Here is a 55,167-nt window from a genome sequence, read left to right on the forward strand (position 1 = left end):
CAGACCCGGCTCGAACCGGTGCTCGAACCCGGGCGTGAAGCCGAGAAAGCCGCAGTAGAACGCGCGCGCCTTGGCCTCGTCGAAGATGCGCAGAACCGGCACCGCCGCCAGGAAACGGGGGCCGTCATCCGCGTCCCGGTCCAGGACGGCGCAGGCGGTGTTCCAGTCGTCGAAGCCCAGCCCGGCGGCGACGAGTTCGAGGGCGGCCGCGTGCGGGACGGCGAGGTCGCGGGCTGCCAGCGCGGCGCGCAACCGCTTGGCCATGGTCTTGGCCTGATCGACGGTCGTCATGGTCCTCTCCCCGAGCCGGCGTCGGTCCGTCGGTGCCCGCATTGCCGACCCGGCGCCGGTCAGGGACACGGTGGGGGTGGGTCGTCCGCGATGCGTTCACCATCCCGGTTCCGGGGCGAGCGGCAGGCCGCATCGGCCTGGCGGCAGGCTACCCCGGCCGCGGCGCGGCCGCCAAGAGGGGTGAAGGGAGGGGAGGGCTGACACGGGACCTGCCGGCTTCCGACGGGTCACGACCCCGTGCCGCGCGCGGCCAGCCGGTCGCTGCCGCAGGCGGCGGTCTACCAGCGACCCGCCGCTTGGCGCTCGCGGAGCGCGATCTCGTCCGCGCTGGGTGGTTTGCTGGCGAAACTGCCGGTCTGGACCGCCCCGTCCCGCGCGAACACCGCGACGTGGACGCCCTTCGGCGAGTGGCTCTGCTCGACCAGCGTCCAGGTGCGGGCCGCCGCCGGGTCGTCCGCGTACCAGCGCTTGCCGCGGCCGAGCATGACCGGGAATGTGATCAAGACGAGCCGGTCGATGAGGCCCGCCGGAAGCAGCGCCGGATAGAGCCTGCTGCTGCCCTGGATGAGGAGGTCGGGGCCCTCGCTCTCCTTGAGGCGGGTGACCGCCGCGACGGGGTCGCCGGCGAGGCGGCGGCTGTTGTTCCAGTCGAGCGCGGCGTCGCTTCCGGTGACGACATGCTTGCGGATCGCGTTGAAGGTCGCGCCGATCGGCTGCTCGGCGTTGTGCGGCCAGTAGGCGGCGAAGATCTCGTAGGTGCGCCGGCCGAGCAGCAGCTCGTAATCGCCGCCGAGCAGCTTGCCCATCGGCCCGGCGAGCGACGCGTCGAAGTACGGGAAGGTCCAGCCGCCGTGCGCGAAGCCGGTCTGATCCTCCTCCGGACCGCCCGGTGCCTGGATCACGCCGTCGAGGGACTGGAAGAGGGAGCCGGTGATCTTACGCATGGGCGGAGACCCCGCGGAGGGCAGCCTCGATCCGGGCGATGTCGATCTTGCGCATGGTCATCATGGCCTCGAACGCGCGCCGGGCCGCAGCCCGGTCGGGGTGGCTGTTGGCGTGCAGGAGCGCGCGCGGCGTGATCTGCCAGGAGAAGCCCCAGCGGTCCGTGCACCAGCCGCACGCGCTCTCCGCGCCGCCGTGGCCCACGACGGCGTCCCAGTAGCGGTCGGTCTCCGCCTGATCGTCGGTCAGCACCATGAAGCTGACCGCCTGGTTGGCCCGGAAGGCCGGGCCGCCGTTCAGGCCGACGAATGGCCGGCCGAGGACGGTGAACGCGACCGTGAGTTCGTCGCCCGCGGACCCGCCGGGGAAATCCGAGGGGGCGTTCATGGGCGCGCCGACATGGCTGTCGGGGAAGGTCGCGGCGTAGAATTCCGCGGCCTTGCGGGCCTCGCCGCAGTCGAACCACAGGCAGGTCGTCAGCTTGTCGCTCGTCATGGCCGGACGCTCCTCACGTGGCTTGCCGCGGGCCGGCGAGGCCGAGCTGGTGGCCCGCCGGATCGGCGATGTTGGCCGCGTAGCTGCCGCCGGGGATCGGGTCGGGTCCCTGGAGGACCGTGCCGCCCGCCGCCCGGACGGTCGCGAGCGCGGCGTCGATGTCGGCGACGTGGATGTACCAGTTCCAGCGGGCCGGCGCGCCGGTGGCCGCGCTCGACATCACCGCGCCGGGGCGCAGGTCGCCCCGCCCGATGAAGGCGTACTCGCCCAAGTCGCCCATCGGCATGGCGCCGAGCTTCTCCCAGCCGAACAGCGCCCCGTAGAAGGCGAGGGCCGCCGCGGGATCGGGGGTGGCGAGCTCGATCCAGACGCCGTGGCCGCGCGTCCGCTCCGTCTCGAGCGGCACCGGCCCGAAGGCCCGGCTCGCGCCGGGACGGGCCGGATTCATCGCGGCGAAGACCACGCCCTGCGGGTCGCTCACCATGGCGAACCGGCCGACATGGGGGATGTCGACGGGCCCGAACCGGACCGCGCCGCCGAGATCGACCGCGCGGGAAGCCAGGGCGTCGACGTCTGAGGTCGCGAGGTAGACCGCCCAGCCGGGGAGGCCGGGGGCCTCGGGCATCGGCCGCCGGATCCCGGCCACGGGCGCCCCGTCGGCCTCCGCGATCCGGTAGCCGCCGTGCTCCGGCATCGGCGACGGCGCGACGCGCCAGCCCGCGACCGCCTCGTAGAAGGCCTGCGCGGCGTCCGGGTCGGACGCGTTCAGCTCGAACCAGATGGGTGTCCCCTCGGCGGGTGGCATCGGGCGCTCCTCCGTGACAATCGGCTCTGCGGCCGCGGCGCGGCGCCCCCTCCGGCCCCGCTTTGCCCAGGCTCGCATTCTCGGTTACACAAAGCAACTATGAAGTCAGAAAAAATAACTGATCTAGGATCCCGGCCTCGCGAGCGCCTGTACGACGACGCCTGCGGCACGGCCCTCGCGCTGGAGTTCATCGGCGAGCGCTGGTCGCTGCTGATCATGCGCGAGCTGGTCTACGGCCCCCGGCGGTTCAGCGAGATCCGGGCGAACCTCCCGGGGATCAGCGCGAACGTGCTGACGCAGCGGCTGGAGAGCCTGGCAGTGGCGGGCATCGCCCTGCGGTACCGGCTGCCGTCGCCGGCCAACGTGCAGGTCTACGATCTCACCGACTGGGGCCGCGAGGCAGCACCCCTGATGCGCGACCTGGGCCGCTGGGCCGCCCGCTCGCCGCGGCACGATCCGAGCCTGTTCATGTCGGGGGCGTCGGCCATGATGTCGCTCGAGGCCCTGGTCGACCGCGGGCGGGCGTCGGCGCTGTCGGCGACGGTCGCTTTCCACTTCCCCGGCGAGGACTTCGTCGCGACGGTGGCCGGCGGCGAGATCCGCGTGCGGCGGGGCGTCGCCGAGGCGCCCGACCTCGCCTTCACCGGCGACACGATGGCGATGCGCCGCACGGTCTACGGCAAGGCGCCGCTGGACCGGGACGGCGCCGGCGGGACGCTCGCCGTCGCGGGCCCCGCCGACCTGGCGCGGTCCTTCATCGACCTCTTCACCCTGCCGGCCAAGGCGGGCTGAGGTGCCCGTCCCGCGGCTCGCGCGGGGAGGGCGCGCCGCCCGCGAGCGCGCCGACAACGCCGGCGAGCACGTCGAGGCCGACCGCGACGTCCGCCGGGTCGACGATCCCCGCCGCCCCCCAGCCGACGCCGCCCCGACAGCGGATCAGCGCGAGGCCGATCGGTCCGAGCAGGGCCATGTGGGACGCGTCGGTGGTCACGCCCTGCGCCAGCCGCACGGCGCGGTGTCCCGCGGCCTCGACGGCCTCCTCGAACAGGCGGACCAGACCGGGATCGCACCGGGTGGCATCGGGATCGACGCTGCGCTCGACGGTGATCCCCAGCCAGCGCCGCGCCGCGACCGCCTCGAGCGCCGCGGCGAGTTCCGCCACGGCCGCGCGCCGCGCGCCGTCGTCGGCGGAATCGACGCGGACGCCCAGTGTCGCCGACCCCGCGACCACGAAGGTTGGCACCGGCGCGACGTCGAGGCGCATGACCGTCACGGTGACCCGCTCCCGCGCCACGCCGACGCGCTCGGCGGCGAGGACGCATTCGGCCGCCCCGGCGAGGGCGTCCCGCCGGCCCGGCATCGGGTTCGCCGCCGCGTCGACGGCGGCGCCCGTCAGCGTGACCCGGAGCATCGTCGATTCCGACAGGGCCGGCACGATCCCGACCGGCGCTCCCGATCGCTCCAGCACGGGGCCGGCCTCGGCGGCGACCTCGAGATAGGCCAGGATCGCGTCCGAGGCCCGGCGCGCGCTCGCGAGGCGCGCCGGGTCGAGCCCGTGCGCCTCCAGGGCGCGACGCAGGGTGACGCCGTAGGCGTCGTCCCAGTCCAGCGCGTCCGGGGCGAGCCGCCCGACCACGGCCCGGCTGCCGAGCTGCCGGGGACCGAACCGGCTGGCCGCGTCCGCGACGAAGGCGACGACCTCGACCGCGTGGCGCGGCGGCGGTCCGTGCCGGATCAGGCGCTCGACGGCGGCGATGCCGATCAACACGCCGAGCGTCCCGTCGTAGCGGTCGGCATCCTCGCGCGTGTCGATGTGGCCCCCGACGACGACGGCCGGGCCGCCCGGGACCGCGCCTTCGACCCGGCCGACGAGGTTGCCGGCGGGATCGCGCCGGGCCGACAGGCCGGCCTCCGCCATCCAGCCGAGGACGAGCGCCTCGGCCTCGGCCTGCTGCGGGCTGAAGACGCGCCGCGTCAGGGTCCACGGGTAGGCGCTGATCCCGGCGAGCCGGTCGACGCGCGCCAGGACGATCCCGGCGGCGCTCAAGGGCGCCGCCGTCACGGCGCCCGCGGCGTCACCGCGATCCCGGCCCCCCAGTAGCGGTTGGCGATCAGCTGCTGATTCCGGATGAGGCTGATCGCCGTCCTGGCGTCGCCGCCCGCGAACGTGCCGACCGCCGCCCCGCAGAGCGTCAGGTACATCCGCTGGTGCACCACGGACTCGAAATAGGCCCTGGGCGGCGGGGTGAGGTCGAGGCCGGCGTCGAAATTCTGCTGGCGCACCCGCGCGGCGGCCTCCGCCACCGCCGCCTGCACCGTCTCCATCATCGCGCGCTGCGCGGCGTCCAGGATCTCGGACGCCTTGCGCTCTTCGGGCGTCAGAACAGGGCAGGCGACAGCCATCGCGACCTCCGTGTCGATCGCCGGTGAGGCTGACCGGCCGGCCGCGCGGCAATATGGCCGGCGCGTATCAATTCGTTACGGCGCGCCGAACCCGTCACGAACCGTCACTTGCGCAGCGGCACGCCCTTCGTGGTGAAGCGCTGGCCGCCGCCCGTGTAGCGGGGTCGCGGCTGGCCGCCCGTCCGGCCCGCCCCGGCGCCGGTCCCCGGCGGCTGCGAGAACGGCACCAGCTGGTCCGGCCGCGGCCCGATGAGATCGGCGCGGCCCATCTCCCGCAGCGCCTCGCGCAGCAGGGGCCAGTTCTCGGGGTCGTGGTAGCGCAGGAACGCCTTGTGCAGCCGGCGCTGGCGCAGGCCCTTGATCGCCTCGACCGACTCGCTGCCGCCGCGTTTCACGCCCCGCAGCGTGTTGATCTCGGTGTGGTACATCGCGGTTGCGGTCGCCATCGGCGAGGGCAGGAACGTCTGGACTTGGTCGGCGCGGTAGTTGTTCTTCTTGAGCCAGAGCGCAAGGTGCATCATGTCCTCGTCGGTCGTGCCCGGATGCGCCGCGATGAAGTACGGGATCAGGTAGTACTTCTTACCCGCCTCCTTGGCGGCGGCGTCGAACATCTCCTTGAACCGGTCGTAGGTGCCGATCCCCGGCTTCATCATCTTGTCGAGGGGGCCGCGCTCGGTGTGTTCGGGCGCGATCTTCAGGCGCCCGCCGACGTGGTGGGTGACGAGCTCCTTGATGTATTCGGGGCTCTTCACCGCGAGGTCGTAGCGCACGCCCGAGGCGACCATCACCTTCTTGACGCCCTTCACCTCGCGGACCTTCCGGTAGAGCCGGATCAGGTCGTCGTGCGAGGTGTTCAGGTTCGGGCAGACGTCCGGGAAGACGCAGGAGGGCAGCCGGCACGCCGCCTCGATCTTCGGGTCCTTGCAGGCCATCCGGTACATGTTCGCCGTCGGCCCGCCGACATCCGAGATCACGCCCGTGAAGCCCGGGGTCTTGTCGCGGATCCGCTCGATCTCCCGCAGGATCGAGCCCTCCGAGCGGTTCTGGATGACGCGGCCCTCGTGCTCGGTGATCGAGCAGAAGGTGCAGCCGCCGAAGCAGCCGCGCATGATCGTCACCGAGAACTTGATCATGTCCCAGGCGGGGATCTTCGCGTCGCCGTAGGACGGGTGCGGGGCGCGGGCGTAGGGCAGGTCGTAGACCGCGTCCATCTCGTCGCTGGTCAGCGGGATCGGCGGCGGGTTGAGCCACAGGTCGCGGTCGCCGTGGCGCTGGACGAGGGGGCGCGCGTTGCCGGGATTGGCCTCCCGGTGCAGCACGCGCGAGGCGCGGGCGTAGGCCTCCTTGTCGTCCTTGACCTCGTCGTAGGCGGGCAGCCGGATCACGGTCTCGCCGGGCCGGCGGGTGGCGGCCTCGTCCGTCGAGTCGAGGTCGTCGGCGGGCAGCTCGGTGTAGTGGGCAGGCACGCGGCGGAACAGGGCGACGCCCCGGATCGCGTCGAGCTGGTGCGGCGCCTCGCCGGCCGCGAGGCGGTTCGCCACCTCGACCACGGCGCGCTCGGCGTTGCCGTAGATCAGCAGGTCCGCCTTGGCGTCGGCCAGGATCGAGCGGCGCACCTTGTCGGACCAGTAATCGTAGTGCGCGATCCGGCGCAGCGACGCCTCGATGCCGCCGAGCACGACCGGGACGTCCTTGAAGGCCTCGCGGCAGCGCTGCGTGTAGACGATGGTGCAGCGGTCCGGGCGCCGGCCGCCCTCGCCGCCGGCCGTGTAGGCGTCGTCGTGGCGCAACCGCCGGTCCGCCGTGTAGCGGTTCACCATCGAATCGAGGTTGCCGCCGGTGACGCCGAAGAACAGGTTCGGCTTGCCGAGCGCCTTGAACGGCTCCGCCGAGTGCCAGTCGGGCTGGGCGATGATGCCGACCCGGAAGCCCTGCGATTCGAGCAGCCGGCCAATGATGGCCATGCCGAAGCTCGGGTGGTCCACGTAGGCGTCACCGGTCACCAGCACGATGTCGCAGGACTCCCATCCGAGGGCCGCCATCTCGGCTCGGCTCATGGGCAGGAACGGCGCAGCGGGCCCGCGCGGCGACGGCGTGCGGACTGGGGGCGCCAGGGGACGGGCGGTGGACGCTTGGAGTTCCATGGTGTCCCTGCATAGGCCTCCGGGGCCGCGATCTCAACGAATGGCAGGGCGGCGGTGGCCGCGGCCGTGCCGCCTGAGGGCGCCCTGCGCCGATCCGGCGCACCTCGAGACAGGCGGTGCGCCGCCGTCGCGGCCGGCCCGGCTCAGCGCGCGATCAGCTCGCGGATGCGGGCGGCCAGGGCCTCCACGGCGAAGGGCTTAGTCAGCACCGCCATGCCGGGCTCGAGACGCCCGTCGCCCGGCAGCGCGGTCTCGGAGAAGCCGGTGATGAACAGCACCTTCAGCTCCGGTCGGCCGACCCGGGCGGCGTCGGCCATCTGGCGCCCGTTCATGCCGCCGGGCAAGCCGACATCCGTGACGAGCAGGTCGATCCGCGCGCCCGATTGCAGCACGCTGAGCCCGCCCGCGCCGTCCGCGGCCTCGATCGCCGTGTAGCCGAGGTCGCTCAGCACGTCCGTCACCAGCATGCGCACCGTCGGCTCGTCGTCCACGATCAGCACGGTCTCGCCCGCCTCGGCCTGCGCCATCAGGCCCCTGCCCGGGTCGGGCCCGTCCGCGTCCGCCTCGCCGAAGTGCCGCGGCAGGTAGATGCACACGTTCGTGCCCTGACCGACCGTCGAGGTGATCCGGACCTGACCGCCCGACTGCTTGGCGAAGCCGTAGATCATCGACAGGCCGAGGCCGGTGCCCTCGCCCATCGGCTTGGTGGTGAAGAACGGGTCGAAGGCCCGGGCGACGACCTCCGGGGGCATGCCGGTGCCGGTATCGGACACGCACAGCGACAGGTACGGCCCCTCCGGCATGTCCTGGGCGTCGGCCTGCTGCCTGTCGATCCAGCGGTTGTCGGTCTCGATGGTGATCCGGCCGCCCCCGGGCATCGCGTCCCGCGCGTTGATGCAGAGGTTCAGGAGCGCGTTCTCCAGCTGGGACGGGTCCGCGAGCGCGGCCCAGAGCCCGTCCGCCCCGACGTGCCGCACCTCGACACTCGGCCCGACCGTCCGCTGGATCAGGTCGAGCATCCCGCGGACCAGCCGGTCGGCGTCGATCGCCCTGGGCGCCAGCGTCTGGCGGCGCGAGAAGGCGAGCAGGCGGTGGGTCAGCGCCGCGGCCCGCCGGGCGGCGCCCTGGGCAGCCGCGATGTACTTGCCGACATCCTTCGACCGCCCCTGGGCGATGCGGGCCTCGATGAGCTCCAGCGAGCCCGAGATGCCCGCCAGAAGGTTGTTGAAGTCGTGCGCCAGCCCGCCGGTGAGCTGGCCCACCGCCTCCATCTTCTGCGACTGGCGCAGCGCCTCCTCCATGCGCGCCCGCTCCTCCCCGGCCTGCCGCAGACGGTCGGCCGCCGCCCGGAGATCGCGCGTCCGCTCCTCGACGCGGGCCTCCAGTGAGGCGTTGAGCTGGCGGATCTCGTCCTGCGTGCGGCGCTGCCGGTAGGCAGCGAAGGCCAGCAGGGCTGTGGCGAACAGGCCGCCGCCGCAGACGAGCCAGATCTCCGGCAGCGCCGAGCCGCGCCGGGGCGAGACGCGCTGCGCGAACGCCACGGTCCAGGTGCGGTTGCCGAGATCGAGATGCGCCTCGCGGGTGAGGCGCGCCGCCCCGGCGGCGGAGGCCCGCGCGGACCGGTGCAGCAGGTTCGCCTCGCTCGGCGCGCCGTCGTAGATGGCGAAGGCCGCGTCCTCCTCGGCCTCCGCCGCCACGATGCTGTTGAACAGGTCGTCGGCCCGGAAGGCGCCGAACACGAAGCCCAGGAAGCGCCGCCGCCGGTCCTCGAGGTCCGGCGGCACGGCGCCGCCGGCATAGACCGGCATGGCGACGAGGAAGCCCGCCTGCTTGTTCGCGTCGATCTCCTGCACGAGCTGGATCCGCGCCGAGGCGGCCGGCTGGCCGGTGTCGCGGGCCCGCTCGACCATGTCGCGCCGCACCGGGTCCGACATCACGTCGTAGCCGATGGCGGCGAGGTTGCGCGGGTTCGGCGGCTCGGCGAACAGGACCGGGCTGATCATCGGGTTGTCGGTCGGCGGCCGGACCCGGGCATTCTCGACGCCCAGGGCCGCGGCGCGCGCGGCGAACGTCTCCCGCGCGGAGGCGGGCAGGGTCGGCGTGAAGCCGATGCCGAGGAAGCCAGGGTAGAGGCGCTGGAACTCGATCCGCTGCACGTAGGCCCGGAACTGGGCCAGCGTGACGGTGTCGCCGTCGGCTGCGAACAGGCCGGCGGCGCCGCGCAGGAGCGCCGTGTAGGTGCGGAACTGGTCCTCGACCGTGCGCAGCTCGATCTCGGTGGCGTGCTCGAAGGTCAGGCGGTCGCGCAGCGCCGCCGCCTGCCAGGTGAGGGCCGTGCTCAGCCCGGTCGCGAGGAGGCCGGCGGCCAGGATCGCGGGCGGGATCCAGCGCGCCGCGCCCGCCCCGCGGCGGGCGGCGGGCGCGACAGGACCCTGCGATGCGGTGCGGTGGGACAAGGGGCGAGACCGGACTTCGACTGCGGCCCGTCAAAGCAGGCATGCGCCGGGATGCAAGTCCATGGTGGCGTCACCGGGGCGAGATTCCCGCATCGCGGCGGGCGCTCAGGGCGCGCGGCACGCCATCGCGGCGGTAGCCTCGATCACGCTCAGCGCCCGGCGCCGCACCTCCAGCGCCGCGTCCGGGCTGTCCGACACGGTGGAAGCCTCGCGCCTCAGCGTCGCGTCGCAGGCGCACGAACGGTAGCCCGCCGCGTCGTAGCAGGCGTCGTGGCGCATGCACGCGGCATCGAGGGCGTCGGTCGGCGGCAGCCCCTCGCCGCGCTGACCCGTGCCGCAGTAATTGCCGTGGAACAGCTCCTTGCCGGTGATGACCCGGCCCAGGTCGCCCTTCGGCGGTGCCGGCGCCTCTGCCTGCCCGCTCGGGTTGAGGTCGTTGGCCGGCCCGCCCGCCTTCGATCCGGAGGAGCGCAAGGCCTTCGGGATGCCGGAGCGCTCGCCGGGCTCGTTCAGGGCCTCGCCGGCCCGTCCGTTCGGGTCCGAGATGTCCGGGAGCGGCGGGGGCGGTCCCGGGCGAGGCTCGCCCGGCTCGACGGTCGCGGCCGGCAGGTCTCGGACATCCTGCACGTCTTGGACGCTCTGGACGCCTCGCGAGTCCGGAACGCCCTGCGCCCCGGACGCGTGCGGGTAGGCGACGAGCAGCAGCCCGAGCGTGGCGAGGAGAGACGGTCTCACGGATGGCCCCTGATTCAGCCGCCCCTCAACTCGAAGCTCGGCTTCTCCGTTCCGGACTTTCGCCCGCCACGGTCACGGAGCCCTGCGGGGCGGACGCGGGCCGCGGGGCAGCACCGTCCGGGCGGCGCGGCACGCGGCGCCGTGCGCGGGCACACGGGGGCTCGTCCCGCGTGTTGGACCCCGGGGTCGCGGATCCCACATCGAGGCGTAACGCGGCCGGGATGATCCCGGCGACAGACCTGAGCTGGACCTCCGCCATGACCTCTCGTCTTCTGATCGGCGCCGTGATCGGGATCGGCCTGTCCGGGCCCGCCCTGGCGCAGAGCTTCACCGCCCCCGCCGGCATCCCGGCCGTCACCGCCCCCGGCGGCCTCCAGGGCCGCGCGACGCTCGCGGATCCGCGGACGGCGCCGGACGGGCGCGCCGGTATCCTCGACGGCGACGGCAGGCCCCCGTCGGCGGTCGGCACCGTCGATCCGCGCCGCCGGCATCCCGGGCGCTAGGGCGCGCCTCGCCGCACTGGAGCACCGCTGGTCAGTCCCGGTCGGGCGCGCCCGGCGCGTCGGGCGTCGCGGTCATCGTCGCGGCGGGCGCTCCGAGGGCGCGCGAGACCGCGGCGGCGCCTCTCCGCACCCGCTCGCCGATCGCGCGCAGCTTCTCGTCGGACAGCCGGTGCGTCGGCCCCGACACCGAGATCCCCGCGATGGCCTCGCCGTGGACGTTGAGGATCGGGGCGGCGACGCAGCGCATCCCGATGCTCCGCTCCTCATCGTCGATCGCGTAGCCCCGGCGGCGGGTCGCCTCGACGTCGTCGCGCAGCTGGTCAAGTGAGCCGATGGTCTTGTCGGTGAACCGCGCGAAGGTCTTTCCCCGGAACAGGCGCTCGATCCGGGCCGGCGCGTAGGTGCTCAGCAGAGCCTTACCGATGCCCGACGCGTGCAGCGGCGACAGGGAGCCCGGCGGGAAGAAGGCGCGGATCGTCTCGTGGGTCTCCACCTGGCTGACGAACAGGACGTTGCCGTCCTTCTCGACGCCGAGATTGGAGGTCTCGCCGGTCTCCTGCATCAGCGTCCACATCATCGACCGGCTCCGCTCGACGACGTTGTGGCGGCGCAGGAACGCCGATCCGAGCCGGTAGGCCTCCGCACCGACGTGCCACTCCTGCTTGTCGGCGCTGATCTCGACGAGGCCGCGGCGCTCGAGCGTCGCGAGGACCCGGTGCATGGTCGCCACGGATTGCTGGAGCCTGCCGGCCAGCTCCGAGAGCGTCAGCCCGTCGCCGCCCGCCAGGACGTCGAGGACATCAAGGGCGCGGTCGAGCGCCTGGATGGTCGCCGCCGGCTTGGCGCCCCCGAACCCCTTCGGCCGCCCGCGCCGCCGGTTTCCCGAATCCATGGCGTCCTCGCCTTCGCCGATCCCGCGCAATTCCTAGGATGGAAAAATTTTTCTCACAACGGAAAAAGGTAAGACGTTGCCACAGCGTGTCTTTTTGCGCTTCACTCGTCGATGAAAAAGTTTTTCAAGAAAATATCAATACGGTGTCGGCGGTGCTATCGTTCCCGTATTGGAGGAGAGCGCCGCCGATGTTCGCACAGAATCCCGTCTTCATTCCCGGCCCGACCAATATGCCGGAAGTGCTTCGCCGCGCGGCCGACATGCCGACGCTGGATCACCGGTCGCCGCTCTTCGCGCAGATCCTTCATCCGGCGCTCGCCGGCGTGAAGAAGGTCCTGAAGAGCGAGGACGCCGAGGTGTTCATCTTCCCGTCGACGGCGACGGGCGGCTGGGAGACCGCGCTCTCCAACACGCTCAGCGCCGGCGACACGGTGCTGGCGGCGCGCCACGGCATGTTCAGCCACCGCTGGATCGACATGACCCGCCGCCACGGCCTCGATGTCCGGGTCATCGAGGCCCCGTGGGGCGAGGGGCTTCCGGCGGATCGCTTCGCCGAGGCCCTCGCGGCCGACAAGGCGCACCGCATCCGGGCCGTGCTCGTCACGCACAACGAGACGGCGACCGGTGTCCGCTCGGACGTCGCCGCCGTGCGCCGCGCGCTGGATGCCAGCAACCACCCGGCCCTGCTGCTGGTCGACGGCGTCAGCTCGATCGCGTCCATGGATTTCCGCATGGACGAGTGGGGCATCGATGTCGCCGTGACGGGCTCGCAGAAGGGCTTCATGCTGCCCGCGGGTCTCGCCATCGTGGCGTTCTCGCCCAAGGCCATGGCCGCCACGGCGACGGCGACGCTGCCGCGGACCTATTTCGACATCCGCGACATGGCGAAGGGTTACCCGAACGGCGCCTATCCCTACACGCCGGCGGTCGGCCTCCTGAACGGCCTGAAGCTGTCGACGGAACTGCTCCTGGCCGAGGGGCTCGAGACCGTCTTCGCCCGGCACCGCCGCATCGCGGACGGGATCCGCGCCGCCGTCGCCGCCTGGGGCCTGGAACTCTGCGCCGCGCGCCCGGACCTCTACTCGGACACGGTGAGCGCGATCCGCACCCCGGAGGGCTTCGACGCCACGCGGATCGTCACCCACGCGGCGCGCCACTACGACGTCGCCTTCGGGGTGGGCCTCGGTGAGGTCGCCGGGAAGGTCTTCCGCATCGGCCACCTCGGCAGCCTCACGGACGTGATGGCGCTGTCGGGGATCGCCGCCGCCGAGATGGCGATGGTCGATCTCGGCCTGCGCATCGCGCTGGGATCGGGGGTCGCGGCCGCGCAGGCGGTGTACCGCCGCGCCCCGGCCGCCGCCCTGCGCGCCGCCGCCTGAGGGGAGCGCCATGGAAAGCGCCCTGATCACGCCCACCCTCGACGACGTCCTGGCCGCGCACGAGCGCATCCGGCCCTACATCCACGAGACGCCGGTCCTGACCTCGCGGATCATCGACGAAGCGGCCGGCGCGCAGCTGTTCTTCAAGTGCGAGAACCTGCAGAAGGCCGGCGCCTTCAAGGCGCGGGGCGCCTCGAACGCCGTCTTCAGCCTCACCGACGCGCAGGCTGCCCGGGGCGTGGCGACCCACTCGTCGGGCAACCACGGCACCTGCCTGTCCTACGCGGCGGGCCGGCGCGGCATCCCCTGCACGGTGGTGATGCCGCGCACCGCGCCCCAGGCGAAGAAGGACGCCGTGCGCGGCTACGGCGGCCGGGTGGTGGAGTGCGAGCCGTCCACCTCATCGCGCGAGGCCGTGTTCGCCGAGGTCGTCGCCGAGACCGGTGCGGAGTTCGTGCATCCCTACAACGATCCCCGCGTCATCGCCGGGCAGGCGACCTGCGCCCGCGAGCTGATCGCGCAGGTCCCGGATCTCGACGCGGTGATCGCCCCGATCGGCGGCGGCGGCATGGTATCGGGCACCTGCCTCACGCTGGCCGGGCTCGCCCCGCACATCGCCGTCTACGCGGCGGAGCCCGAGCAGGCCGACGACGCCCATCGCAGCCTGAAGGCCGGACGGATCATCGCCGACGACGCGCCGGTGACGGTCGCGGACGGCCTGAAGGTGCCGCTGAAGGACCTCACCTGGCACTTCGTCCGCCACCACGTCGCGGATATCCTCACGGTCTCCGAGGCCGAGATCGTCGCGGCGATGCAGCTGATCTGGAAGCGGCTGAAGATCGTCATGGAGCCGTCCAGCGCCGTCGCCCTGGCGGCAGTGCTGAAGAATCGCCCCGTCTTCGCGAACAAGCGGGTGGGCGTGATCATCACGGGCGGGAACGTCGATCTCGACGCGCTGCCCTGGCAATAACGGGAGGCCCACGATGCACATGAACGCCCGATCCGCCGATCTCGAAGTCGGCTTCGACGTCCCCGCGCTGCCCGGCATGCGCGAGGACGAGATCCAGACGCCCTGCCTGATCGTCGATCTCGACGCGCTGGAAGGCAACATCCGCAAGATGGGCGACTACGCCAAGGCGCACGGGATGCGCCACCGCGCCCACGGCAAGATGCACAAGTCCGTCGACATCCTGAAGCTCCAGCAGAGCCTCGGCGGCGCCTGCGGCGTCTGCTGCCAGAAGGTCTCGGAGGCGGAAGTCTTCGCCCGCGCGGGCATCAAGGATATCCTGGTCTCGAACCAGGTGCGCGACCCGGGCAAGATCGACCGTCTGGCGCGGCTGCCGCTGCACGGTGCCCGCATCATCGTCTGCCTCGACGACGTGGCGAACGTCGCCGACCTCTCGGCGGCGGTGCAGCGGCACGGCACGCAGCTCGACTGCTTCGTCGAGATCGATTGCGGCGCCGGCCGCTGCGGCGTGCGGACGACCCCCGAGGTGGTGGCGATCGCCCGGGCCGTCGCGGCCGCGCCGAACCTGCGCTTCGCGGGCCTCCAGGCCTACCAGGGCGCCATGCAGCACATCGACGGCTACGAGGAGCGGCGTGCCAAGCTCGACGCGGCCATCGCCCAGGTGCGCGACGCCGTCGCGGCGCTGAACCGGGAGGGCCTCGAGCCGGAGCTCGTCAGCGGCGGCGGCACCGGCAGCTACTATTTCGAGGCGGGATCCGGCGTCTACAACGAGCTGCAATGCGGCAGCTACGCGTTCATGGATGCCGATTATGGGCGTATCCGCGACCGGGACGGAAAGCGCATCGACGCGGGCGAGTGGCAGAACGCCCTGTTCATCCTCACCAGCGTGATGAGCCACGCCAAGGCCGACAAGGCGATCTGCGACGCGGGACTTAAGGTGCAGTCGGTCGATTCGGGCCTGCCCTTCGTCTTCGGCCGCGACGACGTGAAATACATCAAGTGCTCCGACGAGCACGGGGTGATCGAGGATCCCGAGGGCCGGCTGAAGGTCAACGACCGTCTGCGCCTCGTCCCCGGCCACTGCGATCCGACCTGCAACGTCCACGACTGGTATGTCGGCGTCCGCAACGGCCGGGTCGAGACGCTCTGGCCGGTCTCGGCCCGCGGCAAGGCCTACTGAGGCACCCTGCACACCGTCCGTCATCGCGAGCGCGGCGCAGCGATCCGGGGACGCGCCTCGACGGGGCCCGCTGCCCTGGGTCGCTTCGCGACGCCCGCGATGACGGGGGCGACATGCCGGCTCACGAATTGAGGACACATCCGCGATGATCATCGTTCCCGAGCACGCGATCGACGGGCTGTTGACCGAGGCGGAGTGCTTTACCGCCGTCGAACAGGTCTTCGCCTCCATGGCGCGGCGGCGAGCCGGCAACTTCCCGGTCGTCCGGGAAGCCATCGGCCACGCCGACGCGCTCTACGGCTTCAAGTCGGGCTTCGACCGGGACAGCCTCGCGCTCGGCCTCAAGGCCGGCGGCTTCTGGCCCGGCAACGCCGCGAAGGGCCTGACCAACCACCAGTCGACGGTGTTCCTGTTCGACGCCGATACCGGCCGCTGCCGGGCCGTCGTCGGAGGGAACCTCCTCACCGCGCTGCGCACGGCCGCGGCCTGCGCCATCTCCGTCCGGCACCTCGCCCGCAAAGATGCGCGGGTGCTGGGCATGATCGGCGCGGGCCACCAGTCGGCGTTCCAGCTGCGCGCCGCGCTGGCGCAGCGGCCGTTCGAGCGGGTCCTCGCGTGGAACCTGCATCCCGGCATGTTCGGCCGGATGGAGGCGGTGGCGCGGGAGCACGGCGTGGGGTTCGAGGCGGTCGACCTCGACCGGCTCGGGTCCGAGGCCGACGTCGTCGTGACGATCACGTCCTCGTTCGCGCCGATCCTGAAGGCCGTGCAGGTCCGGCCGGGCACGCACCTCGCCTGCATGGGGACGGACACGCGCGGCAAGCAGGAGGTGGAGGCCGAACTGCTCGCCGCCGCCACGGTGTTCACCGACGAGGTCGCGCAGTCGGTCAGCATCGGCGAGGCGCAGCACGCGATCGCACGGGGGCTCCTCGCCGCGGATTCCATCGTGGAGATCGGGGCGGTGATCAACGGCGATCACCCCGGCCGCGTGTCGGAGTCCGAGATCACCGTCTTCGACGGCACCGGGGTCGGGCTGCAGGACCTCGCGGTCGCCGCGGTGGCGGTCGACCGCGCGGTGGCCAAGGGGCTGGCGACGGAGGTGGGTTTCTGACGGGCGCAGCCCGAGGGCAATACGTTTCAGGCCGAATGCTTCGGTTGACGCATTCCTCGCCGTCATCACGAGCAAAGCGAAGTGACCCAGGGTCGCGCGACCTTTACAGGCGTTGCGCTGCTCTGGGTTGCTTCGCTCCGCTCGCAAAGACGGTCGCGCAGAGATGATCGATCGAAGAAGTTTTAAGAGGGCATTATTCTCACCCTCATCTCTGCGTGCCAGTATTTTCTCAACTCTCCAGCGGACATCGACGCGGATGGGGACGCGCGCCCGATCCCGGAGCCGTCCCGCCGAACCCGATGTCTGGACCCGCGAGCCCCTCTGCGGGGGAGGGGGCGGCCTACGCCTCGCCGCGCACCAGGGCCGCCGCGAGGGCGTTGTGGCGGCGGGCCAGCGCCCCGGTGTCGAGGGTCGTCAGGCGGCCCTCGCGGACCACGATCTTCCCGTTGATGACGCTCCAGGCCACCGTCTGCGGCGCGCAGAAGGTGAGGGCGGCGACAGGATCGTGCAGCGCCCCCGCCATGCCGAGGCCGCGCAGGTCGAAGGCGACGATGTCGGCCGCCATGCCGGGGGCCAGCGCGCCGATATCGTCCCGGTTCAGCACCTTCGCGCCGCCGAGCGTCGCGATCTCCAGCGCCTCCCGCGCGGTCATGGCCGCCGGCCCGAAGCCGACGCGGGCGAGCAGCATGGCCTGCCGCGCCTCGCCCAGCATGTGCGACCCGTCGTTGGAGGCCGAGCCGTCGACGCCGAGCCCGACCGGCACGCCCGCGCACCGCATCTGCCGGACGGGCGCGATGCCCGAGGCGAGGCGCATGTTGGAGCAGGGACAGTGCGCCACCCCGGTCCCGGTCCGGCCGAACAGCGCGATGCCGGCGCGGTCGAGCTTGACGCAGTGGGCGTGCCACACGTCGGGGCCCGTCCAGCCCAGGTCGGCGGCGTACTCCGCCGGCGTCATCCCGAATTTTTCCAGGCTGTAGCGGACGTCGTCGTCGTTCTCCGCGAGGTGGGTGTGGAGCGAGACGCCGTAGTGCCGGGCCAGCTCGGCGGCATCGCGCATCAGGCCGCGACTGACCGAGAACGGTGAGCAGGGCGCCACCACGATCCGGCGCATGGCGAAGCGCTCCGGATCGTGCCAGCGCTCGATCAGACGGCGCGTGTCTTCGAGGATCGCCGTCTCGTCCTCGACGACCGAGTCCGGCGGGAGTCCGCCCGCGCTCTCCCCGACGCTCATCGCGCCGCGGGCGGCGTGGAAGCGCATGCCGATCTTCTCGGCACCCTCGATGGAATCGTCGAGCCGGCAACCGTTCGGGTAGATGTAGAGGTGGTCGCTCGACGTGGTGCAGCCCGAGAGGATCAGCTCCGCCATCGCGGTCTGCGTCGAGACGCGGACCATCTCGGGCGTGAGCCGGGCCCAGATCGGGTAGAGCGCCTTCAGCCAGCCGAACAGCTCGGCGTCCTGCGCGGCCGGCACCGCGCGGGTGAGCGTCTGGTACATGTGGTGGTGGGTGTTCACGAGGCCCGGCATCACCGCGTGGCCGCGCAGGTCGAGGACGGTGTCGGCCCGCTGCGGCACCTCGGCGGCGGGGCCGACGGCGACGATGCGGTTGTCCTCCACGTAGACCGCGCCGCCGGGAATCTCCCGGCGCTGCGCGTCCATCGTCACCAGGATGTCGGCGTTCGTCAGCAGCAGGGAGGTCATCGCGTCTCTCCGGGTACGCCCTGGAGGCCGCGCCAAACGGGCCGCGACGCCTCCCCACGGCCAGATGCCGCCCTCTGGCAGCAGGAACGCCGTGCCGGGCGCACCGTCTCGGGGCCGTCAGCGGGCCGCAGCATACGGCAGCCGCCACCGGTCACCTTGGCGATTTTTCGCAAACTGCTTCCGAAATCCCGGCATGGCATTCGCGGCCAGCCATGCAAGGTTTGAGAGCCAGCCAAGTCGGCAGCGCATGACCCCGGAGCGGCCGCCGAGAGCCCGCTCCCCCGCCCCCGGGTGGGCCGCCACGGCCCGCCCTGCGACTGGCCCCACACCCGCTCCTGGCGGCCCGGACCCGGAAGAGGTCCGGCCACCGCTGCCGGGTCCCCGACGACACCATCACGGGACGACGCCTCGACAGGTCCCGGCTGGCGGAGGACACGCCCATGACGGCTTACGACAGGACAACGCGCGAGGTGGACGCGGTCGACGCGATCCCGCCCCTTCCCAAGCTCCTCGCCTACGGCATGCAGCACGTGCTCGTGATGAGCGCGGGGGCTGTCGCGCCGCCGCTCATCCTCGGCGCGGCGATGAACCTGCCGACCGAGACGGTCGCCTACCTGATCAACTGCGACCTGCTGGTGACGGGCATCGCGATCCTGATCCAGTCCCTCGGCCTGGGGGTCTTCGGCATCCGCCTGCCGGTCATCATGGGCGTCAGCTTCGCGGCGGTCGGCCCGATGGTGGCGATGGCGCAGGACCCGACGATCGGCCTGCCGGGCATCTTCGGCGCGACCATCGGGGCGGGTGTGTTCGGCCTGCTGCTCCGGCCGTTCTTCTCCAGGCTCGCGAGCTTCTTCCCGCCGCTGGTCACCGGCACGGTCATCCTGATCATCGGCGTCACGCTGCTGCCGGTCGGGATCAACTGGGCGGGTGGCGGCTTCGGGGCCGCCGATTTCGGCGCCCCGGTCCATCTCGGCGTCGCCGCCTTCGTCCTGGCGGTGATCCTGGTGGTCAGCCGCTTCGCCACCGGCTTCGTCGCCAACGTCGCCGTGCTGATCGGCCTCGTCGCGGGCCTGTGCCTCGCCTGGCCGCTCGGCCTGTTCCGCCTCGACGGGCTGGCCGAGCGCCCGCTCATCGCCCTCGTCACGCCGTTCCACTTCGGCTGGCCGACCTTCCACCTGACGGCCGTGGCGGCGATGTGCATCGTCATGATGGTCACGCTGGTCGAGTCGACCGGCATGTTCCTGGCGGTGGGCGACATCGTCGGGCGCCCGGTGGACAAGCGGACCCTGACCCGCGGCCTGATGGCGGACTCGCTCTCGACGCTGATCGCGGGCTGCCTCAACACCTTCCCGCACACCTCGTTCTCCCAGAACGTCGGCCTCGTGAACATGACGCGGGTGCGCAGCCGCTACGTCACGGTCGCGGCGGGCTTCATCATCCTGGGCGTCAGCCTCCTGCCCAAGGTCGCCTTCGCGGTGGCGTCGATCCCGCCCGCCGTGCTCGGCGGCGCCGGCATCGTGATCTTCGGCATGGTCGCGGCGGCGGGGCTCAAGATCGTGGGCGGCGCCGATCTCGGGGATCGCCGGAACCAGATCGTCGTCGCGGTCAGCATCGGCCTGAGCCTGATCCCGATGGCGGCGCCGAAGCTCTTCGCCGCCACGGCGCCGGACTGGGCCGGGCCGATCCTGCACAGCGGGATCACCCTCGGCGCCATCGGGGCGATCGTCCTCAACCTGCTGCTGAACTCGGACCGTCTCGGTGCCGGGGCCGAGCACCGCGTCGCCGACGGGGAGCCCGCCTTCCCGCACGCGGCCGTCCTGGACCGGGCCTGAGGGGAGAAGCCATGTCGGCCGAGACCATCAAGGCGCTCTCGCGGCGCCACTTCCTGCAGGCCGGCGCGGCGGCGGGCGTCGCCGTGAAGGTCTCCTTCCTGGCACCCCCGGCCCGGGCGCAGCTCGCCGAGACCGGCCTGTCCGCCGGCTCCCCGTGGGCCGCGCCGGGCCGGCCCCGCTACCGCCTCGACGCCGTCGCCAAGGTCACGGGCGCCAAGACCTTCTCCCGCGACTACCGGGCCCGCGACCTCGCCGGCTGGCCCGACGGCCAAGCCCACGCCGTCCTTGTCGCGGCGACCCGCGCCGACCGCCGCTTCACTGGCATCGACCTGTCGCGGCTCCCGGCCGCCCTGCGGCCGGACCGGATCGTCCGGCACGAGGACCTGGTGGCGGACGGGGTCTCGGTCCCGCACGCCGACTTCTTCGGCGACTGGTTCCTCGTGCCGCAGGGCGAGACGCCGCGCCTGCTCGGGCAGCCGGTGGCGATCCTGATCTACGCCGACTTCCCGCGCTTCGCCGCGGCCAAGCGCGCCCTGCGCTTCGCCGACGACGTCGTGCAGTACGGCGCCGAGACCGGTCCCAGGCCGCCGGCCCATTACGGCGCCTCGCGCTGGGTGCGGATCGAGGGCGACGCGCCGGACGCGCCCGACCGGTTCTCGCCGTTCGCGCAGTCCCCGATCTTCGCCGGCTTCTCCGGCGACGAGCCCGCCTGGCCGAAGGCCGGCGACGACGGCCCCTTCGCCCGGGGCATGGCGGCGGCCGCCGCCATCGCCGCCGAGATCGACGGCGCCGGTGCGGACGCCCTGGTGATGCGGCGGACCTACCGGTCGCAGTCGACGGACGCCTCGGCCATGGAGGCCGACAACGGCAACGTCTGGTACGATCCGGACACCGGCACGCTGCGCCTGATGATGGCGACGCAGTCGCCCTACGACGTGGCCGAGGCCGCCGCCGCGCTGGTCTCGAAATCCCGGTTCCCGCTCAGGGAGGTCGATCTCAAGGTCGGCTACACGGTCGGGTACGGGACGAAGGACCACCACATCTTCCCGTTCCTCTGCGTCGTGGCCGCGCTCTACGCGGGCGGCCGGCCGGTGCGCCTCGCCAACGACCGGTTCGAGCAGTTCCAGAACGGGCTGAAGCGCCACGCCTTCCGCATGGACAACGTCCTGCTGGTGGACCGGGCCAGCGGCCGGTTCCGGGCCATGACCGGGCGCTTCGCCTGCGACGGCGGCGGGCGCCCCAACTACTCCGTCGCGGTCTCCTTCGTCGGCGCCACCGCGGCGCAGTCGATCTACTACCTGCCGAAGAGCGACTTCCAGGCGATCGCCCTGGCCTCGCGGGCCGTGGAGGCCGGATCGACCCGGGGCTTCGGCACGCTCCAGACCATGTCGGCCACCGAGATGATGGTCGACGAGGCGGCGGCGCTCCTGGACATCGACGCGATCGACCTGCGCCTGCGCAACGTGCTCCGCTCGGGCCAGCGCAACAGCCAGGGCGCGGTCCCGGCCGGGGCGCTGCGCAACGCGGAGATCCTGACGAAGGCCGCCGCGCACCCGCTCTGGCGGGACCGGGCGGCGCGCAAGGCCGCCTACGAGGCCGCCCATCCCGGCCGCCGCTACGGCGTCGGCTTCGCGCAGGTGCACAAGGATTACGGTACGGGCGCCGAGGCGGCGGTCGCCTCGCTGGAGCTCGACCCGCGGGGCCGCCTGAGCCTGCGCCACGTCGCCCACGAGATGGGCCCGGGCGTCACCACCTCGCAGGCGGTCATGGTGGCCGAGATCCTCGGCCGGGTGCCTTCGGAGACCGCGTTCGGCGTGGTGCGCTGGCCCGAGATGCCGCTGGAGACCTCCGACCAGCCCTACACGACGTCCCAGGAAGAGGAGGACCGCCGGGCGCAGAACCCCCGCTGGACCCCGCGCTTCACCTCGCCGATGAGCGCGACCAACTCCGCCTACTACCTCGGCCACGCCACCCGGACGGCCGCGCGGTTCCTCGTCGACCACGCCGTCTGGCCCGCCGCCCGCGCGCTCTGGGCGCGGGGCGGCGGCGGCGGGGCGCTGGCCTCCTACCACGTGGTCGCCCGCGATGAGCTGCGGCTGGTGGACGGGCAAGTGCTGGGCGGCGGCCTGCCGCCGCTGTCCCTGGAGGCGGTGGCCGCCGAGGCGCACCGGCTCGGGCTGCCGGTGGGCGTGACCCTCCACACCTTCAACCGCTGGCAATGGGCCGAGGCCGAGTTCGACCTGCCCGGAACGGGCCGGACACGCCTGCCGATCGACGCCCTGGCGGTGCGCTACGGCGCCGGGGCCCCGCCCGAGCGCCGCGCCCTGATGGCGGATGCGGGCTGGCACTTCGTGCCCCGCGCGGCGGTCTTCTACCCGCCGACCCAGCGCAACAATGTCGGCACGACCTACTACGCGCCGATGGCCACCCTGGCGGAGGTCGCGGTCGACACCGCCAGCGGCGACGTGACGATCCTGTCCCACCACTCGATCCTCGAGTGCGGCCGCCAGATCGTGCCCGAGCTGGTCTCCGGCCAGGTGCAGGGCGGCCTCGCCATGGGGATCGGCCACGCCCTCAAGGAGGTGCTGCCCCTCTACGAGGACGGCCCCGGCGACGGCACGTGGAACTGGAACCGCTACGAGCTCCCCCGCGCCCGCGACGTGGCCCCGTGGAACCAGACGGTGGAGATCCTGCCGCCGCTCTCCGAGACCGACCCGCCCAAGGGCGTCGCCGAGGTCGTGATGATCGCCGTCGTCCCGGCGCTGGCCAACGCCGTCGCGCACGCGATCGGCCACCGCTTCCACGAACTCCCCATCCGGCCCGAGCGCATCCGCGAGGCACTGGCATGAGCGCCGCCATCGAGATCAAGGACCTCTCGCTCCGCGTGAACGGCGCGGCGGTCGGTCCGATCACCGTCCCCGTCGGCACGAGCCTGCTCGACGTCCTGCACGAGTGGCTTGGCCTCACCGGCAGCCGCATGGGCTGCGGGCAGGGCATCTGCCACGCCTGCACGGTGATGCTGGAGGAGGCGGCCGGCCCGCGGGAGATCCGCGCCTGCATCACCGGCGCCCACTGGTTCGAGGGACGGAGCATCCGCACCGTCGAGGGCCATGCCCGCACCGCGCCGGACGGCACCGTCGTGCTCTCGCCGGTCCAGCAGGCCTTCATCGAGAATTTCGCCTTCCAGTGCGGCTACTGCACGCCGGGCTTCGTCACCGGGGCGAGCGTGCTGATCGAGCGCCTGCGCCGCGAGCCGATCCGCCGCGACGAGGTCGAGCGGGTCGTCACCGAGGCCCTCGACCGCCACATCTGCCGCTGCACGGGCTACGTCCGCTACCATCAGGCGGTGCGCGACCTCGTGCTGGCGACCCCCGGTCTGGTGACCGCGTGAGGCACGCCGTGCGGATCCCGTCCCTCACCACCCCCGCCCGGCGCGTCGGCGCCGGGCTCGCGGCCGCCCTCGCGGTGGCCGTCTCGGCGGCCGGCCTCGTCGCCTCCGGCGCCCTGGAGCGCAGCGTCGTCGCGCGCGACGTCGAGACCCCGCTGAGCGCGGAGGCCGTGCGCGGCCTTGCCCCCCGCGGCGCCAAGGTCGCCGCCGCGGCCGACTGCTTCGCCTGCCACACCGCCCGGGGCGGCGCCCCCTGGGCGGGGGGACTGCCCCTGGAGACGCCCTTCGGCACGATCCACGCCACCAACATCTCGCCGAGCCCGCAGGGCATCGGCGGCTGGAGCCGCGCCGACTTCCACCGGGCCCTGCGCGACGGGATCGCGCCGGGCGGCCGCCACCTCTACCCGGCGATGCCCTACACGTCGTATCGCGGCCTGACGCCGGAGGATGTCGACGCCCTCTACGCCTACCTGATGACCCGCGCGCCGGTCGCGGTGGAGAACAGGGCCAATACCCTCGCCTTCCCGTTCGATCAGCGCTGGACCCTGGCGGCCTGGAACCTCCTGAGCCTGCCGGCGACCGTCGCCGCGCCCGACCCGGGCCGCTCCCCCCTGTGGAACCGGGGCCGCTACGTCGCCGACGCCCTCGGCCATTGCGGCGAGTGCCACACGCCGCGCACCGTGATCCAGGCCATGCGCCCGGACGCCGTCTATCGCGGCGCCACGATCGAGGGCGTCGAGGCGCCCGACATCACGCCCGCGGGCCTCGCGCGGATGGGCTTCACCCCGCACGGCCTGCGCGACTTCATGCGCACGGGGCTCTCGGCCCAGGGCGGCGCGACGCACCAGATGTTCGACGTCGTGCATTTCTCGACGCAGCACATGGACGAGGCCGACCTCACGGCGCTCTCCGCCTACCTGTTCGACCGCGACGCCCTGCCGGCCGAGCCCGAGACGCCGGTCGCGGCCACCCCCGCGGCCATCCCCGCGGCGGTCGCGGCCCGGGGTCGGGCCAGCTACGCCGGCCTCTGCGCCGGCTGCCACGGCGGGGCGGGGGAGGGGATCCCCCACGTCTCCGTACCGCTGCGGACGAACACCGCGATGCGGGTCGCGGGCGCGGGCGGTCTCCTGCGGGCGATCCTCGTCGGGCTCCCGGCGCAGCGCTTCCCGGGCAACGAGCGGATGGAGGCCATGCCGCCCTTCGCCGCCCTGATCGACGACGCGGCGCTCGCCGACCTCGCGACCTGGATGCGGGCCGAGTGGGGCGGGCAGGGTCAGGCGGTCACGCCGGACGAGGTCGCGCGCCAGCGCGCGGGTTTGCGGGCCGACGCTTCGCACTGAAGGCGGCCGGGAGGAGGGGGCGGACATGACCATGGCTTGTCGGATCGCGGCCGCGCTGCTGCCGCTCGGGATGACGTGCGCGGCGGGGGCGCAGGACCTCGGAACGGCCTCCTCGGCGCCGGTGGCGCCCGAGGCCACGACGGTGGTGGAGGACGGCCCGTTCTTCCTCTTCGCCGACACCCAGATCAGCTACCGCTACCAGTTCCCCACCGTCTCGCCCGGAATCCAGATCCAGCGCCCCGACGGCAGCTTCGTCTCCCGCGCGGCGCCCAAGCACATCCTGAATATCTCCCACGCCGATGCCTGGGCCTACGGGACGAACTTCTTCTCCCTCGACATCCTCAAGTCCGGGTCCCAGTTCCCGGCCGGCACCACCAACGCGCCGGGCTCCGTCGCCGCCCCGTTCTTCGCCGATTACGGCAACACCGAAGCCTACGGGCTGTATCGCGGCACGCTGAGCCTCAACGCGCTCACGGGCACGAAGGCCTTCACCGTTCCCGGCCTCGTCAAGGAGGTGTCGCTCGCCTTCGGCTTCGACGCCAACGCCCAGAACGACGCCTTCGGCTCGAAGAAGCGCGACATCGTCGGCGGCCTGAACTTCGCCTTCGACGTGCCGGCGGGCTTTCTCAACCTCTCCGTGCAAGCCTACAAGGAGTGGAACCGGAACGGGTTCAATCTCCAGCCGGACCGCGACCAGAGCTTCGACACGGTCCCGGAATTCGAGCTGGTCTACAACTTTCCCCTGACCTTCACGGGGCTGCCGCTCAGCCTCGTCGGCTTCAACAACATCGTGCTGCCGAAGGGGCGGGGCGTGAGCAACCCGGCCGCCTACGCCTTCAACCCGCCCCGCGGGCTCGAATTCCTGTCGCGCACCAACCTCGTGCTCGATCTCGGCAAGCTCGTCTACGATCAGCCCAACCGGGTCGATGTCTTCGTCGGGTTCCAGTACTGGCACAACAAGTTCGGGAACGTCGAGACCGCGACCTTCGTGGGCACCGAGGAGAAGAGCTTCCTCGCCGGCGTCGCGTTCCACGTCTTCTGATGCCGTTTCGGTTGATCAGATCGGTTCCGCCGTCGTTGCGAGCGGAGCGAAGCAATCCAGCCGGCACCACGTTCCCCGATGTCCTGCAGCCCTGGGTTGCTTCGCTGCGCTCGCAATGACGGAGCGGGCTGCACCGACCGAAGCGTCACGCCGCGGGGGATGATCGGGTCGGACGCCGAGTTCAAAATGTCGGGACAGTCCGTTGACAGTTCCGAACTGCTCCTGACGATCCCCGCCCATGATTTCCCTGGAGAGCATCCGCATCTTCCTGCGCTCGGCGGAGACGGGGAGCTTCTCGGCCGCCGGCCGCTCGCTGCGGCTGTCACCGTCGGTGGTGAGCTACCGGATCCAGACCCTGGAGGAGCATCTCGGCTGCCTCCTGCTCACCCGGACGACGCGGCGCATGAGCCTCACGGAGGCCGGCCGGATCTTCTACGACCGCTGCCTCGACATCACCGCCGCGGTCGAGCAGGCGGAGAAGAGCGTCGAGACCGCGGGCGCGGTGCCGCGCGGGGTGCTGAAGGTGACGGCGCCGCTCGGCCTCGGCCGCCGGGTCGTCGCGCCGCTCGTGCCGCGCTTCCGCGCCCGCCACGGCGAGACCGATGTCCGCCTGCGCCTGTCGGAGCACCTCCTCGACCTCGTGCAGGAGGCGGTCGACGTCGCGGTCCGCCTGTCGCAGATGCGCGATTCCACCTTCACCCTGCGGAAGGTCGCGGAGATCGAGCGGGTCCTGTGCGCGGCGCCGGCCTACCTGGCCGGGCACCCCGCGCCCGCCGAGCCGGCGGACCTGCTGCAGCACGATTGCCTGCTGCTGCGCTATCCCGGCGCCGAGCAGTTCCGCTGGACCCTGGTCGACGGCCAGGAGACCGTGACCCTGCCGGTCTCGGGGCACATCGACGCCGACGACGGCGACACGCTCACCGCCTGGGCGCTGGCCGGCGAGGGCATCGTCCTGAAGCCGCTGTTCGAGGTCGCGGCGCACCTCGCCGAGGGCCGTCTCGTCCCGGTCCTGGAGCACACCCCGCCGACCAGCGTGACGCTCGGCCTGCTCTACCCGTCCCGCAAGATGCTGTCGGCCCGGACCAAGACCTTCGTCGACATGACGCACGAGGCCCTGCGCCAGCACGTGAGCGAGCAGCTCGCCCTGGTCGGCGGCCGGGCCGTCTGACGCCGGCGCCTCAGGCCGCGACGAGGGCCTCCAGGCGCAGGGCGGCGATCCGTCCGACCTGCCGCAGGGCCTCGTCCCGCTCGGTCTCCGGCGGGTTGCCGAGCCGCTGCTCCAGCCGGGCGAGGATCGCGTCGCGGTCGAGGCCCCGGACGGCGATGATGAACGGGAAGCCGAAGCGCTCGGCGTAGGCCCGGTTGAGGTCCTGCAGCCGCGCCACCGCGGGGGAGGGGCCGCCCAGCAATCCGCTTCCCGCCTGCTCGCGGCTGGAATGCGCGGTGAGCTCGCCGCGCTGGGCGGCCCGCCCGGCGAGTTCGGGATGCGCCCGCAGCAGGGCGAGCTGGCGGACCCGGTCGGCGCCGGCCACCGTCGCCTCCATCGCCGCGTGCAGGTCCGCGCGCGCCGCGAAGGGCCCGCGGTCGAAGGCCGCCTCGGGGACCCAGGGGGAATGCTCGTAGACCTCGGCGAGGAGGTCCACGAAGGCGTCGCGCGCGAGCGCGTTGAGCGCGGCGATGGTGATCACGGACCTGTCCTCTCCGGGGTCGGTCCCGCCGCCGGGGCGCCGGGAGGATGGTGGGCCGCCCAGTGCCGGGCGATGTCGATCCGCCGGGTCACCCAGACGTCGGGATGGGCCAGGACGTGGTCGAGGAACCGGGCAAGGGCCGGCAGGCGGGCGGGACGTCCGACGAGGCGGCAATGCAGCCCGATCGACAGCATCTTCGGGGCGGTCGCCCCCTCCTCGTAGAGGCAGTCGAAGGCGTCGCGCAGGTGCGCGAAGAACTGCTCGCCCGACGGGAAGCCGCCGGGGATCGAGAAGCGCATGTCGTTGGTGTCGAGGGTGTAGGGCACCACGAGGTGGTCCCGGCCGGCGACGCGGACCCAGTAGGGCAGGTCGTCGGCGTAGCTGTCCGAATCGTAGAGGAATCCGCCCTGCTCGACCACGAGCCGCCGGGTGTTCGGGCTGTCGCGGCCGGTGTACCAGCCGAGCGGCGTCTCGCCGGTCAGGCTCCGGATCGTCTCGACCGCGCGGGCGAGGTGCTCCCGCTCGATCGCCTCCGGGACGTCTTGGTAGGGCAGCCAGCGCCAGCCGTGGCCGGCGATCTCGTGGCCGTCGCGGAGAAAGGCCTCCACGGCGGCCGGATTGCGGGCGAGCGCCTGCGCGACGCCGAAGACCGTGAGGGGCACGCCGCGCTCGCGGAACAGGCGCAGGATCCGCCAGACGCCCGCGCGCGCGCCGTACTCGTAGAGGCTCTCCATGCTCATGTGCCGCGCGGGGAAGGGCGTGGCCCCGGCGATCTCGGAGAGGAAGATCTCGGCGTGGGGGTCGCCGTCGAGGACGGAGCGCTCGCCGCCCTCCTCGTAGTTCAGCACGAACTGGACGGCGACGCGGGCGCCGCCGGGCCAGCGGGCGTCGGGCGGCGCCTCGCCGTAGCCGACGAAGTCGCGCGGGGGGCCGTCTGTATCCGGTGCGGTCACGGGCGGGATCCTGCGTTGGCGCGGAAGCGGGGTCCGACGGTTATCGCGCGGCGAGCCACCGGGCGAGCGCCGCGCGCTCCTCGGGCTGCATGTCGGTGATGTTGTTCGGCGGCATCGCGTGCGTCAGGACGGCCTGCAGGCGGATGGCCGGCGCGAAGCGCGCGACGTGCTCGGGACTGTCGAGGAGCACGCCCTTGGGCGGGCTCGTCAGGCCCGGCCACAGGGGCTCGGCGGCGTGGCACATGGCGCAGCGCGTCCCGACCACGGCCATCACGGCGTCGTCGACCGCGGGGCCCTCGAGCGCGCCCGCCCCGGCCGCCGCGAGGCTGATCGCCGGGGCCGGAGCCGGGGCCGCCTCGGCGGCGGTCGACAGGCCGATTTGCTCGCGGGCGCCCGGCGACGAGGCGACGCTGATCGCGACCGCCACCGCCACACAGGCCGTCGCGACGCCCCAGGTCCACCAGCGGTCGCCCCCACCGGCGTTGCGCACGTTGAAGTAGTGGCGGACGACGCCGCCCGCGATCACCACGAGGCCGACGATGGTCCAGCTGTAGGGCGAGGACCACGCCATCGGGTAGTGGCCGGACAGCATGAAGAACAGCACCGGCAGCGTCAGGTAGTTGTTGTGGGACGAGCGGTTCTTCGCCTGCTTGCCCCAGGCGGGGTTCGGGACCCGGCCCGCGACCAGCTCGGCGATCGCCTTGCGCTGGTTGGGCATGATGACGAAGAACACGTTGCCGGTCATCCAGGTCGCGATCACCGCGCCCGTGTGCAGCATCGCGGCCCGGCCGGAGAAGACCTGCTGGAAGCCGTACGCGAAGGCGACGACCGTGAGGAACACGGCGGCCGCGAGCAGCGGCGGCCGGTTGGCCAGGGGCGAGCGGTTGAACCCGTCATAGATCAGCCAGCCGAGGGCGAGGGCGCCGAGGCCGATGGCCGCCCCGGTCATCGGCGTGATCACGCGGACCGCCGGATCGATCAGGTAGAGGTCGGCCTGACCGTAATAGACCCAGCACAGCAGCGAGAAGCCCGACAGCCAGGTCGCGTAGGATTGCCATTTGTGCCAGATCAGGTGCTCCGGCATCCGGTCGGGCGCGACGAGATACTTGCGCACCTGGTAGAAGCCGCCGCCGTGCACCTCCCAGGCCTCGCCGCCCTTGCCGGTCGGGATTGCCGGAATGGCGCGCAAGCTGGCGTCGAGATGCATGAAGTAGAACGACGCGCCGATCCAGGCGATCGCGGCGACGACGTGGGTCCATCGAATGAGGAACCCGCCCCATTCGTGCAGGATCGGATACATGGGACGGATCCTCCGCGATCTGTCGTGGGGCCGGGTTCGGCCTCGATGTCGGCTCGTGGTTCGGCCCGAGCCGCGACCCCGGGTGTGCCCCGAACCGCGGCCGGCAGCGACCCGCCGCGGCGCCAAGGACCTTCAAAATCATTCGGGAAATGCCGGACGCTTTTCGGGTTGTCCGAGCCCCCCGCCCCGTGCTCGTCTCCACCGTCTCCTTCGGCCCGACAGACCTTCGCCCGCCTCGGGCCGCGGGCGCGGGCCTTTCCGTCCGGGAGGACGCCGATGGGCCATCTTTCGACACACGTCCTCGACACGGCCGCCGGCAAGCCGGCGGCCGGGGTCACCGTCGAGCTCCGGCGCCTCGCCGGGGACGGCAGCGGGGACGGCACCGGGGAGACCGTCGCGTCGGCCACGACCAACGGCGACGGGCGGACCGACGCCCCCCTGCTCGCGGGCGACGCCCTGACGCCCGGGACCTACGAGCTCGTCTTCGCCGTCGGCGCCTATTTCGCCGGGACGGGTGCCGGCGCCGAGCGGCCGTTCCTCGACCGCGTGCCGGTGCGCTTCTGCGTCTCGGACCCGGACGCCAAGTATCACGTCCCGCTGCTCATCACGCCGTGGAGCTACTCCACCTATCGCGGGAGCTGACACGGGATCGGCCGGCATCGGCCCGGGCGGAGCCTGCCGGAGCGCCGGAACTCAGCTTTCCGACCGCGCCCCGGCGGCGCGACCGGTCGCCTCCCGGGGCGAGTGGCCGAACAGCGCCTTGTAGGCCCGGCTGAACGCCGCCTCCGACTCGTATCCGACGCGCAGCCCGATCTCGCCGACGCGGGCGTCGCCTGCGGCGAGCATGTCCCGCGCGAGGTTCAGGCGCCACTCGTTCTGGTAGCGCAGGGGTGAGCGACCGACGAGCGCGTTGAACCGCTCGCAGAAGCTCGACCGCGACATGCCGGCGACGTCCGACAGGGCCTCCACGCTCCAGCGCTGCAGCGGCCTCTCGTGCATGACCTTGAGGGCGCGGGCGATGCGGGGATCGGCCAGGCCGGCCAGCCACCCCGATGTCCGGCCGAGATGAACCCAGGTCCGCAGCGTGCGGATGACCGCGAGGTCGATGATGCGCGAGATCATCAGGGCCGCGCCGGGTTCGGCGTCGGTCGTCTCGACCAGCAGGAAATGCACGAGGCCGTCGAGCCATCCGGCGCCCTCCTCGCGCCGGATGCAGATCTGCTTCGGCAGGAGCGCGATCATGCTGCGGAGACTGTAGGGATCGAACCAGAACCGGCAGGCGACGACGTCCGCGCCCTCGGCGGCGACCAACCGCCCGGTTCCGAGGCCGCGGGGCAGGAACAGCAGGTCGCCGGCGCCGAGAGCGAGGGACTCGCCGTCGCCTTCGAGGATGAGGGCGCCCGCGATCACCACGAGGACGTGGCCGGCGCCGGCATCCAGATCCAGGCGCTCGCCCGGCGCGACCGGCCGGGACTCGACGCGGTCCCCGGTGAGGCGGATCTGCGCGAGCACGTGGGACAGCAGGTCGCCGGACGCGGCGCTGCGCGGCCCGCCCTCCGGAAGATCGGTCAAGTTTTCCAGCGTTTCCGACATGGCTGGCCCCGGCTCCCGATCCTAAACGTGGGCCCATCGAAGCGCGTATTCGCTCGGCGCGTCCGGATCTACGAAGCTATAAATCGGCATCTATCGTGTCCATCTGCCTTGTTCACGAATAGATCCGGTCCGTCGAGCCGCGCTCAGTACACGAAGGAGCCGACGATGAGAACCGACCCGCAGCGCGATCGCGGTCCTGCCTTGCCCTGGCTCACCGCCTACTACTTCGTGCGTGCCGGCGTCGCCGCCGCCTGGGTGGCCGCCGCGCTCGGCCTCGGGCGAGGCATGCCGGCGGTCGCCGCGACGCTCCTGGTCGCCTATCCCGCCTGGGACGCGCTCGCCAACCTGGCCGACGCCCGGCGCAACGGCGGCCTCGCGGGCAGTCCCAGCCAGGCCCTCAACGCGGCGATCAGCGCGGCGACCGCGATCGCGGTCGCGGTCGCCCTCGGACGGGGCCCGAACGCGGTGCTCGCGGTGTTCGGCGCCTGGGCCATCCTCTCGGGACTGCTCCAGCTTCTCACCGGCGCGCGCCGCTGGCGGGCCGGCGCCCAGTGGGCCATGGTCCTGAGCGGCGCGCAATCGGCGCTCGCCGGCGGCTTCTTCATCCGGCAGGCGGCCGGCGCCGCGGTCCCCGGGATCGTGGATGTCGCGCCCTACGCGGCGTTCGGCGCCTTCTACTTCCTCGTCTCCGCGGCCTGGCTGACGGCGACGCGCCTGCGGGACGCGTCGCGGGCGCGCGCCGCCTAGGCGCCGGTGCGGCCGGGCGGATCCGACCTCGATCATCGGCCCTGCCCCTCCGGACATCCGCACCGCCATCCCCTCCCGATCGCCGTCGGACAGCAGAGGCCATGGTCCATGGGCGCGCGAACGAGCGTGAAGCCGCGGAGGAACGCGGTCGAGGCCTACCTCCACGTCCTGCACGCGCTGATGCTGCGCGACATGCGCACCCGCTTCGGCGCGTCGATGTGGGGCTACGGGGTCGTCGTTCTCTGGCCGTGCGTGCACGTCTTCGTGCTGATCACGATCTACACGGTTCAGAAGCTGCCCGCGCCGCTCGGCGACGACAGGGCCCTGTTCTTCGCGACGGGCGCCGTGCCCGTGCTCGTCTTCCAGTACATCTCGCGCGAAGTCATGAAGTCCGTGATCGTCAACCGGCCGCTGACCTACTACCCGCAGGTCAGGCTGTTCGACCTGGTGTTCTCCCGCGTGCTCGTCGAGATCGTGACCGGCTTCCTGGCCCTGCTGGTCGTGAGCGGTGTCCTGGTCGCGCTCGGCACGGACCCGGTCCCGGCGGACCCGCTGACGGCGGTGGGCGGCTATCTCGCCGCGATCGCGCTCGGGATCGGGATCGGCACGATCAACGTCGCGATCATCGGCTTCTTCCCCGGATGGCTGATCGGCTACGCCCTGTTCAGCATCGTCCTGTACGTGTCCAGCGGCGTCCTCTTCCTGCCGAGCTACTTGCCGGAACGGCTGTACTACTGGGCCAAGTTCAATCCGGCCCTGCAGGTCGCGGAATGGATGAGGTCGGCCTACTACCCGGCTGCCGGACTGCAGGTCGACCATCTCTACGTCGTCGTGTTCGGCCTGACCGCCGCGTGTGTCGGCCTGGGCTTGGTCGTGCGCGGCGGCGGCCAGCTCCGGGGCTGAGCGCGGACGCGTCCGATCGGCCCGGGCGCGGAGGACGCGGCTCAGCCCGATCGCGCGTCCGACGACGGCGACGTCGCGCCGCCGCGGTGGGCGATCAGGTCGATCTCGACCAGGGCGTCGTAGGCGAGCCCGGTCGTGCCCACGCAGGTGCGGGCCGGCAGCCGGTCGGGCGGGAAGAAGGATCTGTAGGTGGCGTTGAAGGCGGCGTAGTCGCGCTTGAACTCGGTCAGGAACGCGCGCGCGACGACGACGTTCTCGAGGCCGAGGCCGAGGCCGGCCAGGACCGTCGCGAGATTGGCCATCACGTTGCGGGTCTGCGCCTCGATCCCGTCGGGCAGGACGCCGGGCCTGTCCGGCGTGTCGGGCATCTGACCCGTGACGAAGACGAAGCCGTCGACCTCGACCGCGTGGCTGAAGGGGGCGACCGGCTGCGGCCCTCCGGAGACCATGTGGAACAGCATGGCCGACGAGGCGGACTGGGGTTGCGGCACCGCGATCTCCCTTGCGACGGGCGCGACCCGCCCGATCTCCGTGATCCAGGTCCGCGACCGTAGGGTCACGATCAGGCCGGGGATAGTGTCGGATGCGGCGGTCCGATCCGGTCCGCGCCATGCCCGGTGGAGAGGGTCAGAAGAAGCGCCGGATCTCCTCCGCGATCGCGTCGCCGTCCGTCTCCAGGGCGAAGTGCCCGGTGTCGAGGAAGGTGACGCGGGCCTCCGGGATGTCGCGCCGGAACGCCTCGGCTCCGGGCGGGATGAAGAACGCGTCGTTGCGCCCCCAGACGGCGAGGAGCTTCGGGCGGCGGGCGCGGAAGAAGGCCTGGATCAGCGGGTAACGCTCGAGATTGCGCTTGTAGTCGAGCTTGAGCGTGACCTGCCGGTCGGCATTGCCCGGCCGCGCCAGGATGGCCGCGTCGAGCGTGTAGGCCTCGGGCTCGATGCGGGACGGGTCGGGCACACCCTGGACGTAGGCGGCCCTGACGCCGTCGAGGGTCATGCGGGCGCGGATCGCCGCGACGGCGGCCGCGTTCGGCGCGGCCCAGTAGGCCCGCAGCGGCGCCCAGGCCGCGTCGCCGAGCCCGTCGAGATAGGCGTTGCCGTTCTGGGACACGATGCCGGCGACGCGGTCAGGATGGGCGAGCGCCAGATCCCATCCGACCGGCGCCCCGTAATCGAACGTGTAGAGGATGTAGCGGTCGAGGCCGAGCGCGCCGACGAACGCCTCCGTCGTGCGCGACAGCGACGCGAAGTCGTAGACGTAGGCGCGATCCTCCGGGACGTGCGTGAACCCGAAGGCGGGCAGGTCCGGCGCGATCAGGCGGAAGCGATCGGCCAGCTTGGGCATGAGGTGCCGGAAGTAGAAGGACGAGTTGGCGAAGCCGTGCAGCAGCAGGATGACCGGGGCGTCGGGGCGACCGGCCTCCCGGTAGAAGACGTCCACGCCGTCGGCCCGGACCGTGCCGTGGCGGACCTCTCCGGCCCGCGCGGGGTGGACCTCCGCCCGCACGGTGCCCGACGCCGCCGCGCCCGTCGCCAGCACGCCGCCGGCGAGCACACGCCGCCGCGTCGCGCGGGCCGGTCCGCGCCCCGTCATCTCGTCTCCGTGCCTGTGTCGCGTCATGGCGTGCCTCATCCTGGCGGGACGGCATGCGTCGGGATCGTCACCGCCGGGTCGGACGGCGCGACCACCGTGCGGGACGGCGATCCGCCTGGCCGGGCCGCGGATCGGACGCGCGAACCCGACGGCGCGACCATGATGCAGGGACGCGGCGCGCTCCGGAACAGCGAGTCGTCGCAAGTCACCATTCCCTGCCGTGAAACGGTCGACGGCCGCCGCGGCGGCGACCGCGGGCTTCCCGACGGTCTGACGCGCCGCCCCGGCGCTAGAGGCCGAGGTTGCGGCCCGGATGCGCGTCGGCGAGCTTGGCCCGGCGGACGTAGCCCCGCATCGTCTTGAGATCCCGGTGGCGGGAATGCGCCATGATCTCCTCGTCGCGCGATCCGCGCCTGTACGCCTCGGTGATGAAGCCCGCGCGGAACCCGTGGGCGGAGATGCGCTCGCGGGGTCCGGCGACGAGGCCGGCTTCCGCCGCGCGCTTCTGAACGATGCGGCCCACCGAGTCCGGATGCAGCCCGTCGTCCATCACGGTGCCGTCCGCCCGGACGGCACGGAAGACGTAGCCGTCGGCCGGCGCCGCCTGCAGCCAGCGCCGGAGCGCGGCAACCGGACAGGTCGCGGGGCTCCCGCCCGCCAGGACGGTCACGACCGTGCCCTCGCCGTCCTGATCACCTTTCGAATGCGGCAGGAAGACATCGACGGCGCCGTCCCGGAACGCGAGATCTTCGCGGCGGATCCGCGCGACCTCGGAGCGCCGGAACGCGCCGGCGAAGCTCAACAGGAACAGGGCGCGGTCCCGGAGCGCGGCCACCGTCCCTTCGCAGGCGGCGACGATCCGGAGCGTTTCGGGCACGCCGAGCGCGGCGGCCTGCTTCTTCGGCCTGCCGTAGCGCCGGAACATCCCGCGCAGCGCCGCCCGGACGGCCGGATGGGCCGGGATCCACGGCAACCCCTGGAGCTTGTGCGCCTGACCGATCGTGACGAGCCGACGCTCGATCGTCGCGCGCTTGTGGGTCTCGGCCATGGAGGTGAGGTAGCTCGCCACCTGCTCGGGACCCGCGGGGAGGGGCGCGAGATCGTGGCCGCTGCACCAGCGCGCGTAGTGCTGCCAGTCGGCGCGGTAGGCCCGACGGGAATTCTCCGAGAGCGCCTCGTCGGCGAAGGCGCGGGCGCGGGCGGCAAGCGTGGCGGGCAGCGTCATGGCTCTCTCCCTCGGTCGCGCCTGAGCGTGACGCTACGTCTGATAAGAAAGGGTTATCAGACGCTGACCGATGCGGCGCGGCCCGGGCCTCCCCGCTACGTGGAGGAGGGTGGGCTGCGTGCCTCGCGAACGGTCCACGCCGGACGGGACGTTCCCGCTCCGCGGCAGGGCGAGAACGGCGCGCGATCGCGCGGCTCTGCGGCCCGGCATCACCCGCCGCGGCGAGTCGGAGCGTCCATCGGAACCGTGTGATCGGATCGGGGTGGCGCCCCATCGCCTCCGCATCCGGGCAGACGGTCCGCCAACGGTCCGATCCAGCCGCCCGGCCCGCCGGCAATGCTTCTCCGGTTCGTCCGGATGGTCACCCTCCGGCAGCGTCGCTGCGCCCGGGTCGCGACCTTGGAACACCGCCGCGGGAGGTGTCCGTGCGTGCGGTCACGCGCTCAACGGTAGTTCATCCAGTGGTTGTGAAGCACGCCGCGGAACTTTAATCCCGGACGATCGCAGTTTTTATTGATCACGCTCTGACGCCGAGCGCGCAACCTCAAATCACTATTGCATATCCCGGGAAAGAAGACCGCGATCATTAACCTGCATTTAGTTTCGCACCTGCATCTTGGCTCAACGCCTTCCGCATTGAGCAAGCTGCGGAGCTCTCTGCGATTCTGAACACTGGAGGGGATGTCATGGGTCGGTTTCGCAATTTGCGATTGGGCACCAAGATCGCGATACCGGCCGCCCTACTGCTCGCGACCGCCGTCGGCATCGTCTTCTTCGCGCGGTCGGCGATCGACGAGCTCGAGAAGAACACCCAGCAGATCGTCGACGTGGCCGCCGTTCGCGCCGTCACAGCGCTGCAGATGGCGCTGGTCATGAGCAACGCGACGATCTCCGAGAAGAACATCATCATACAGACCGATGCGGCCACGATGGCTGCCGAGCGTCAGCACTTCCAGCGCGAGCGGACGCTCGCCTACGAGGCGATCGACCGCCTCATCGCCCTCGCGGACACCCCGGCTCGGCATTCGGCGAACGAAGCCATCAAGGCCGATATGGGCGCGTATTTCGCGGCGGCCGACCGTGCCATCGCCCTGGGCATGAAGAACGATGCCGAAGGGGCCCGGACGATCTCGGTCGACGAGGGCCGCCCCGCGCGGGCCAAAGTGCTGGAAGGCGTCCAGATGCGGACCGAGACGAACGCCAGGGAGCTCAGAGCCTCCAGGGACCACGCCGTCGCCGTCGCCGAGCAGATCAAGCTGACGCTCACGGTCATCGCCGCGTCGGGCCTTCTCGTCGCATTCGGGATCCTCGGCGGGATCGTGCTGTTCGGGATCAACCGGCCGCTGGCCAGCCTCGTCGGCGTGCTGCAGCGGATGGCCAGGGGCGAGGTCGACGCCGAGATCAAGGAGGCCGCCCGCGGCGACGAGATCGGTGCCGTCGGCAAGGCGGTCGAGGGCATCAAGGCCATGGTGGCCCAGAAGGCCGCCGAGCAGGCCGAGATCCGGCGCATTGCCGACGAGGCGGCGGCCGTCGAACGCAAGCGCACCATGGTCGAGCTCGCCGACGGCTTCGAGCGCGCGGTCGGCGGGATCATCGGCATGGTCTCGTCCTCGGCCACCGAGCTCCAGGCCACGGCGCAGACGATGACCGCGACGGCCACCGAGACGGCCAGCCAGTCGACCACCGTGGCGGCCGCGGCCGAGGAGGCCGCCAGCAACGTCAACACGGTCGCCGCCGCCGCCGAGGAACTCGGCTCCTCGGTTCAGGAGATCGGCCGGCAGGTCGACGGCTCGGCCGACATGGCGCGGGTGGCGGTCAACGAGGCCGACCAGACCGGCGCGCTGGTGCAGGAACTGAGCGCGTCGGTCGCGCGCATCGGCGACGTCGTCGGCATGATCTCGACCATCGCGGGACAGACCAACCTGCTCGCCCTGAATGCCACCATCGAGGCGGCCCGCGCGGGTGCCGCCGGCCGCGGCTTCGCGGTCGTGGCGACGGAGGTGAAGGCTCTGGCCGAGCAGACCGCCAAGGCCACCGAGGAGATCACCGGGCAGATCGCCCGGGTTCAGGCCTCCACCGGTCAGGCCGTATCGGCCATCGGGTCGATCACCGTGCGGATCCAGGAGATCAGCCACGTGGCCACCTCGATCGCCGCGGCCGTGGAGCAGCAGGGCGCGGCGACGCAGGAGATCGTCCGGAACGTCAGCCAGGCCGCGATGGGCACCGGCGAAGTGACCAGCAACATCGCCGGCGTGGCCGGCGCGGCCGAGGAGACGGGCGCGGCGGCGAGCCAGGTTCTGGGAGCGGCTTCCGAGCTGTCGCGCCAATCCGAGCATCTCGCTGCCGAGGTGGGGCGCTTCATGGCCACCGTCCGAGCCGCCTGATCCGGGGGCGACCCGCGAGCCCCCGTCCGGCTCATCGCCGGACGGGGCCGTTTCAGGACCGAGATCCGCGAAGGCGGCTCTCGTCCGCCCTGAACCTTCTTCCCGCATCCGGCGTTGAAGACTTCAATCCATGATTGAGGTCCCGATGAAACACTGTACTCTCTTGCGTACTCTCTCGGCCGCTGCGCCGCTCGCGGCCGTCCTCGCCGGGACGGCCTACGCGCAGGCGCCGGCCACCGCGCCGGGCGCGCCGCCGACCTCCTCGGGCGTCGTCACGCCTCAATCGGGCGCGACCGGCGCGCCGGGCGCGGTGACGGGGTCGCCGACCGGGCAAGCCGCCGACACGCGTTCCAACAGCTCCTCAGCCGCGGGCAACGCCAACCAGCCGGAGCGCCCGTCGCCGCAGGGCGGCAGCGGTGGCAGCAGCCGATAGCCGTCGACGATCCGCCGGCACGGCCGCGGTCACGGCCCCGTTGCCGGCGGCCTCTCCCTGAACCGCTCGCGCCGCGCGGCGGCTGCGACACCGGCCATCGCGCTCGGGTCGCGTCGTCGCCGCGCGTCAGGCCTCGTCCTCGGCCGAGCCGGGCCAGGCCGGACCGTGACGCTCCTCGAGTTCGGCTCGGCCGGCTTCGGTGATGCGGTACTCGACGGTCTTCGCGTCCGGATCCGTCCGACCCGTCGCGAGAACCAGTCCCAGGACCTCCATGCGCCGCATGTAGCCGCTGACCTGATAGAAGCGGGCGCCGGTCTGCGCGAGGGTGCGGAGCCGGTAGAGGCTGCCGGGCGGGAGCTTGTACATCGCCCGCCACCGTATCGGTTGTCGGCCCGGACGTCAGTGGGGACAGTTCGGTTCGGCCGGCAGCCCCGCGGAGGCTAGACCGCCGCGCGATGCGCGCGGGTCGTTCACGCGAGGCGGGACGGCGCGGCGGATCGGGCCGCGAGCGCCGTCAGGACCGTTCGCCCGTAGGCGGTGGTCGCGAGGCTCGCGCGGAGCTCGCGGTAGAGGTCGTCCCTCCCGAGGCGACAGTCGAGATCGGGGCGCGCCGCGAACCCGTCGAGTTCCTCGAGGATGAGCGCGGCGAAGTCGGCGGGCTCCAGCAGGCCCGCGGCGGCATCGAGGACGCCGCACTCCTCCAGGAATCCGCCACTCAGGGTGATCAGGCCATCCCTGTACCGGATCAGCGCGAAATAGACGCCGAACCGGATCATGGCCCGGTCGCGCCAGCCCGCCTCGGCGATGTAGGTCCTCATCATCGCGTCGGTGGAGTAGACCTCGTGCTCCCCGTCGCGCTGGGCGAGGTAGTCGCGGAAGACGTCGTGGGCCGTCGGATCGAGGTGGAGCAGCGCCTGCATGGCCGGTGCCAGCGCACCCTGATCGTCCTCGGGCCCCCAGATCTGGCGATACAGCTTCCTGGCCTCCACCACCCCCGGCTGGACCGCGAGATAAGTCATGAGGAGTGCGCGCAGCGCCGGAACCACGGCAACGCGCTCGCGGGCGATGCGCGCGAAGAAGGCTGATTCCGTCATCGCCCGCCCGCCGACCTCGAAGGTCAACGCGAGCACGTCACCCCGCAGGAGGCCCCCCAGATCCGCTCGGATCCGGCCGGTGAGCGCGTCCAGGGCTTCGGCGATGGCGGCGGCCGAGAACGCCGCGACGGTGACCACCGGCTGCGAGCGCGCCAGGAAGCGCCGGACCGCCGACGCGCTCGGGCCTGCCGACGGCCGGGATCGATAGCCGTCCTCCTCCGGGGTGATCGTCCGGGCGGGCGCCGCGTCGGCGCACCGAGCGCGCGGGATGTAGACGGAGTCGCTGAAGAAGCGGATCTCGACCCGCTCCGCATCCGCCACGTCGGCGAAGGCGGAGACGGCCTTCGCGCCGTCGTAGCGCGCGAAGGAGAAGACGGGCGAGCGCGTGCCGTCCAGGCCGATGCGCTGGAAGTCCGTAGTCCGATCCCAGAAATACCCCGACTTGATCCAGAACGCCCGCTCGTCGGGCTCCCAGGCCACCTCCGTGATCGCGCGCGGAGGCTCGGAGCCGGGCCGCGCGACGAGCGTCGCCGCGCGGGCGACGGGCCCGGTCGTCCAGAGTTCGACGGCCTGTCCGAGGCGGGGAGGGCCGGCGTCCCCCGTATCGGCCGCTGCCTCCGGTGGGCCCCCGCGCGCGGGATCGGAGTGCGGCGTGACGGCGTAGCGGCCGCTGGGGCTGAACCAGTAGGGCTTCACCGCGTCCGGCAGCGGGTCGTGGCGCAGCGTCGCGCCGGCCCGTTCGAGCCGACACAGCCCGTAGGCCGACCCGCCCGGCCCGCACCGGAAGCCGATGAAGGCCAGTCGCCCTCCGGGATCCTCGAACAGGTCGCCGTGAATGGTCAGGATGGTCGGCCCATCCGGGCGCGGCGGATAGGCTTCCTCGGGCGACAGGGACCCGACAGGGCCATCGGCATGCCAGACGAGCCCGCGCCCGTGCTGCAGGATCTCGAGATCCGACGCCCGCAGGACGACGATGTCGTCGAAGTACTGCTCGTCGTTCTTCGGTCCATGGCTCCGATAGACCGCGATCCGGTCGGCATCGCGGGTGACGAACAGCTTGTGATTGAAGGGTCCCTCGCCCGGCAGGCGGCGCCGCACGCGATCCCGGCCCGCCCGCCAGTCGATCAGGCAGAGTTCCCCGTCATCGGACAGGCAGACCAGCCCCGCAGCGCCGACCAGGGCGGCGGCCCGGATCGAGGCCTGCGGAAAAGGCAGGATCATGCGCCACCGCCCGCCGTCTTCGACGGCCGCGACCGTGTTGTATCGCTGCTCAGTGCCGGTGATCGCCAAACGGGGCATGCACGATCCTCGTCAGCGCCGGAACGTTCGGTCGACGGACACGCCGCCCTCCGGAGACGCCCGATGGCCGCGGAGAGGGGAGGGCGCTGTGACCCGCATCTCCCCGTACCTCGCACGGATCGAGGGGCGGGCGGTCGAGCCGGTCCTGCACCGTTGTCGAGATCCCGCCGACGCGTCCCGGACGCTTCCTAAAGACTTCATCCATCTCGCGCAGCGCGCCGACAGCATCCGTGCCGTCGGCTCCGGGTCCCGCCGGTGTTGCGCCGGAAGAGCACGGGGCTTGTCCATGTCTACCGCCCTCGTATGGTACCCCGCGCTGCAGCGAACGTCACGGCGCGGCGATGAGCTAGTCCTCTGGACAGGGCCACCGGCTCCGACGATGCCATCGGACAGGTTTGGGCACCGTGGCTCTGTTCTGCTGGCTGCGGTTCGCATGACAGAGGGAGCGCCACCGTGAGGCAACGCCGGCGCGCAGCCGTACGGCCGCAGGGCGCGTGTGACAGGAATGAGGACGGGTTCGGCGCATTCCCGGACGCGATCGTGACGGCTCTGGCGCTCCGCGCGACCGACGGCGGTCCCCGGATCGCCCGAGGCACACGCCTTCGACCATGCGGACAAGGGCTGGCGCTCGACCCGGCGTCGACGAAGACGGGCACATGTCGGGCGACGACAGGCCGCCCGACAGCGCCGGGGGCTTCCACGGCTTCCCGGCCTGGCACGCAGCATCATCGAGCACGCGCCACCGGCCGGATACACGCACGGAACAGAATTCACCCATCATGCAGCAAATCCATGGACGAAGCGTGAGGACATCGAAGGCCATGCGCCGTGAGATCACTTTTCTTACCGTGGCAATTCTAGGGTCTTGTATTGGAGTTCCTGCGATGGCGCAGGAGATGCGCTGGCAGAAGCGGGAAGGGGACGGTCGCGTCCATCTTGCCTACGAGATTCCGGACAGCGGCGCGCAGAGCCTCGCGCTCACCTGCGATACGCGGGGCGGACAGCTGAGTGTCGACTACTACGACGACAGAGACCGCGCTCGGGACGGCACCCGGGCCGAGGTCGAGTTCGCCTCGGAGGGCGGCACGCTCTCGCTGCCGATGCGGGCGAAACAGCTGGAACTCGACGACCAGATCGTGCTCCAGGCCACGACAACGTTGACGCAAGACTGGGTCCGGATCCTGTCCGGCAAGACCCTTCGCGTGACGCTCTCTGGCGACACGCAGCGGATCCCTCTGGCCGGCGCCCGGACCGGTCTCGCTGCCCTGGTCGCGGGCTGCAGCCGTCCTTCGCGATGACTTCGCGATGACGCCAGGCTCAAATCGTAGTATAAGTGCCGATCATAGGGAATTCGGCGCCGCATTCCATAATGTTTGTTATGCGAATATCGTTCAGCGGCTCGAAGCTTCTCATCGAAGACGGCATCGCCGACTTCCCGCCGGACGCCTGAGGACGCCGCGCGCCCTCCCCCAGACGATCGGGCCGCCGGCGGGCCGCGCGTGCCGAACCGTCACCGGAGCGGACGGTCGCCCTCACCCCCGACGCGCGCGTCCCACCCCGCCATCGTCAGCCGGGCGACGGCCTCGAGCTCCTCCCGGGTCGCGCCGTCGCGGGCCTGGAGCGACATGCCGTTCTGCACCGTGAGCACGAAGCGGGTGAGTGCGGCGACGTCGACGGCGGCGCCGATCTCGCCCGCCGCGACCGCGCGCGCGAGCCGCTCCGCGACCCGTCGGCGTCCCTCGGCGCGGGCCGCGCGCAGCAACGCGCCGAGGGACGCCTGTCCCTCGCTGCCGGCAGCCGAGAGCGTTACCATGCAGCCGAGCGGCTCGATGCGGCCGCAGGCGCCGGTGAGCGCGGCGGCCGAATCCATCAGGAGCGCTTCGACGGCCCCGCGCGCCGATGCGGCAGCGTCGAAGTTGGCCCAGACCATCCCGCCGTACCGGTCGCCGTAGTGGCGCAGCGCCTCGGCGTAGAGCGCCTCCTTCGAGCCGAACGCCGCGTAGAGGCTCGGCGACCCGATCCCCATGGCCGCGGTGAGATCCGAGATGGATGTCGCGGCGAAGCCGCGGCGCCAGAACAGCTGCATCGCCTGATCGAGCGCCGCCTCCCGGTCGAAGGCGCGGGGCCGGCCGCGACCGCGGGCGGGCGCGGCCCGGTCCCCTGCCTGGTCCCCTGCCTGGATCGAAGCGGATTTTTGCATCGATCGTTATATAAACCGCTTGACCCGGGCCGGCAACGCATCTAGCCATTTCTGTGTCGTTCATTACAGAAAGAGGCGGACGTGAGTGAGCTGGCAGGCAAGCGCGCCCTGGTGACGGGCGCATCACGCGGCATCGGTGCGGCCATCGCCCTGGCGCTCGCGGACCGGGGCGCGGACGTCGCCATCACGTACGAGCGGTCCGCCGAGCGGGCGGCCGAGATCGTCCGCGCCATCGAGGCGAAGGGCCGCCGCGGGCGCGCCATCCAGGCCGACAGCGCCGACGCCGCGGCGGTGAAGCGCTCGGTCGACGAGGCGGCCGAGAGCCTCGGCGGGCTCGACATCCTCGTCAACAACGCCGGCATCGCCCGCGGCGGCCCCGTCGCGGAGATGAGCCTCGCCGACATCGACGCCATCCTGGACGTCAACGTCCGCTCCGTCGTGCTGGCGTCGCAGGCGGCCATCCCGCACCTGGAGGAGGGCGGCCGGATCATCTCCATCGGCTCCTGTCTCGGGGAGCGGGTCCCGTTCCCCGGGGTGACGGTCTACTCCATGTCGAAATCCGCCCTGCTCTCGTTCACGCGGGGTCTGGCGCGCGAACTCGGGCCGCGCGCGGTCACGGTGAACCTCGTGCAGCCGGGATCGACCGACACCGACATGAACCCGTCCGACGGGGCACAGGCGGACATGCAGCGGGCGATGACCGCCCTCGGCCATTACGGGACGCCGGACGATATCGCGGCCGCGGTGGCCTTCCTGGCGAGCCCGGCCGCGCGCCAGATCACCGGCACCACCCTCACGGTCGACGGCGGCGCCAACGCCTGAACCTCCGCGGCGGCCCGCCGGACGCGGGCTCCGTCGCGTCGATCCGCCGATGGCCGCCCCGCCCCCGGCCGGGGCGGCCCACCTGCGCGGCCCTCCTGCGCGGCCCTCCTGCGCGGCCCTCCCGGGCCGAAGCCCCGGGTCGCGCGCACTGCTTCGGTTCAGCGGACGCGCTCCCACGTGATGGCGATCCGCGTGCCGTCCGGGCGCCGGAAGCTCTCGCTCAGCCGGTCCCCCTCGACGGTCAGGCGAAGCTGCTCGGTCGTGCGCACGTCGCCGACCCAGTTCGGGAAGGTCGAGCCCTCGACGCGGTTGCCGCTGAACGCGCCGTCGGCGTCCACCGTGTAGGTGCCGAAGAACCCGATGCTGCCGGCCATGGCCGCCCGGTTCTCCTCCGCTGTCCCCTGACCGCGCGCGCTCGAGGCGAACCGGGGAATGTCGGCGTCCGTGAGCACCTCGACGAAGTGCATGTCGCGCGTGAACACCAGCAGCCCGCTCGGGCGCGCGCCGTAGGCCGGCGCGTTGCGCCCCTCCGGATCGAGCCGAGCGGACACCATGCGCCACGTCCCCAGCACCTGGTTGGCGGGCTCGGCTCTGGCGGTCGATGCCGCCGCGAGCGCCGTCACGAGCGCCGCCGCGAGCACGGCCAGGCCCCATCTCGATCGGATCATCCCTCCCCTCCCCTTCTGCCCGCGGCAGGCACCGCGACCGACATGGACGGCGCGGCGCTCCACCCTAGCCGCCCCCGTGGACGAAGGCGCCATCGTCGTCGCGTCCTTGTCTCCGCGACGCTGCGCCGGCACGCGGTCGGGCACCGACACGCGCGCAGGCGCAGCGCCGTGGATCAGCGGATGCCGCCGCTGGCCGTGATGTTCTCGCCGGTGAGCCAGCGCGCGTCGTCAGAGGCGAGGAAGGCCACGACGGTGGCGATGTCGTCCGGCTCACCGGCCCGGCCGAGGGGCGTCTGCGCGACCATCCCGGCCTCCATCTCCGAGCCGGAGATGCCGGCCGCGTGCGTGCCCTCGGTCACCACGTAGCCCGGGCTGACGACGTTCACGCGGATCTTGCGCGGGGCCAGCTCGTTGGCGAGCACCCCCGATATGGCGTTCACCGCCCCCTTGGTCCCCGCGTAGACCGCCGCCGCCGGCGTGTGGACGTGCGTGATCGCCGAGGAGACGTTCACGATGCTCCCGCCCTCGCCGAGATGCTTCGCGGCCGCCCGCGTCGCCAGCAGGACGCCGAGCACGTTGACGTCGAACTGGCGGCGGTAGTGTTCCTCGGTGACCTCCTCGATCGCCGCGAACTCGTAGACGCCGGAATTGTTGACCAGCACGTCGAGCCGCCCGAACGCGCGGATCGCGGCCTCGATCACATCCTGCGCCTCGGACGCTCGGGACACGTCGCCCTGGGCCGCGATGGCCCGGCCGCCGGCGGACGTGATCGCGGCCACGACGGCGTCGGCCCCCGCCCTGCTGGACGCGTAGTTCACCACCACGGCGGCGCCGTCCCGCGCCAGCGCCTTGGCGATCCCCGCACCGATGCCCTTCGATGCCCCGGTCACGACGGCGACCTTGCCCGCAAGCTTCGACATGTGTCCTATCTCCGATATGGGCCGGCCGCGGGATGGCGGCCTGAGTCCCATAGTTCGGAACTTCGGAACTAACGGAGCGTCGTTCAAGACCCCATATGGACGAAAGATGAGACCGCTGTTTCACCCCGCCATCGAGGACGTGCGACCCGAGGCCATCCTGCACGCCCTCGCCGACCCGAGCCGCGCGGCCATCTTCGCCAGGATCATGCGGGCGGGATGCGTCGAGGCCTGCTCGGCCGTGTCGGCGCTCGGGGACCGCGTCATCCCGAAATCCTCGTTGTCCAACCACTTCAAGGTCCTGCGCGAGGCCGGGTTGATCCGCAGCGAGCGTCACGGCGTCGAGGTGCGCAACCATTCCCGCTGGGCCGAGGTGGAGGCGCGCTTTCCCGGCCTGCTGATGGGCATCATCAACGCCTACGCGGCGGAGGCCGGCCCCGCCGCAGAGGCTGCCGGACCGCGATAGGGGCCTGGCCCGGGTCGGCCGCCGCGGGCGCCCCGAGCGCGCACGGCCGCTCGCCCGGAGCGGCCGACGGTCGGTCAGGACCGATCCCGCCGAGACACGCGCGCCGGATCAGCGCGGCCCGATCGGCTCCGAGGCCAGCAGCGTCTCGAAATACGCGATTGTTCTCATGAGCCCGTCCCGCAACGGCACGGTCGGGCGCCAGTCGAGGAGTTGCGCGGCCAGGGCGATGTCGGGCCGCCTCTGGCGCGGGTCGTCCACCGGCAGCGGGGCGTGCACGAGCTTCGAGCGCGAGCCCGACAAGTCGACGACGAGTTCGGCGAGCTGCCGGATGGTGAACTCGTCCGAGTTTCCCAGATTGACGGGGCCGGTGATCTCGGCGTCGGTGGCCATCATCGCCTGCAGCCCCAGGACCAGGTCGTCGACGTAGCAGAACGAGCGGGTTTGATGCCCTTCGCCGAAGATCGTGATCGGCGCGCCGCGCAGGGCCTGGACGACGAAGTTGGAGACGACCCGGCCGTCGCTGGGATGCATGCGCGGGCCGTAGGTGTTGAAGATCCGCACCACCTTGATCGGGACGCGGTGCTGTCGGTGATAGTCGAAGAACAGGGTCTCGGCGCAGCGCTTGCCCTCGTCGTAGCAGGAGCGCGGGCCGAGGGGATTGACGTTCCCCCAGTAGCCCTCGGGCTGCGGGTGCACGAGCGGATCCCCGTAAACCTCCGAGGTCGAGGCCTGGAGGATCGGCACGCGGAGCCGTTTCGCCAGCCCCAGCATGTTGATCGCCCCCATGACGCTGGTCTTGGTCGTCTGGACCGGGTCGAACTGGTAGTGGATCGGGGATGCCGGGCAGGCGAGATTGTAGATCCGATCCACCTCGACGAAGAGCGGGTGCGTGACGTCGTGCCGTATGAGCTCGAAGCGCGGATTGTCGAACAGGTGGGCGATATTGCTCTTCCGGCCCGTGAAGAAGTTGTCGACGCAGAGCACCTCGTGGCCCTGCTCCAGCAGGCGCTCGCTGAGGTGCGAGCCGATGAAGCCGCCGCCGCCGGTGATCAGGATCCGATCGCTCATCCGTGATGCTCCCGGCGCTCAGAGCCTGGCCGCGTCGGTGGCGGCGCGGGTCCTGAAGAGGGTGAGCCGTCTCAGCCAGTGCGGGCGCGCGGCGCGCCGCTTCGGCAGGTTCCGCTCGACGAAGCTGGCGAACTCTTCGAGGTCGAGATCGAAATCCTCGCGCTCCCGGCTGCCGGGGACATGCAGGGCGTTGGTCGAGGTGTCGAGGTCCGTCACCCGCTCGGCGGGAAAGTAGTGACAGGCCGACACGTTCTCGCGAAAGATCTCGGTGTCGTAGATGCGCAGATCGTCCTTCCCGCTGAGCACGGATCGGCTCGATATGACGCATCCGGGTGCGTTGGCGACCCACTTATACTTGGCGAGCCCGGCCCCGAAATGCGTCACGAACAGGTCGGTGTGGAGCGCGGCCACGAGGCTCGCCCCCATTGAGCAGGGCACGAGCGGCATCAACTCCACGTTGGAGACATCGGCGACCCGTGCGCGGAGCGCCCCGATCAGGTCGAGTTCCTTCCGAACGATGGACGGCACGGTCCCCTCCGCGGGCACGAGGCTCTCGCAGTAGCTCTCGACGTAGCCGCCCGCAGTGCCCGCGAGCGTGTTGTGCCCGTCGACGATGACGAGGAATCTCTCGCCGCGCCGCCGGCCGAGGCGTCGGATCAGCGCCACGTAGCCGTCGAGCTGCCGGACCCACTGGCGGTTCTCCAGGCGCAGCCCGATCAGGACGATCGTGGCCCGGCGCGCCGCGTCCGTCAGGCGGGCATCGAGCGCGGGTTCCGCGCTCCGCGCCAGGGCCGCGAGACGATCGGCCAATCGCTGGCTCACGCGGTAGGACCGGAAGGGCAGGAAGGTCGCCGCGCCGGCGACGGCAGCCTGCAGCAGGGGCAGCGGGCCTTCGATCCCGCGATACACCTGCCCGGCGAGCTCCGGGAAGACGGCGTCGACCGGAGAGATCGGCTCGTTGCAGCTCGCGAACAGGAACACCGCCGGCGCGCGACCGAGCGACAGCACGTCGTCGACCGCGGCCAGCTCGTTCCAGATGGCGTGACTGATGTGCGCGTGCTCGAAGACCACCCCGACGCGCGTCGACCGCGCCGCGCCGTCGATCAGCGCCGGCAGGAGGTACTGCCGCCACAACCGGACCTGCACCAGGGTCGCGGCGTCGAACCCGACGCTTCCCAGGTTCGGCCGGGCGTAGGCCGTGTTCGCGCGAACGTCCAGCAGGGCCGATGCGAGGCGCGAGTTCTTGCCGATCAGCGTGCACAGCGTCTCGTTCCTGTCCGCCGCGTAGCCGACAAAGCGGAAGCCCGGCATGGGCAGGTAGATCGAGAAGCGCAGATCGCCGCCGTCCGGATGGGCCGTCTCCTGGCCGCCGCGCGCGACGATCGCCTTCGTCACCAGTTCGGGCAGGTGGGGCGGAGCCCCCGCCGGTGCGGCGTTGAGGCGTGCCAGCGCCGCGTGCATCGCCTGCGCCCGCGGATCGGAACCGCCGCCCGTGACGACTCGGACAGCGTGCTCCGGGTTCGCGGCAGCCGCGCGCGCGAGGGCTTCGATCAGGAGGTGGAGATCCTCGATCATGGCCCGCGTGTTCGACGCGTCGCCGTCGTCGGTGTGGAGCGCCTCGGCCTGCCAGTCGAGCGGGCCGGCGCCGTCCCACGGCGCGGCGAGGAAGTCCGCAGCGCAGGACGCCAGCGGTGTGCCGTCCGGGTTCAGGAATCGGAACGCGCGCGCGTCGTTCGGACCCAGGAGCGCGACCACTATGACGCGCCCGCCGAGATCGATCAGACCCAGGACATCCCAGTCGGGCTCCGTCGGGGCAGGCGCGACGAGCCGACCATCGCAACTCGCGACCGCCTCGCCCGATCGTTGCAGCCTGCGGGTGTGGCGGATGATCATGGGCGCCCGTCCTCGATAGCTCCGTCCGGGTTTGTCGAAGTTCGGGCGTTGCCACAAGGAGGCCCGTGGGCGCGCCCCCGGAACAGGCCGATCCGATCGGATGCGCCCGACGCGCCCGCAGCGGACCCGCGTCCCGTCGACGGGGTGAAGGCTGCTAGGCGGCCCGCGATCACCTGTCCCGCCGACATAGCAGAGCGGGATGCCGCGGCGCGCTTCGATCGTTGACGGCGCTGTCGGGTCGCCGGGAGCACTGACACATTGTTGCGGCGGCGCCGAGGAGTTCTTGCCGCGCGTCGCGCCGATCCTGGCCGACACGATCTGCTGCAGAGAGTTGTATATCTGCGGGTCACACCGATACTAGAAGTTGCCAAATTTCCGGCGCGGGCGGTATGATACTGGTACCGAATATCGATTTTGGTATATCGCTACCAGATATCGGGTTTGTGCGAACCGATTTGTGCCGGAGGAGGCCAGGCTTTTGCAGACTACGGCTGATCTTGCATTGCGCGCGGCCGGCTATGTCGGCGCCTGGACAGCGGACGTGTCGGCGGGACAATCCCTCCTCGACGAGGGGACGGCGGCGCTGCTCGCCGGGGATGCGACCTTGGCCGGGCGCCCGCTGCCCATCGAGATCGCCCTTCGATGCACCCATCCGGACGATCGCGACTGGGTCTTCGCGCGCATCGCCCGGGTGCGCCAGACCGGCGGCCCCGTCTCGGCCGAGTACCGCGTCCTCACGGACGGCGGCGAGGTTCGATGGGTTCTCGACCGTGGCAGCCTCACGCCCGATCCGGCGGGACGGATGCGCGGTCGCGGCATCATCATCGACACCACGGACAGCCACCGCGGCCCCTTCCTTCCGAGCGCGGCGGGCGATCTGCCGGCGGACGACCCGATGGTCCTCGCGGTCGATCACCTCCTGCAGGCGCGCGCGGCGATCGTCGCGATGGGCCACCAGCGGCTGCAACAGGTGTCGGATCTGGCGCTGTTCGAGGTCGGGCGAGCGCTGGCGCGGCGCGCTCGGGCGTAGCCGGACGGTCCTGCCCGCGGGACGCCGGCGCGGATCTCCCCGGATTGCCACGGACGCGAGTCAGTGTTCGAGGGCGTGCGCCGGAGCACGGTCGGCGGCCTCGGCCCGTGAGAGCTTACCGACAGGCCGAGAGATCAGTATTCCCGGTGGAGGCTCCGATGGCTGATGCTGCGATCCGCGAGACGATACACCTCGACGAAGGCGACGTGATCGTCCTGCTCCCCGGCAACCTGTCCCCGGCCAGCATCGGCCTGCTCCAGGCCAAGCTCGACGGTTTGGCCGCGGACCTGAACGCGCGGTGCCTGGAGGAAAGCCGCGCTTCCCTCTCGGGATTGGCCGGGCTGGCCGCCTTCCTCGCGAGCTGAGGCGGCCCAGACAGCGCAGCACGGGCCGTTCTCGACCGTGCTGCGACGGCTGGAAGACAGGTGTCGCCGGTCGAGACAGCCGCGACATGCCCCCTCGCCCGACCCGGTCGGGAGCGGCCCTAGTGCAGGTGCAGGGCCTTGAGCGCCTGGCGCACCAGTTTCTCCCCGCAGGGCTTGGCGATGAAATGGGCCTCCTCGGGCAGCGCGGTCGCCTCGCGCGGATCGCAGCCCGAGCAGACGATGATCCGGGTCTCCGGCCAGCGTGCCCGAACGGCGTGCGCGAGCGCGCGGCCGTCCATCGTGCCGGGCATGTTGATGTCGGTGTAGAGCAGGACGGCCCCGTCACATGCCTCCAGATGCTGGAGCGCGCCCTGGGCGTGTTCCGCCTCCAGCACCTCGAACCCCAACGCCGTCAGCATGTCGGCCGCGACGAGGCGGCTGAACTCTTCGTCCTCGGCGAGGACGGCGATGGGGCGAGGTCCTGACATGCAGCGGCAACTGCATCGCCGGGTCGCCTGTTTCAGCGTGGCCGGGGATTTTCCGACGCCTGCGACCCTTTCGACAGATCCGGCTCGCCGGCGGCGCTGTCGACCTCCCGACCGCGCACGCGGCGCACGAGGCCAACCCTGCGCGACCCCAGCCGGACGCTTCGGTCACCGATACGGCAAGTCATCGCCGCGCTTGCGGGGCTTCCGGGCGCCGTCGCCGAGATCAGCGTGCGCCGCCGCAGCCTCGTCCTCGACCGATGCGGCACGCGCCTCCGGTGTCACGCCGACCTGTCCAGGCGAATACCTCACTCAGCCGGCCCCGCGGCCGCCGAAATGGATGCCTCGTCTGCGAGAGACTTCATGTCCGGAAGTCGCCCATCGGTCCGGGCGCCCCTGTCGACGTAGAAGCGGCCGCGTCCTGTAGGGCGAAACCTGACTTATGATGCTTGCAACGGTTTGCTACGGCTGATGGTTACTGCTCGCGAAAAGCGTGGAGAGCTCGATGTACGCCTCGGTGCTGGGTGGTCCGGAGATAGCGGTCGAGCCTCCGGGTGCCGGTCCGCCGCCTGAGGCGATCACCCTCCGCGAACACATCCGCCTGATCCTGCGCAAGCTCCCGCGCCCCGCGCCCAGCGCTCAGTACAGCTGAAGGGAACGAAGCACGACACCGTCGGTGGTGTGGATCTCCACGCACCAGCGCTCGTCCGGATCGGGCAACTCGCCCCGCGCGTGCATCTCGGCGATCAGCTGCGTCGCCTCGGCCACGGCGATCTCGATCGAGTTTGCCAGCACGCCCTCCTCGTCCTCGATGACCTCGTCCGGCCCCCTCAGGCGGAAATGGTACCGCTCTACCATGTCGCTCCTGCTCACGCCGTCGGCACGGCATGCCGACCGCGCGAGGGTAGCATCGAATGGCCGGATAAAGCCAAGCTGGCATGCCAAGTCGGGGCCGATCGTGGCGAGATCCGCCCTGGGCGGCGCAGGTTCCCGCCTGTGATCTGCGAGGATGTCGGGGGCAAGGCCGGTGCGCGCCGACGCAGGTTGTTGCGCCGGTCAAGCTCTTAACGCGTCAGGCCTTTTCGCGGCGCATTGTGCGGGCATGTGCCATTGCCCGACGAGTTCGCCATGCATTTCGAGATCCGCGCGACCGACACCCGTCTGTGGACCTGGGTCCTCCTCGATGCGACGCAGATGCCGGTCCTGACCTCGGACCGCACCTTCCCCTCGGAAGCCCAGGCCTCGGCGGCGGCGCTGGCCTTCGCCAAGCTCGTCACGCGGGCCGGCAGGACCCTCACCGCCGCACCGCCGGGCGGCCTGATCTGAGGCGACCGCCGTTCCCCGGCGCGACGGGGTCTATGGCTGACGCCTGACGCAACCCCGCAGCGCCATGTCGGTGTGCAGGGCGACGATCTCCGCCTTGGTCATCCGGCCGTCGGGCCGGTACCACGTGCAGGCGCTGGTGAGCATCCCGAGGATCGCGTAGCCGGCGACCCGCGCATCCCGGACGTCCAGCTCCCCCGCCTCCGATCCCCGCTCGAGCAGCGCGACCAACCGGTCTTCGTAGGCCCGGCGCAGGGCGACGATCGCCGCGTAATGCGGCGGGTCGAGCGAGCGCAGCTCGAAATTCGCGATGAAGACCTCCTGCTTCTTCTCGAGATGGTACGTGACGTGGTGCGCCACGAAGGCGCGGAGACGGTCCGTCGGGGTGCCGGTCGCCGTCGCCAGCGCCGCGTCGGTCCGCGCCAGCAGCGTCTCCATGTGGTCGCGGACGATGTCGAACAGCAGATCCTGCTTGCTGCGGATGTGGTTGTAGAGCGAGGCCGCCTGGATCCCGACCTCGGCGGCCAGGGCGCGCAGGGTCATCGCCTCGTAGCCGTGGCGATAGATGAGCCGAAGCCCGGCCCGGCGGATGGCGGCGGCCGTGCGCGGCCCGTTCGATCCGGCTGTGCGACCCACGAAGACACTCCGAAGACAGTTCAGAGCGCAACAGACACCGGGGAATGCTCACGCCGGCCCCCGCTATAGGCTAACGAACAACCGTTCGTAAATCGCCTTGCCAGCATCGCTTAACGAACGTACGTTCGTTTCAGAGAGGCGAATGCCCGATTCTCAGGCGAGGAGACGCGCGATGCCCATCGGCCTGCAGGATTTCGACTTCGGCCTGGGCGAGACGGCCGACGCCCTGCGCGCCGAGGTGGAGCGCTTCGCGCGCGCCGAGATCGCCCCCCGCGCGGCGGCGATCGATGCCAGCAACGCGTTTCCCGCGGATCTCTGGCGCAAGCTCGGCGCCCTCGGCGTTCTGGGCGTCACCGTCGAGGAGACCTATGGCGGCGCCGGCATGGGCTACCTCGAGCACGCCGTGGCCATGGAGGAGATCAGCCGGGCCTCGGCCTCGGTCGGGCTGTCCTACGGCGCGCATTCCAACCTCTGCGTGAACCAGATCCGCCGCAACGGCACCGAGGCGCAGAAGCGACGCTACCTGCCGAAGCTGATCGCGGGCGAGCATGTCGGCGCGCTCGCGATGTCCGAGCCGGGCTCCGGCAGCGACGTCGTCTCTATGCGGCTGCGGGCCGACAGGCGCGGCGACCGCTACGTCCTGAACGGCACCAAGATGTGGATCACCAACGGTCCCGACGCCGACGTCCTGGTGGTCTACGCCAAGACGGATCCCGAGGCCGGTCCGCGGGGGATCACGGCGTTCCTGGTCGAGAAGGATTTTCCCGGCTTCTCCACCGCGCAGAAGCTCGACAAGCTCGGCATGCGCGGCTCGAACACCTGCGAGCTGCTGTTCCGGGACTGCGAGATACCGGAGGAGAACGTCCTGGGCGCGGTCGGGCGCGGCGTCGGCGTGCTGATGTCGGGCCTCGACTACGAGCGCGCCGTGCTGGCCGCCGGGCCGCTCGGCATCATGCGCGCCTGCCTCGACGTCGTGCTGCCCTACCTCCACGAGCGCCGGCAGTTCGGTCGGCCGATCGGCGAGTTCCAGCTCATGCAGGGCAAGATCGCCGACATGTACACGGCGACGAACGCCGCCCGGGCCTACGTCTACGCGGTGGCGCGGGCCTGCGACCGCGGGCGGGCGACGCGCCGGGACGCCGCGGGCGCGATCCTGTTCGCGGCCGAGCGCGCGACCGCGGTGGCCCTCGACGCGATCCAGGCGCTCGGCGGCAACGGCTACATCAACGACTATCCGACCGGCCGCCTGCTGCGCGACGCCAAGCTCTACGAGATCGGCGCCGGCACGAGCGAGATCCGGCGGATGCTGATCGGCCGCGAATTGTTCGCCGAGACGGCCTGAGCGGAGTGCGGGCCCCATGCCGGTGATCGAATCCGCCCTGGATCCGCGCGCGCCCGAGGCCCGCGCCAATGCCGAGGCCATGCGCGCCCTGGTGGCGGACCTGCGCGCGACCGCCGACCGCGTCCGGCTCGGCGGCGGGGAGGCCGCGCGGGAGCGCCATCGCGCCCGCGGCAAGCTCCTGCCCCGGGACCGGATCCGGGCGCTGATCGACCCGTTCTCGCCCTTCCTGGAAATCGGCCAGCTCGCCGGGCACGGCCTCTACGGCGGCGAGGTCCCCTCGGCCGGGATCGTCACCGGCATCGGCCGCGTCGCGGGGCGCGAGTGCGTGATCGTCGCCAACGACGCGACCGTGAAGGGCGGCACCTACTTCCCGATGACGGTGCAGAAGCACCTCCGGGCGCAGGAGATCGCGCAGCAGAACCGGCTGCCCTGCCTCTACCTCGTCGACAGCGGCGGCGCGCATCTGCCCAGCCAGGACGAGGTCTTCCCGGGCCGGGACCATTTCGGCCGCATCTTCTACAACCAGGCGACGATGTCAGCGCAGGGCATCGCCCAGATCGCCGTGGTGATGGGCTCCTGCACCGCCGGCGGCGCCTACGTGCCGGCGCTGTGCGACGAGTCGATCATCGTCCGCGGCCAGGGCACGATCTTCCTCGGCGGGCCGCCGCTGGTGAAGGCCGCGACCGGCGAGGTGGTCAGCGCCGAGGAACTCGGGGGCGCCGACGTGCACGCCCGGATCTCGGGCGTGACCGACCACATGGCGGAGACCGACGCGCACGCCCTCGGCATCGCCCGCCGCATCGTGGCCAACCTGAACGCGGTGAAGCGCCCCGCGCTCGCGCCGCGGCAGCCCGAGCCGCCGCGCTACGCCGCCGAGGAGATCTACGCGGCGGTGCCGGCCGACCGCCGGACGCCCTACGACGTGCGCGAGGTCATCGCCCGGCTGGTGGACGGCAGCGACTTCGACGAGTTCAAGCGCCTCTACGGCCAGACCCTGGTCTGCGGCTTCGCCCATATCTGGGGCTACCCGGTGGGGATCGTCGCCAACAACGGCATCCTGTTCTCGGAGAGTGCCCTGAAGGGCGCCCACTTCGTCGAGCTCTGCGCCCAGCGCGGCGTGCCCCTGGTGTTCCTCC

Annotated in this window: 53 protein-coding genes (2 of these 53 running past the window's edge); 25 read left to right on the plus strand and 28 right to left on the minus strand. The window is 71.8% G+C overall.

What is annotated here, in order from left to right; all coding sequences use genetic code 11:
* From ACLBYG_RS17850 to ACLBYG_RS17865, 4 genes are all read right to left on the minus strand, one after another.
* Positions 1 to 291, minus strand: the 5' portion of a protein-coding gene (locus ACLBYG_RS17850) for a glyoxalase superfamily protein (RefSeq protein WP_447682277.1). It extends 246 nt beyond the left edge of the window; 291 of the gene's 537 nt are visible here — the first part of the coding sequence; the start codon lies at positions 289 to 291; its stop codon lies off the left edge, out of view.
* Between the two features lie 278 nt (positions 292 to 569).
* Positions 570 to 1,235, minus strand: coding sequence for a dihydrofolate reductase family protein (locus ACLBYG_RS17855; RefSeq protein ID WP_020094505.1), 666 nt, complete (start codon positions 1,233 to 1,235; stop codon positions 570 to 572).
* A complete protein-coding gene (locus tag ACLBYG_RS17860) occupies positions 1,228 to 1,728 on the minus strand; it encodes a VOC family protein (protein WP_447682278.1) in 501 nt (166 codons plus the stop codon). Before ACLBYG_RS17860 ends, ACLBYG_RS17855 begins: the two co-directional genes overlap by 8 nt.
* Positions 1,729 to 1,741: 13 nt before the next feature.
* The gene (locus tag ACLBYG_RS17865; protein ID WP_056530210.1) at positions 1,742 to 2,533 is read right to left on the minus strand and encodes a VOC family protein; all 792 of its coding nucleotides are present in this window, start codon (positions 2,531 to 2,533) and stop codon (positions 1,742 to 1,744) included.
* A gap of 99 nt (positions 2,534 to 2,632) precedes the next feature.
* Here ACLBYG_RS17865 and ACLBYG_RS17870 point away from each other — a divergent pair, with 99 nt between their 5' ends.
* Positions 2,633 to 3,325 carry a winged helix-turn-helix transcriptional regulator gene (locus ACLBYG_RS17870; protein WP_447682279.1) on the plus strand — a complete coding sequence of 231 codons (693 nt, stop codon included), beginning with the start codon at positions 2,633 to 2,635 and terminating at the stop codon, positions 3,323 to 3,325.
* On the opposite strand, the gene ACLBYG_RS17875 is transcribed toward ACLBYG_RS17870, so the two are convergent.
* The 5 genes from ACLBYG_RS17875 to ACLBYG_RS17895 all read right to left on the minus strand — a co-directional run bounded on the left by ACLBYG_RS17875 (position 3,300) and on the right by ACLBYG_RS17895 (position 10,271).
* Positions 3,300 to 4,580, minus strand: a complete 1,281-nt coding sequence (locus tag ACLBYG_RS17875) for a hydantoinase/carbamoylase family amidase (RefSeq protein ID WP_447682280.1) — start codon at positions 4,578 to 4,580, stop codon at positions 3,300 to 3,302. The genes ACLBYG_RS17870 and ACLBYG_RS17875 overlap by 26 nt on opposite strands.
* Positions 4,581 to 4,591: 11 nt before the next feature.
* Positions 4,592 to 4,936 (minus strand): hypothetical protein, encoded by a 345-nt coding sequence (locus ACLBYG_RS17880; protein ID WP_447682281.1) that lies wholly within the window; start codon positions 4,934 to 4,936, stop codon positions 4,592 to 4,594.
* Between the two features lie 104 nt (positions 4,937 to 5,040).
* A complete protein-coding gene (locus ACLBYG_RS17885; RefSeq protein WP_100251719.1) occupies positions 5,041 to 7,080 on the minus strand; it encodes a YgiQ family radical SAM protein in 2,040 nt (679 codons plus the stop codon).
* Between the two features lie 143 nt (positions 7,081 to 7,223).
* Positions 7,224 to 9,536, minus strand: a complete 2,313-nt coding sequence (locus ACLBYG_RS17890; RefSeq protein WP_447682282.1) for a CHASE domain-containing protein — start codon at positions 9,534 to 9,536, stop codon at positions 7,224 to 7,226.
* Between the two features lie 105 nt (positions 9,537 to 9,641).
* Positions 9,642 to 10,271, minus strand: coding sequence for a phospholipase A2 family protein (locus ACLBYG_RS17895; protein ID WP_447682283.1), 630 nt, complete (start codon positions 10,269 to 10,271; stop codon positions 9,642 to 9,644).
* 257 nt (positions 10,272 to 10,528) lie between these two features.
* Between ACLBYG_RS17895 and ACLBYG_RS17900 the strand changes: the two genes are divergently transcribed.
* Positions 10,529 to 10,774 (plus strand): hypothetical protein, encoded by a 246-nt coding sequence (locus ACLBYG_RS17900; protein ID WP_447682284.1) that lies wholly within the window; start codon positions 10,529 to 10,531, stop codon positions 10,772 to 10,774.
* A gap of 31 nt (positions 10,775 to 10,805) precedes the next feature.
* Here the strand turns inward: ACLBYG_RS17900 and bhcR are convergent, their stop codons facing one another.
* On the minus strand, positions 10,806 to 11,666 hold the full coding sequence (bhcR, locus tag ACLBYG_RS17905) for an HTH-type transcriptional regulator BhcR (RefSeq protein ID WP_447682285.1): 861 nt from the start codon (positions 11,664 to 11,666) through the stop codon (positions 10,806 to 10,808).
* A 188-nt stretch (positions 11,667 to 11,854) separates the two neighbouring features.
* Between bhcR and bhcA the strand changes: the two genes are divergently transcribed.
* The 4 genes from bhcA to bhcD all read left to right on the plus strand — a co-directional run bounded on the left by bhcA (position 11,855) and on the right by bhcD (position 16,303).
* Entirely contained in the window at positions 11,855 to 13,045 is a 1,191-nt protein-coding gene (gene bhcA, locus ACLBYG_RS17910) for an L-aspartate--glyoxylate aminotransferase BhcA (RefSeq protein ID WP_447682286.1), read from the plus strand.
* Positions 13,046 to 13,055: 10 nt separating this feature from the next.
* On the plus strand, positions 13,056 to 14,015 hold the full coding sequence (gene bhcB / locus ACLBYG_RS17915) for a beta-hydroxyaspartate dehydratase BhcB (RefSeq protein ID WP_056530229.1): 960 nt from the start codon (positions 13,056 to 13,058) through the stop codon (positions 14,013 to 14,015).
* Positions 14,016 to 14,034: 19 nt separating this feature from the next.
* Entirely contained in the window at positions 14,035 to 15,192 is a 1,158-nt protein-coding gene (gene bhcC, locus ACLBYG_RS17920; RefSeq protein ID WP_447682287.1) for a 3-hydroxy-D-aspartate aldolase BhcC, read from the plus strand.
* Positions 15,193 to 15,337: 145 nt separating this feature from the next.
* Positions 15,338 to 16,303, plus strand: coding sequence for an iminosuccinate reductase BhcD (bhcD, locus tag ACLBYG_RS17925; RefSeq protein ID WP_447682288.1), 966 nt, complete (start codon positions 15,338 to 15,340; stop codon positions 16,301 to 16,303).
* Between the two features lie 340 nt (positions 16,304 to 16,643).
* On the opposite strand, the gene ACLBYG_RS17930 is transcribed toward bhcD, so the two are convergent.
* Positions 16,644 to 18,002, minus strand: coding sequence for an 8-oxoguanine deaminase (locus tag ACLBYG_RS17930; protein ID WP_447682289.1), 1,359 nt, complete (start codon positions 18,000 to 18,002; stop codon positions 16,644 to 16,646).
* Between the two features lie 440 nt (positions 18,003 to 18,442).
* On the opposite strand from ACLBYG_RS17930, the gene ACLBYG_RS17935 reads away from it, so the two are divergent.
* From ACLBYG_RS17935 to ACLBYG_RS17960, 6 genes are all read left to right on the plus strand, one after another.
* On the plus strand, positions 18,443 to 19,834 hold the full coding sequence (locus tag ACLBYG_RS17935) for a nucleobase:cation symporter-2 family protein (RefSeq protein ID WP_447682290.1): 1,392 nt from the start codon (positions 18,443 to 18,445) through the stop codon (positions 19,832 to 19,834).
* Between the two features lie 11 nt (positions 19,835 to 19,845).
* Positions 19,846 to 22,683, plus strand: a complete 2,838-nt coding sequence (locus tag ACLBYG_RS17940) for a xanthine dehydrogenase family protein molybdopterin-binding subunit (protein ID WP_447682291.1) — start codon at positions 19,846 to 19,848, stop codon at positions 22,681 to 22,683.
* Positions 22,680 to 23,225, plus strand: a complete 546-nt coding sequence (locus tag ACLBYG_RS17945; protein ID WP_447682292.1) for a (2Fe-2S)-binding protein — start codon at positions 22,680 to 22,682, stop codon at positions 23,223 to 23,225. Before ACLBYG_RS17940 ends, ACLBYG_RS17945 begins: the two co-directional genes overlap by 4 nt.
* Positions 23,222 to 24,562, plus strand: a complete 1,341-nt coding sequence (locus tag ACLBYG_RS17950) for a c-type cytochrome (protein WP_447682293.1) — start codon at positions 23,222 to 23,224, stop codon at positions 24,560 to 24,562. The genes ACLBYG_RS17945 and ACLBYG_RS17950 overlap by 4 nt, the downstream gene beginning before the upstream one ends.
* Before the next feature lie 25 nt (positions 24,563 to 24,587).
* A complete protein-coding gene (locus ACLBYG_RS17955; protein ID WP_447682294.1) occupies positions 24,588 to 25,604 on the plus strand; it encodes a hypothetical protein in 1,017 nt (338 codons plus the stop codon).
* Between the two features lie 238 nt (positions 25,605 to 25,842).
* Entirely contained in the window at positions 25,843 to 26,772 is a 930-nt protein-coding gene (locus ACLBYG_RS17960) for a LysR family transcriptional regulator (protein ID WP_447682295.1), read from the plus strand.
* 10 nt (positions 26,773 to 26,782) lie between these two features.
* Here ACLBYG_RS17960 and uraD read toward each other — a convergent pair whose 3' ends face one another.
* From uraD to ACLBYG_RS17975, 3 genes are read right to left on the minus strand one after another with little or no spacing between them, the layout of a single operon-like run.
* Entirely contained in the window at positions 26,783 to 27,292 is a 510-nt protein-coding gene (gene uraD, locus ACLBYG_RS17965; protein WP_447682296.1) for a 2-oxo-4-hydroxy-4-carboxy-5-ureidoimidazoline decarboxylase, read from the minus strand.
* Positions 27,289 to 28,245 (minus strand): allantoinase PuuE, encoded by a 957-nt coding sequence (puuE, locus tag ACLBYG_RS17970; protein WP_447682297.1) that lies wholly within the window; start codon positions 28,243 to 28,245, stop codon positions 27,289 to 27,291. Before puuE ends, uraD begins: the two co-directional genes overlap by 4 nt.
* Before the next feature lie 40 nt (positions 28,246 to 28,285).
* Positions 28,286 to 29,545 carry a urate hydroxylase PuuD gene (locus tag ACLBYG_RS17975; protein ID WP_447682298.1) on the minus strand — a complete coding sequence of 420 codons (1,260 nt, stop codon included), beginning with the start codon at positions 29,543 to 29,545 and terminating at the stop codon, positions 28,286 to 28,288.
* A 276-nt stretch (positions 29,546 to 29,821) separates the two neighbouring features.
* Here ACLBYG_RS17975 and uraH point away from each other — a divergent pair, with 276 nt between their 5' ends.
* Positions 29,822 to 30,187, plus strand: a complete 366-nt coding sequence (gene uraH / locus ACLBYG_RS17980; RefSeq protein WP_020094530.1) for a hydroxyisourate hydrolase — start codon at positions 29,822 to 29,824, stop codon at positions 30,185 to 30,187.
* Positions 30,188 to 30,238: 51 nt separating this feature from the next.
* On the opposite strand, the gene ACLBYG_RS17985 is transcribed toward uraH, so the two are convergent.
* Entirely contained in the window at positions 30,239 to 31,138 is a 900-nt protein-coding gene (locus ACLBYG_RS17985) for an AraC family transcriptional regulator (protein ID WP_447682299.1), read from the minus strand.
* A 165-nt stretch (positions 31,139 to 31,303) separates the two neighbouring features.
* On the opposite strand from ACLBYG_RS17985, the gene ACLBYG_RS17990 reads away from it, so the two are divergent.
* Both ACLBYG_RS17990 and ACLBYG_RS17995 read left to right on the plus strand, forming a co-directional pair.
* A complete protein-coding gene (locus ACLBYG_RS17990) occupies positions 31,304 to 31,885 on the plus strand; it encodes a DUF308 domain-containing protein (RefSeq protein WP_427509977.1) in 582 nt (193 codons plus the stop codon).
* A 108-nt stretch (positions 31,886 to 31,993) separates the two neighbouring features.
* On the plus strand, positions 31,994 to 32,788 hold the full coding sequence (locus ACLBYG_RS17995) for an ABC transporter permease (protein WP_091682383.1): 795 nt from the start codon (positions 31,994 to 31,996) through the stop codon (positions 32,786 to 32,788).
* A 41-nt stretch (positions 32,789 to 32,829) separates the two neighbouring features.
* Here the strand turns inward: ACLBYG_RS17995 and ACLBYG_RS18000 are convergent, their stop codons facing one another.
* The 3 genes from ACLBYG_RS18000 to ACLBYG_RS18010 all read right to left on the minus strand — a co-directional run bounded on the left by ACLBYG_RS18000 (position 32,830) and on the right by ACLBYG_RS18010 (position 35,606).
* On the minus strand, positions 32,830 to 33,249 hold the full coding sequence (locus ACLBYG_RS18000; RefSeq protein ID WP_026605155.1) for a RidA family protein: 420 nt from the start codon (positions 33,247 to 33,249) through the stop codon (positions 32,830 to 32,832).
* 166 nt (positions 33,250 to 33,415) lie between these two features.
* Complete coding sequence (locus ACLBYG_RS18005) at positions 33,416 to 34,381, minus strand: alpha/beta fold hydrolase (protein ID WP_170855223.1); 966 nt, start codon at positions 34,379 to 34,381, stop codon at positions 33,416 to 33,418.
* Positions 34,382 to 34,670: 289 nt separating this feature from the next.
* Positions 34,671 to 35,606 carry a site-specific integrase gene (locus ACLBYG_RS18010; RefSeq protein ID WP_447682300.1) on the minus strand — a complete coding sequence of 312 codons (936 nt, stop codon included), beginning with the start codon at positions 35,604 to 35,606 and terminating at the stop codon, positions 34,671 to 34,673.
* A 686-nt stretch (positions 35,607 to 36,292) separates the two neighbouring features.
* Between ACLBYG_RS18010 and ACLBYG_RS18015 the strand changes: the two genes are divergently transcribed.
* The gene (locus ACLBYG_RS18015) at positions 36,293 to 37,990 is read left to right on the plus strand and encodes a methyl-accepting chemotaxis protein (RefSeq protein WP_447682301.1); all 1,698 of its coding nucleotides are present in this window, start codon (positions 36,293 to 36,295) and stop codon (positions 37,988 to 37,990) included.
* Positions 37,991 to 38,120: 130 nt separating this feature from the next.
* On the plus strand, positions 38,121 to 38,423 hold the full coding sequence (locus ACLBYG_RS18020; RefSeq protein WP_447682302.1) for a hypothetical protein: 303 nt from the start codon (positions 38,121 to 38,123) through the stop codon (positions 38,421 to 38,423).
* Between the two features lie 126 nt (positions 38,424 to 38,549).
* Here ACLBYG_RS18020 and ACLBYG_RS18025 read toward each other — a convergent pair whose 3' ends face one another.
* Positions 38,550 to 38,789, minus strand: coding sequence for a hypothetical protein (locus tag ACLBYG_RS18025; protein WP_020094539.1), 240 nt, complete (start codon positions 38,787 to 38,789; stop codon positions 38,550 to 38,552).
* Positions 38,790 to 38,893: 104 nt separating this feature from the next.
* Positions 38,894 to 40,738, minus strand: coding sequence for a hypothetical protein (locus ACLBYG_RS18030; protein WP_447682303.1), 1,845 nt, complete (start codon positions 40,736 to 40,738; stop codon positions 38,894 to 38,896).
* Positions 40,739 to 41,700: 962 nt separating this feature from the next.
* On the opposite strand from ACLBYG_RS18030, the gene ACLBYG_RS18035 reads away from it, so the two are divergent.
* The gene (locus ACLBYG_RS18035; RefSeq protein WP_447682304.1) at positions 41,701 to 42,114 is read left to right on the plus strand and encodes a hypothetical protein; all 414 of its coding nucleotides are present in this window, start codon (positions 41,701 to 41,703) and stop codon (positions 42,112 to 42,114) included.
* A gap of 212 nt (positions 42,115 to 42,326) precedes the next feature.
* Here ACLBYG_RS18035 and ACLBYG_RS18040 read toward each other — a convergent pair whose 3' ends face one another.
* Positions 42,327 to 43,016: a TetR/AcrR family transcriptional regulator gene (locus ACLBYG_RS18040; RefSeq protein ID WP_447682305.1), complete on the minus strand. Its 690-nt coding sequence runs from the start codon at positions 43,014 to 43,016 to the stop codon at positions 42,327 to 42,329.
* An 81-nt stretch (positions 43,017 to 43,097) separates the two neighbouring features.
* Between ACLBYG_RS18040 and ACLBYG_RS18045 the strand changes: the two genes are divergently transcribed.
* Entirely contained in the window at positions 43,098 to 43,838 is a 741-nt protein-coding gene (locus ACLBYG_RS18045; protein ID WP_447682306.1) for an SDR family oxidoreductase, read from the plus strand.
* A 158-nt stretch (positions 43,839 to 43,996) separates the two neighbouring features.
* Here ACLBYG_RS18045 and ACLBYG_RS18050 read toward each other — a convergent pair whose 3' ends face one another.
* Entirely contained in the window at positions 43,997 to 44,506 is a 510-nt protein-coding gene (locus ACLBYG_RS18050) for a lipocalin-like domain-containing protein (RefSeq protein ID WP_042675022.1), read from the minus strand.
* Positions 44,507 to 44,679: 173 nt separating this feature from the next.
* Positions 44,680 to 45,426: a glucose 1-dehydrogenase gene (locus ACLBYG_RS18055; RefSeq protein ID WP_447682307.1), complete on the minus strand. Its 747-nt coding sequence runs from the start codon at positions 45,424 to 45,426 to the stop codon at positions 44,680 to 44,682.
* Positions 45,427 to 45,532: 106 nt separating this feature from the next.
* On the opposite strand from ACLBYG_RS18055, the gene ACLBYG_RS18060 reads away from it, so the two are divergent.
* Entirely contained in the window at positions 45,533 to 45,889 is a 357-nt protein-coding gene (locus tag ACLBYG_RS18060; RefSeq protein WP_020094821.1) for an ArsR/SmtB family transcription factor, read from the plus strand.
* A 108-nt stretch (positions 45,890 to 45,997) separates the two neighbouring features.
* On the opposite strand, the gene ACLBYG_RS18065 is transcribed toward ACLBYG_RS18060, so the two are convergent.
* Positions 45,998 to 46,957, minus strand: coding sequence for a UDP-glucuronic acid decarboxylase family protein (locus ACLBYG_RS18065; protein WP_020094822.1), 960 nt, complete (start codon positions 46,955 to 46,957; stop codon positions 45,998 to 46,000).
* A gap of 18 nt (positions 46,958 to 46,975) precedes the next feature.
* A complete protein-coding gene (locus ACLBYG_RS18070) occupies positions 46,976 to 48,850 on the minus strand; it encodes a hypothetical protein (RefSeq protein WP_447682308.1) in 1,875 nt (624 codons plus the stop codon).
* A 541-nt stretch (positions 48,851 to 49,391) separates the two neighbouring features.
* Here ACLBYG_RS18070 and ACLBYG_RS18075 point away from each other — a divergent pair.
* Together ACLBYG_RS18075 and ACLBYG_RS18080 are read left to right on the plus strand one after the other, a co-directional pair.
* Entirely contained in the window at positions 49,392 to 49,880 is a 489-nt protein-coding gene (locus ACLBYG_RS18075; RefSeq protein WP_447682309.1) for a PAS domain-containing protein, read from the plus strand.
* Positions 49,881 to 50,038: 158 nt separating this feature from the next.
* Positions 50,039 to 50,245: a hypothetical protein gene (locus ACLBYG_RS18080; RefSeq protein ID WP_020094825.1), complete on the plus strand. Its 207-nt coding sequence runs from the start codon at positions 50,039 to 50,041 to the stop codon at positions 50,243 to 50,245.
* 119 nt (positions 50,246 to 50,364) lie between these two features.
* On the opposite strand, the gene ACLBYG_RS18085 is transcribed toward ACLBYG_RS18080, so the two are convergent.
* Both ACLBYG_RS18085 and ACLBYG_RS18090 read right to left on the minus strand, forming a co-directional pair.
* Positions 50,365 to 50,733, minus strand: coding sequence for a response regulator (locus tag ACLBYG_RS18085; RefSeq protein WP_447682310.1), 369 nt, complete (start codon positions 50,731 to 50,733; stop codon positions 50,365 to 50,367).
* A 636-nt stretch (positions 50,734 to 51,369) separates the two neighbouring features.
* Complete coding sequence (locus ACLBYG_RS18090) at positions 51,370 to 51,588, minus strand: DUF6894 family protein (RefSeq protein ID WP_020094827.1); 219 nt, start codon at positions 51,586 to 51,588, stop codon at positions 51,370 to 51,372.
* A gap of 270 nt (positions 51,589 to 51,858) precedes the next feature.
* Here ACLBYG_RS18090 and ACLBYG_RS18095 point away from each other — a divergent pair, with 270 nt between their 5' ends.
* Positions 51,859 to 52,056: a hypothetical protein gene (locus ACLBYG_RS18095; protein WP_056530425.1), complete on the plus strand. Its 198-nt coding sequence runs from the start codon at positions 51,859 to 51,861 to the stop codon at positions 52,054 to 52,056.
* Positions 52,057 to 52,086: 30 nt separating this feature from the next.
* On the opposite strand, the gene ACLBYG_RS18100 is transcribed toward ACLBYG_RS18095, so the two are convergent.
* Positions 52,087 to 52,689 (minus strand): TetR/AcrR family transcriptional regulator, encoded by a 603-nt coding sequence (locus ACLBYG_RS18100; protein WP_020094829.1) that lies wholly within the window; start codon positions 52,687 to 52,689, stop codon positions 52,087 to 52,089.
* A 172-nt stretch (positions 52,690 to 52,861) separates the two neighbouring features.
* On the opposite strand from ACLBYG_RS18100, the gene ACLBYG_RS18105 reads away from it, so the two are divergent.
* Positions 52,862 to 54,031 (plus strand): isovaleryl-CoA dehydrogenase, encoded by a 1,170-nt coding sequence (locus ACLBYG_RS18105; RefSeq protein ID WP_091681612.1) that lies wholly within the window; start codon positions 52,862 to 52,864, stop codon positions 54,029 to 54,031.
* A gap of 16 nt (positions 54,032 to 54,047) precedes the next feature.
* On the plus strand, positions 54,048 to 55,167 hold the 5' portion of the coding sequence (locus tag ACLBYG_RS18110) for a carboxyl transferase domain-containing protein (protein WP_447682311.1). Its footprint extends 488 nt past the window's final position; the window shows 1,120 of its 1,608 coding nt (coding positions 1-1,120); its start codon is at positions 54,048 to 54,050; its stop codon lies off the right edge, out of view.

The organism is Methylobacterium sp. D53M (assembly GCF_053345625.1).

Bases quoted from the DNA above. Each gene is read 5' to 3' on its own strand.
- ACLBYG_RS18005 (WP_170855223.1), bottom strand. From the start codon at position 34,381: ATGACGGGGCGCGGACCGGCCCGCGCGACGCGGCGGCGTGTGCTCGCC.
- ACLBYG_RS18000 (WP_026605155.1), bottom strand. From the start codon at position 33,249: ATGCTGTTCCACATGGTCTCCGGAGGGCCGCAGCCGGTCGCCCCCTTC.
- ACLBYG_RS17940 (WP_447682291.1), top strand. From the start codon at position 19,846: ATGTCGGCCGAGACCATCAAGGCGCTCTCGCGGCGCCACTTCCTGCAG.
- ACLBYG_RS17995 (WP_091682383.1), top strand. From the start codon at position 31,994: ATGGGCGCGCGAACGAGCGTGAAGCCGCGGAGGAACGCGGTCGAGGCC.
- bhcD (WP_447682288.1), top strand. From the start codon at position 15,338: ATGATCATCGTTCCCGAGCACGCGATCGACGGGCTGTTGACCGAGGCG.
- ACLBYG_RS17880 (WP_447682281.1), bottom strand. From the start codon at position 4,936: ATGGCTGTCGCCTGCCCTGTTCTGACGCCCGAAGAGCGCAAGGCGTCC.
- ACLBYG_RS17960 (WP_447682295.1), top strand. From the start codon at position 25,843: ATGATTTCCCTGGAGAGCATCCGCATCTTCCTGCGCTCGGCGGAGACG.
- bhcA (WP_447682286.1), top strand. From the start codon at position 11,855: ATGTTCGCACAGAATCCCGTCTTCATTCCCGGCCCGACCAATATGCCG.
- ACLBYG_RS17885 (WP_100251719.1), bottom strand. From the start codon at position 7,080: ATGGAACTCCAAGCGTCCACCGCCCGTCCCCTGGCGCCCCCAGTCCGC.
- ACLBYG_RS18025 (WP_020094539.1), bottom strand. From the start codon at position 38,789: ATGTACAAGCTCCCGCCCGGCAGCCTCTACCGGCTCCGCACCCTCGCG.
- ACLBYG_RS18065 (WP_020094822.1), bottom strand. From the start codon at position 46,957: ATGAGCGATCGGATCCTGATCACCGGCGGCGGCGGCTTCATCGGCTCG.
- ACLBYG_RS18010 (WP_447682300.1), bottom strand. From the start codon at position 35,606: ATGACGCTGCCCGCCACGCTTGCCGCCCGCGCCCGCGCCTTCGCCGAC.
- ACLBYG_RS17990 (WP_427509977.1), top strand. From the start codon at position 31,304: ATGAGAACCGACCCGCAGCGCGATCGCGGTCCTGCCTTGCCCTGGCTC.
- ACLBYG_RS17865 (WP_056530210.1), bottom strand. From the start codon at position 2,533: ATGCCACCCGCCGAGGGGACACCCATCTGGTTCGAGCTGAACGCGTCC.
- ACLBYG_RS18070 (WP_447682308.1), bottom strand. From the start codon at position 48,850: ATGATCATCCGCCACACCCGCAGGCTGCAACGATCGGGCGAGGCGGTC.
- ACLBYG_RS17855 (WP_020094505.1), bottom strand. From the start codon at position 1,235: ATGCGTAAGATCACCGGCTCCCTCTTCCAGTCCCTCGACGGCGTGATC.
- ACLBYG_RS18080 (WP_020094825.1), top strand. From the start codon at position 50,039: ATGGCTGATGCTGCGATCCGCGAGACGATACACCTCGACGAAGGCGAC.
- ACLBYG_RS18095 (WP_056530425.1), top strand. From the start codon at position 51,859: ATGCATTTCGAGATCCGCGCGACCGACACCCGTCTGTGGACCTGGGTC.
- ACLBYG_RS18035 (WP_447682304.1), top strand. From the start codon at position 41,701: ATGGCGCAGGAGATGCGCTGGCAGAAGCGGGAAGGGGACGGTCGCGTC.
- ACLBYG_RS17935 (WP_447682290.1), top strand. From the start codon at position 18,443: ATGACGGCTTACGACAGGACAACGCGCGAGGTGGACGCGGTCGACGCG.
- ACLBYG_RS18015 (WP_447682301.1), top strand. From the start codon at position 36,293: ATGGGTCGGTTTCGCAATTTGCGATTGGGCACCAAGATCGCGATACCG.
- ACLBYG_RS17945 (WP_447682292.1), top strand. From the start codon at position 22,680: ATGAGCGCCGCCATCGAGATCAAGGACCTCTCGCTCCGCGTGAACGGC.
- bhcC (WP_447682287.1), top strand. From the start codon at position 14,035: ATGAACGCCCGATCCGCCGATCTCGAAGTCGGCTTCGACGTCCCCGCG.
- bhcR (WP_447682285.1), bottom strand. From the start codon at position 11,666: ATGGATTCGGGAAACCGGCGGCGCGGGCGGCCGAAGGGGTTCGGGGGC.
- ACLBYG_RS17930 (WP_447682289.1), bottom strand. From the start codon at position 18,002: ATGACCTCCCTGCTGCTGACGAACGCCGACATCCTGGTGACGATGGAC.
- ACLBYG_RS18105 (WP_091681612.1), top strand. From the start codon at position 52,862: ATGCCCATCGGCCTGCAGGATTTCGACTTCGGCCTGGGCGAGACGGCC.
- uraH (WP_020094530.1), top strand. From the start codon at position 29,822: ATGGGCCATCTTTCGACACACGTCCTCGACACGGCCGCCGGCAAGCCG.
- ACLBYG_RS18030 (WP_447682303.1), bottom strand. From the start codon at position 40,738: ATGATCCTGCCTTTTCCGCAGGCCTCGATCCGGGCCGCCGCCCTGGTC.
- ACLBYG_RS18090 (WP_020094827.1), bottom strand. From the start codon at position 51,588: ATGGTAGAGCGGTACCATTTCCGCCTGAGGGGGCCGGACGAGGTCATC.
- ACLBYG_RS17975 (WP_447682298.1), bottom strand. From the start codon at position 29,545: ATGTATCCGATCCTGCACGAATGGGGCGGGTTCCTCATTCGATGGACC.
- ACLBYG_RS17860 (WP_447682278.1), bottom strand. From the start codon at position 1,728: ATGACGAGCGACAAGCTGACGACCTGCCTGTGGTTCGACTGCGGCGAG.
- ACLBYG_RS18060 (WP_020094821.1), top strand. From the start codon at position 45,533: ATGAGACCGCTGTTTCACCCCGCCATCGAGGACGTGCGACCCGAGGCC.
- ACLBYG_RS18055 (WP_447682307.1), bottom strand. From the start codon at position 45,426: ATGTCGAAGCTTGCGGGCAAGGTCGCCGTCGTGACCGGGGCATCGAAG.
- ACLBYG_RS18085 (WP_447682310.1), bottom strand. From the start codon at position 50,733: ATGTCAGGACCTCGCCCCATCGCCGTCCTCGCCGAGGACGAAGAGTTC.
- ACLBYG_RS17900 (WP_447682284.1), top strand. From the start codon at position 10,529: ATGACCTCTCGTCTTCTGATCGGCGCCGTGATCGGGATCGGCCTGTCC.
- bhcB (WP_056530229.1), top strand. From the start codon at position 13,056: ATGGAAAGCGCCCTGATCACGCCCACCCTCGACGACGTCCTGGCCGCG.
- ACLBYG_RS18050 (WP_042675022.1), bottom strand. From the start codon at position 44,506: ATGATCCGATCGAGATGGGGCCTGGCCGTGCTCGCGGCGGCGCTCGTG.
- ACLBYG_RS18020 (WP_447682302.1), top strand. From the start codon at position 38,121: ATGATTGAGGTCCCGATGAAACACTGTACTCTCTTGCGTACTCTCTCG.
- ACLBYG_RS18040 (WP_447682305.1), bottom strand. From the start codon at position 43,016: ATGCAAAAATCCGCTTCGATCCAGGCAGGGGACCAGGCAGGGGACCGG.
- ACLBYG_RS17870 (WP_447682279.1), top strand. From the start codon at position 2,633: ATGAAGTCAGAAAAAATAACTGATCTAGGATCCCGGCCTCGCGAGCGC.
- ACLBYG_RS17955 (WP_447682294.1), top strand. From the start codon at position 24,588: ATGACCATGGCTTGTCGGATCGCGGCCGCGCTGCTGCCGCTCGGGATG.
- ACLBYG_RS17985 (WP_447682299.1), bottom strand. From the start codon at position 31,138: ATGTCGGAAACGCTGGAAAACTTGACCGATCTTCCGGAGGGCGGGCCG.